At 69.7% G+C, this 56,933-nt stretch carries 50 protein-coding genes (2 of these 50 only partly in view); 30 read left to right on the plus strand and 20 right to left on the minus strand.

Features of this window, described 5'->3' with window-relative positions; all coding sequences use genetic code 11:
* On the minus strand, nt 1-223 hold the 5' portion of the coding sequence (locus AB0B28_RS11315; RefSeq protein ID WP_360119701.1) for a helix-turn-helix domain-containing protein. It extends 668 nt beyond the left edge of the window; only the first 223 of its 891 coding nucleotides appear in the window; the start codon lies at nt 221-223; its stop codon lies off the left edge, out of view.
* 111 nt (nt 224-334) lie between these two features.
* Here AB0B28_RS11315 and AB0B28_RS11320 point away from each other — a divergent pair, with 111 nt between their 5' ends.
* Nucleotides 335-979 (plus strand): DsbA family protein, encoded by a 645-nt coding sequence (locus AB0B28_RS11320; RefSeq protein ID WP_360119703.1) that lies wholly within the window; start codon nt 335-337, stop codon nt 977-979.
* 57 nt (nt 980-1,036) lie between these two features.
* Here the strand turns inward: AB0B28_RS11320 and AB0B28_RS11325 are convergent, their stop codons facing one another.
* Nucleotides 1,037-1,534 carry a DUF3145 domain-containing protein gene (locus tag AB0B28_RS11325; protein WP_360119705.1) on the minus strand — a complete coding sequence of 166 codons (498 nt, stop codon included), beginning with the start codon at nt 1,532-1,534 and terminating at the stop codon, nt 1,037-1,039.
* A 392-nt stretch (nt 1,535-1,926) separates the two neighbouring features.
* On the opposite strand from AB0B28_RS11325, the gene AB0B28_RS11330 reads away from it, so the two are divergent.
* A complete protein-coding gene (locus AB0B28_RS11330; RefSeq protein WP_360119707.1) occupies nt 1,927-2,274 on the plus strand; it encodes a hypothetical protein in 348 nt (115 codons plus the stop codon).
* Nucleotides 2,275-2,458: 184 nt separating this feature from the next.
* On the opposite strand, the gene AB0B28_RS11335 is transcribed toward AB0B28_RS11330, so the two are convergent.
* The 3 genes from AB0B28_RS11335 to AB0B28_RS11345 all read right to left on the minus strand — a co-directional run bounded on the left by AB0B28_RS11335 (nt 2,459) and on the right by AB0B28_RS11345 (nt 8,528).
* Entirely contained in the window at nt 2,459-4,303 is a 1,845-nt protein-coding gene (locus tag AB0B28_RS11335) for a protein kinase (protein ID WP_360119709.1), read from the minus strand.
* Nucleotides 4,304-4,432: 129 nt separating this feature from the next.
* A complete protein-coding gene (gene otsB / locus AB0B28_RS11340; RefSeq protein ID WP_360119711.1) occupies nt 4,433-7,036 on the minus strand; it encodes a trehalose-phosphatase in 2,604 nt (867 codons plus the stop codon).
* A gap of 61 nt (nt 7,037-7,097) precedes the next feature.
* Nucleotides 7,098-8,528 (minus strand): trehalose-6-phosphate synthase, encoded by a 1,431-nt coding sequence (locus tag AB0B28_RS11345; protein ID WP_360119713.1) that lies wholly within the window; start codon nt 8,526-8,528, stop codon nt 7,098-7,100.
* A gap of 162 nt (nt 8,529-8,690) precedes the next feature.
* On the opposite strand from AB0B28_RS11345, the gene ettA reads away from it, so the two are divergent.
* The 4 genes from ettA (at nt 8,691) to AB0B28_RS11365 (ending at nt 12,455) form a co-directional block, all read left to right on the plus strand.
* Nucleotides 8,691-10,370, plus strand: coding sequence for an energy-dependent translational throttle protein EttA (gene ettA, locus AB0B28_RS11350; RefSeq protein WP_360119715.1), 1,680 nt, complete (start codon nt 8,691-8,693; stop codon nt 10,368-10,370).
* A 2-nt stretch (nt 10,371-10,372) separates the two neighbouring features.
* On the plus strand, nt 10,373-10,774 hold the full coding sequence (locus AB0B28_RS11355) for a thioesterase family protein (protein ID WP_360119717.1): 402 nt from the start codon (nt 10,373-10,375) through the stop codon (nt 10,772-10,774).
* Between the two features lie 7 nt (nt 10,775-10,781).
* The gene (locus AB0B28_RS11360; protein ID WP_360119719.1) at nt 10,782-11,345 is read left to right on the plus strand and encodes a hypothetical protein; all 564 of its coding nucleotides are present in this window, start codon (nt 10,782-10,784) and stop codon (nt 11,343-11,345) included.
* Nucleotides 11,346-11,663: 318 nt separating this feature from the next.
* Complete coding sequence (locus AB0B28_RS11365) at nt 11,664-12,455, plus strand: YbjN domain-containing protein (RefSeq protein WP_360119721.1); 792 nt, start codon at nt 11,664-11,666, stop codon at nt 12,453-12,455.
* A 152-nt stretch (nt 12,456-12,607) separates the two neighbouring features.
* Here AB0B28_RS11365 and AB0B28_RS11370 read toward each other — a convergent pair whose 3' ends face one another.
* Entirely contained in the window at nt 12,608-13,048 is a 441-nt protein-coding gene (locus AB0B28_RS11370; protein ID WP_360119723.1) for a globin, read from the minus strand.
* Nucleotides 13,049-13,124: 76 nt separating this feature from the next.
* Nucleotides 13,125-14,135, minus strand: a complete 1,011-nt coding sequence (locus tag AB0B28_RS11375; RefSeq protein WP_360119725.1) for a mechanosensitive ion channel family protein — start codon at nt 14,133-14,135, stop codon at nt 13,125-13,127.
* Between the two features lie 269 nt (nt 14,136-14,404).
* Between AB0B28_RS11375 and AB0B28_RS11380 the strand changes: the two genes are divergently transcribed.
* The 3 genes from AB0B28_RS11380 to AB0B28_RS11390 all read left to right on the plus strand — a co-directional run bounded on the left by AB0B28_RS11380 (nt 14,405) and on the right by AB0B28_RS11390 (nt 15,821).
* On the plus strand, nt 14,405-14,914 hold the full coding sequence (locus tag AB0B28_RS11380) for an HNH endonuclease (RefSeq protein ID WP_360119824.1): 510 nt from the start codon (nt 14,405-14,407) through the stop codon (nt 14,912-14,914).
* Between the two features lie 231 nt (nt 14,915-15,145).
* A complete protein-coding gene (locus AB0B28_RS11385) occupies nt 15,146-15,400 on the plus strand; it encodes a hypothetical protein (protein WP_360119727.1) in 255 nt (84 codons plus the stop codon).
* Nucleotides 15,387-15,821, plus strand: coding sequence for a DUF5130 family protein (locus AB0B28_RS11390; RefSeq protein ID WP_360119729.1), 435 nt, complete (start codon nt 15,387-15,389; stop codon nt 15,819-15,821). The genes AB0B28_RS11385 and AB0B28_RS11390 overlap by 14 nt, the downstream gene beginning before the upstream one ends.
* Before the next feature lie 51 nt (nt 15,822-15,872).
* On the opposite strand, the gene AB0B28_RS11395 is transcribed toward AB0B28_RS11390, so the two are convergent.
* Together AB0B28_RS11395 and pepN are read right to left on the minus strand one after the other, a co-directional pair.
* Nucleotides 15,873-16,787, minus strand: coding sequence for a hypothetical protein (locus AB0B28_RS11395; RefSeq protein ID WP_360119731.1), 915 nt, complete (start codon nt 16,785-16,787; stop codon nt 15,873-15,875).
* 122 nt (nt 16,788-16,909) lie between these two features.
* On the minus strand, nt 16,910-19,450 hold the full coding sequence (pepN, locus tag AB0B28_RS11400) for an aminopeptidase N (RefSeq protein ID WP_360119733.1): 2,541 nt from the start codon (nt 19,448-19,450) through the stop codon (nt 16,910-16,912).
* 122 nt (nt 19,451-19,572) lie between these two features.
* Here pepN and AB0B28_RS11405 point away from each other — a divergent pair, with 122 nt between their 5' ends.
* From AB0B28_RS11405 to pyrE, 6 genes are all read left to right on the plus strand, one after another.
* On the plus strand, nt 19,573-20,811 hold the full coding sequence (locus AB0B28_RS11405) for a DUF1015 family protein (protein ID WP_360119735.1): 1,239 nt from the start codon (nt 19,573-19,575) through the stop codon (nt 20,809-20,811).
* An 11-nt stretch (nt 20,812-20,822) separates the two neighbouring features.
* Entirely contained in the window at nt 20,823-21,290 is a 468-nt protein-coding gene (locus AB0B28_RS11410) for a ribose-5-phosphate isomerase (protein ID WP_360119737.1), read from the plus strand.
* A gap of 121 nt (nt 21,291-21,411) precedes the next feature.
* Complete coding sequence (locus tag AB0B28_RS11415) at nt 21,412-21,843, plus strand: hypothetical protein (protein ID WP_360119739.1); 432 nt, start codon at nt 21,412-21,414, stop codon at nt 21,841-21,843.
* 120 nt (nt 21,844-21,963) lie between these two features.
* Nucleotides 21,964-23,619 (plus strand): protein kinase, encoded by a 1,656-nt coding sequence (locus AB0B28_RS11420; RefSeq protein WP_360119741.1) that lies wholly within the window; start codon nt 21,964-21,966, stop codon nt 23,617-23,619.
* 157 nt (nt 23,620-23,776) lie between these two features.
* Nucleotides 23,777-24,655 carry a phytanoyl-CoA dioxygenase family protein gene (locus tag AB0B28_RS11425; protein WP_360119743.1) on the plus strand — a complete coding sequence of 293 codons (879 nt, stop codon included), beginning with the start codon at nt 23,777-23,779 and terminating at the stop codon, nt 24,653-24,655.
* A 25-nt stretch (nt 24,656-24,680) separates the two neighbouring features.
* Nucleotides 24,681-25,214, plus strand: coding sequence for an orotate phosphoribosyltransferase (pyrE, locus tag AB0B28_RS11430; RefSeq protein ID WP_360119745.1), 534 nt, complete (start codon nt 24,681-24,683; stop codon nt 25,212-25,214).
* Nucleotides 25,215-25,259: 45 nt separating this feature from the next.
* On the opposite strand, the gene AB0B28_RS11435 is transcribed toward pyrE, so the two are convergent.
* Nucleotides 25,260-27,059: a PASTA domain-containing protein gene (locus tag AB0B28_RS11435; RefSeq protein WP_360119747.1), complete on the minus strand. Its 1,800-nt coding sequence runs from the start codon at nt 27,057-27,059 to the stop codon at nt 25,260-25,262.
* 94 nt (nt 27,060-27,153) lie between these two features.
* Nucleotides 27,154-29,352 carry an ATP-binding domain-containing protein gene (locus AB0B28_RS11440; RefSeq protein WP_360119826.1) on the minus strand — a complete coding sequence of 733 codons (2,199 nt, stop codon included), beginning with the start codon at nt 29,350-29,352 and terminating at the stop codon, nt 27,154-27,156.
* Between the two features lie 298 nt (nt 29,353-29,650).
* Between AB0B28_RS11440 and AB0B28_RS11445 the strand changes: the two genes are divergently transcribed.
* The 10 genes from AB0B28_RS11445 to AB0B28_RS11490 all read left to right on the plus strand — a co-directional run bounded on the left by AB0B28_RS11445 (nt 29,651) and on the right by AB0B28_RS11490 (nt 41,626).
* Nucleotides 29,651-31,195 carry a sodium-dependent transporter gene (locus tag AB0B28_RS11445; RefSeq protein WP_360119749.1) on the plus strand — a complete coding sequence of 515 codons (1,545 nt, stop codon included), beginning with the start codon at nt 29,651-29,653 and terminating at the stop codon, nt 31,193-31,195.
* On the plus strand, nt 31,192-31,305 hold the full coding sequence (locus AB0B28_RS11450) for a methionine/alanine import family NSS transporter small subunit (RefSeq protein ID WP_360119751.1): 114 nt from the start codon (nt 31,192-31,194) through the stop codon (nt 31,303-31,305). Before AB0B28_RS11445 ends, AB0B28_RS11450 begins: the two co-directional genes overlap by 4 nt.
* Before the next feature lie 216 nt (nt 31,306-31,521).
* Nucleotides 31,522-32,340 (plus strand): lytic polysaccharide monooxygenase, encoded by an 819-nt coding sequence (locus AB0B28_RS11455; RefSeq protein ID WP_360119753.1) that lies wholly within the window; start codon nt 31,522-31,524, stop codon nt 32,338-32,340.
* Nucleotides 32,341-32,656: 316 nt separating this feature from the next.
* Nucleotides 32,657-34,246 (plus strand): ATP-binding cassette domain-containing protein, encoded by a 1,590-nt coding sequence (locus AB0B28_RS11460; protein WP_360119755.1) that lies wholly within the window; start codon nt 32,657-32,659, stop codon nt 34,244-34,246.
* A gap of 234 nt (nt 34,247-34,480) precedes the next feature.
* Complete coding sequence (locus AB0B28_RS11465; RefSeq protein WP_360119757.1) at nt 34,481-34,984, plus strand: hypothetical protein; 504 nt, start codon at nt 34,481-34,483, stop codon at nt 34,982-34,984.
* A 66-nt stretch (nt 34,985-35,050) separates the two neighbouring features.
* Nucleotides 35,051-38,944 (plus strand): ATP-dependent RNA helicase HrpA, encoded by a 3,894-nt coding sequence (hrpA, locus tag AB0B28_RS11470; protein WP_360119759.1) that lies wholly within the window; start codon nt 35,051-35,053, stop codon nt 38,942-38,944.
* A gap of 126 nt (nt 38,945-39,070) precedes the next feature.
* Complete coding sequence (locus tag AB0B28_RS11475) at nt 39,071-40,060, plus strand: ATP-binding cassette domain-containing protein (protein ID WP_360119761.1); 990 nt, start codon at nt 39,071-39,073, stop codon at nt 40,058-40,060.
* Entirely contained in the window at nt 40,057-40,860 is an 804-nt protein-coding gene (locus tag AB0B28_RS11480; RefSeq protein WP_360119763.1) for an ABC transporter permease, read from the plus strand. Before AB0B28_RS11475 ends, AB0B28_RS11480 begins: the two co-directional genes overlap by 4 nt.
* Before the next feature lie 86 nt (nt 40,861-40,946).
* Nucleotides 40,947-41,189 (plus strand): hypothetical protein, encoded by a 243-nt coding sequence (locus AB0B28_RS11485; protein ID WP_360119765.1) that lies wholly within the window; start codon nt 40,947-40,949, stop codon nt 41,187-41,189.
* On the plus strand, nt 41,189-41,626 hold the full coding sequence (locus tag AB0B28_RS11490) for a type II toxin-antitoxin system VapC family toxin (protein WP_360119767.1): 438 nt from the start codon (nt 41,189-41,191) through the stop codon (nt 41,624-41,626). Before AB0B28_RS11485 ends, AB0B28_RS11490 begins: the two co-directional genes overlap by 1 nt.
* 22 nt (nt 41,627-41,648) lie before the next feature.
* On the opposite strand, the gene AB0B28_RS11495 is transcribed toward AB0B28_RS11490, so the two are convergent.
* Nucleotides 41,649-42,557, minus strand: a complete 909-nt coding sequence (locus AB0B28_RS11495) for an EamA family transporter (protein ID WP_360119769.1) — start codon at nt 42,555-42,557, stop codon at nt 41,649-41,651.
* A 132-nt stretch (nt 42,558-42,689) separates the two neighbouring features.
* On the opposite strand from AB0B28_RS11495, the gene AB0B28_RS11500 reads away from it, so the two are divergent.
* Nucleotides 42,690-43,193 carry a MarR family transcriptional regulator gene (locus tag AB0B28_RS11500; protein WP_360119771.1) on the plus strand — a complete coding sequence of 168 codons (504 nt, stop codon included), beginning with the start codon at nt 42,690-42,692 and terminating at the stop codon, nt 43,191-43,193.
* A gap of 3 nt (nt 43,194-43,196) precedes the next feature.
* Here AB0B28_RS11500 and AB0B28_RS11505 read toward each other — a convergent pair whose 3' ends face one another.
* The gene (locus tag AB0B28_RS11505; RefSeq protein WP_360119773.1) at nt 43,197-44,111 is read right to left on the minus strand and encodes an MBL fold metallo-hydrolase; all 915 of its coding nucleotides are present in this window, start codon (nt 44,109-44,111) and stop codon (nt 43,197-43,199) included.
* Between the two features lie 312 nt (nt 44,112-44,423).
* On the opposite strand from AB0B28_RS11505, the gene AB0B28_RS11510 reads away from it, so the two are divergent.
* Complete coding sequence (locus AB0B28_RS11510; protein ID WP_360119775.1) at nt 44,424-45,524, plus strand: sugar-binding protein; 1,101 nt, start codon at nt 44,424-44,426, stop codon at nt 45,522-45,524.
* A 254-nt stretch (nt 45,525-45,778) separates the two neighbouring features.
* Nucleotides 45,779-46,867: a hypothetical protein gene (locus AB0B28_RS11515; RefSeq protein ID WP_360119777.1), complete on the plus strand. Its 1,089-nt coding sequence runs from the start codon at nt 45,779-45,781 to the stop codon at nt 46,865-46,867.
* Between the two features lie 115 nt (nt 46,868-46,982).
* Here AB0B28_RS11515 and AB0B28_RS11520 read toward each other — a convergent pair whose 3' ends face one another.
* The 3 genes from AB0B28_RS11520 to glnA form a co-directional block, all read right to left on the minus strand.
* Nucleotides 46,983-47,294 (minus strand): AzlD domain-containing protein, encoded by a 312-nt coding sequence (locus AB0B28_RS11520; protein ID WP_360119779.1) that lies wholly within the window; start codon nt 47,292-47,294, stop codon nt 46,983-46,985.
* Nucleotides 47,291-47,989, minus strand: coding sequence for an AzlC family ABC transporter permease (locus AB0B28_RS11525; RefSeq protein ID WP_360119781.1), 699 nt, complete (start codon nt 47,987-47,989; stop codon nt 47,291-47,293). The genes AB0B28_RS11520 and AB0B28_RS11525 overlap by 4 nt, the downstream gene beginning before the upstream one ends.
* A 120-nt stretch (nt 47,990-48,109) precedes the next feature.
* Nucleotides 48,110-49,534 (minus strand): type I glutamate--ammonia ligase, encoded by a 1,425-nt coding sequence (gene glnA, locus AB0B28_RS11530; protein WP_360119783.1) that lies wholly within the window; start codon nt 49,532-49,534, stop codon nt 48,110-48,112.
* A gap of 273 nt (nt 49,535-49,807) precedes the next feature.
* Here glnA and AB0B28_RS11535 point away from each other — a divergent pair, with 273 nt between their 5' ends.
* The gene (locus AB0B28_RS11535; protein WP_360119785.1) at nt 49,808-50,227 is read left to right on the plus strand and encodes an RDD family protein; all 420 of its coding nucleotides are present in this window, start codon (nt 49,808-49,810) and stop codon (nt 50,225-50,227) included.
* Here AB0B28_RS11535 and AB0B28_RS11540 read toward each other — a convergent pair.
* Complete coding sequence (locus AB0B28_RS11540; RefSeq protein ID WP_360119787.1) at nt 50,224-51,657, minus strand: NYN domain-containing protein; 1,434 nt, start codon at nt 51,655-51,657, stop codon at nt 50,224-50,226. The two genes, AB0B28_RS11535 and AB0B28_RS11540, sit on opposite strands and share 4 nt — an antisense overlap.
* 129 nt (nt 51,658-51,786) lie before the next feature.
* Here AB0B28_RS11540 and AB0B28_RS11545 point away from each other — a divergent pair, with 129 nt between their 5' ends.
* Nucleotides 51,787-52,923: a glycosyltransferase family 4 protein gene (locus AB0B28_RS11545; RefSeq protein WP_360119789.1), complete on the plus strand. Its 1,137-nt coding sequence runs from the start codon at nt 51,787-51,789 to the stop codon at nt 52,921-52,923.
* A gap of 437 nt (nt 52,924-53,360) precedes the next feature.
* Here AB0B28_RS11545 and AB0B28_RS11550 read toward each other — a convergent pair whose 3' ends face one another.
* The 3 genes in view from AB0B28_RS11550 to AB0B28_RS11560 are tightly spaced (at most 13 nt apart) and all read right to left on the minus strand, a layout consistent with a single transcriptional unit that may run on beyond the window.
* Nucleotides 53,361-54,035, minus strand: a complete 675-nt coding sequence (locus tag AB0B28_RS11550) for a response regulator transcription factor (RefSeq protein WP_360119791.1) — start codon at nt 54,033-54,035, stop codon at nt 53,361-53,363.
* A 13-nt stretch (nt 54,036-54,048) separates the two neighbouring features.
* On the minus strand, nt 54,049-55,815 hold the full coding sequence (locus tag AB0B28_RS11555; protein WP_360119793.1) for a histidine kinase: 1,767 nt from the start codon (nt 55,813-55,815) through the stop codon (nt 54,049-54,051).
* 9 nt (nt 55,816-55,824) lie between these two features.
* Nucleotides 55,825-56,933: the 3' portion of a long-chain fatty acid--CoA ligase gene (locus AB0B28_RS11560; protein ID WP_360119795.1), read on the minus strand. 700 nt of this gene lie beyond the right edge of the window; the window shows 1,109 of its 1,809 coding nt (coding positions 701-1,809); the start codon falls outside the window, past its right edge; it ends in the stop codon at nt 55,825-55,827.

Raw genomic sequence — 56,933 nt, forward strand, 5'->3', positions numbered from 1 at the left:
GAGCGTGCTCGGTGAAGTCCACGCCGTGGCGCAGCGACCCCGACGTGAGCGTGAGCAGGCAGTGCCGACCCAGTCGGGACGGGCGCGCCGGGTCGAGTGCGGCCGTGCGAAGCCTTGCGAGCGTGAGGATCTCGACCGCGGGAGCCGCGGCCTCGGCGAACGGGCCGGGCGCGGCGCCGCCGGCGATTCTGCGGCCCGTTATGTCATCTTGTCGCGTATTCACCAGCATCATCGGGCAGTTTATCCGTTTCGCCGATGTTCCACTGTGGCTTCGGCGGGAACTCGCGCCCTCGCTGACTGTCAACTAGTTCAAAACTGAAGTAGTCTGGGGCGCATGTCAAACAAGACCGTAGACTTCTGGTTCGACCCGGCCTGCCCCTGGGCGTGGATGACCTCCCGCTGGATCAACGAGGCCGCGAAGGTCCGCGACCTGGACGTGCGCTGGAACGTCATGAGCCTCTTCGTCCTCAACGAGCCGAACCTCGACGAGCTGCCCGAGCAGTACCAGGCGCTCATGCCCCGCACGCTCCCGGCCGTCCGGGTGGCGATCGCCGTGGCCGAGCAGTACGACAACGAGACCCTCGGCCGCTTCTACACCGCCCTGGGCAACCGCATCCACCTCGGCGGCGAGAAGGACTCCGCCGTCTACATCCCCGCCGCGCTCGAAGCGGTCGGCCTCCCGGCCGAACTGGCCGAAGCCGGTGCGAGCGACAAGTGGGACGAGGCCCTGCGCGCCTCCCACCAGCGGGGCATCGACCTGGTGGGCACCGACGTCGGCACCCCGGTGGTCGCCATCGAGAACGACGAGGGCGTCAAGGTCGGCCTCTTCGGTCCCGTCGTGACCCCCGCCCCGCAGGGCGAGGCCGCCGGGAAGCTGTGGGACGGCGTCTACGCCGTGACCACCACGCCGGGCTTCTACGAACTCAAGCGCAGCCGCACCAGCGGCCCGAACTTCGACAACCTCACCGCCGACCTCTAGGGTGTACAGCCCTGACCCGCAACGCTACTGCGTTGCGGGCCATCGCTGTGTGCTTCGTCAGCTGACCTGCGAGAGCCAGGACTGCTCGGTGCCGCCCGACGCCTGCCGGTAGGGCTCCAGCTCGCGGTCCCAGTCCAGGCCGAGCAGCTGGTCCAGCCCGGACCGCAGCGCCTCGGCGCTGGTGGTGGTCGCCAGGAGGGCCCGGATGCGGTCCTCGGCGATCATGATGCCGCCGCCCGCGCTCATCGCGGCCCGGTAGACCCCGCGGCCGGGGACCTGCATGATCCGCTCGCCGTCGACGCCCGCGCTCGGGTCCTCGGTGACCTCGAAACGCAGCATCGGCCACTGCGCCAACGCCTTCGCGAACTCGGCGCCCATGCCGGCGTAGCCGGTCCAGGAGCGCTCGGCGCGCATGGTGCCGCGCTCGGCCGCCTGGGGGTTCCAGCCCAGCTTCACCGTGGAGGAGCGATCCAGGACACGACCGATGGCCCACTCGACATGCGGGCACACGGCCGGCGGGCTGGAGTGGATGTAGATCATGCCGCGTGTCTGCATCGCGCACCTCCTTGGGAATCGGCGTATCTGAGTACTGGCTCACTCCTTGTGGTCATTCTGTTGCGACTCGAAGTCGCCCAACGGGACTGGGCCGGGTCGAGAGGGGCAGAAACTCGAACCCGGCACGCTATTCCGCTCAGTTACATACTGACAGCTTCGAAAGCATCGCGCTAGGCTTAAACGGCCCCGGGCGCTCACTTTTTCGATCATTCGATGCGTCACACCAGGTGCGTGTGCTAGTTGTCGCCGCATGCACCTGAGCTACACTTGCGCATGACCGGCGGCCTGTCGGTTTTCTTTTGTGGCCAAACCCAGGTTCAGTACCCCTTTTTCGGGCTGCTCTTCCTGCGGCGGGCCGAAGATCCGTCTTACGACATGGTGAGGAGACCGGCGTGGCAGCCAACACTTCCAAGACAGCACGCGCTTCCGTCAAGGCCGGCCAGGGCAAAGGCTCCGCCGGGCTCAGCGTCCTCGGCGAGTTCAAGTACCTGATCCCGCTGAACAACGGGAAGCACGTGTACCTGCGCAACCTGACCGACGGCAAGACCCTGCACCTGGCCACCGGCTCCGAGGCGTTCACCGAGGCCATCAAGGTCCTCGCCGCGGCCGGTCACGGCGAGAAGATCAAGGCCGAGCTCGAAGGCCTCGCGGCCTCGCTCCCGGCCGAGCAGGGCTGGGACACCACCCTCAAGGCCCTCGACGAGGCGGACGTGTTCGCCGCCGAGGCCGTCGCCGCTTAGGGTTTCGCACCCGCGACGTTCGCGCTCCATGCCCGAGAGGGCGTGGGGCGCTTTTCTTTTGCGCCCGACTCCCGGACGGCCACCGCGCCATTCAACCATTGTCGATCATTTGTTCGAATGGATGCGAGTGGCGCGAATGCGTCGCGCACTTCACTCGATCGGTCGATCCCCAATGGGCGTGCGGTCAATCGCCGAGATCCGAAGTGCAGACCGGATCGGACATCGGCAGCTCGTCGACCGACCAGACCGCCGTCACCTGGAAGCAGTAGCTCTCGGTGGGGATGAACCCGGCGGCGGTGAACTCCATCTCGTTGGTGCCCTGCGGGTTGAGCGCCTCGGCCTGCTCGTCGCCCACGCGCTGCGCGAACACGATGTACGTCAACTCCGCGTCGGCCTCCGGCGGCTGCCACGACAGCGTGACCTCGCCGTCGGCCCACGACTCGATCGTCACCGCTTCGGGCGCGCCGCGCCCGTCCGTGTTCGCCTTGTCGACGTCGCCGGGGTCCTTGTTCGGGGTCAGCAGCCACAGCCACACCGTCATGACCGCGCCGAGGACCACCGAGATCACCAGGCCGAGGATCGCGTACGACTTGAGGCTGCGCTCGTCCTTCTGCTTCGGCTGGATCTGCTTGGGGGCCTTGTACGCCTGGGTCTTGCGCTGCTTGGCGCCGTCGCGCCCGATCACCGGCGGCGCGAACACCTGCTGGTCCGGCGCGGCCGACTGCGGCGCGGCCGACATCGGCTGGCCCGGCATCTGCTGGACCTGACCGGGATGCGCCTGCTGCTGCGGCGTCCACGGCGTGGCCGGAGGCTGCATGCTCACCGGGGCCTGCGGCGGGGCCGAATACGGTGCCACGCCCGCCGCGGCGGCCTGCTGCGGCGCGCCCGAGAACGGGGTCGCGCTCATCGGCGCCCCCGAGAACGGCGCGGCCGAGACCGGCGGCGCGCTGCCGTCGAGCTGCGCGTACCTCGGGTCGACCGCGTGGCCCAGCTGCGAACCGTAGCCCGTGCCGCCGCCGGTCAGGCCCGAACCGACGGTGGACCCGAGCGTCCCGCCCCCTTCGGGGTACCCCGGGCCGCCCGCGGGTGCGAAGGGGTCCAACGGGACCCGGGTGCCCCGCGAGGCGACCTCGGGCCGGTAGACCGTCTCCTCGTTGCTCACGTCCCCGATCACCGCGGGGGCCGCGGCCTTGCCGACGCCCCCGCCGCCGTACATGCCCCGCTGGAGCTCGTCGGCGAACGCCGCGCACGAGGACGGACGCCGCGCCGGGTCCCTCGAGAGCGCCCGCACCAGCAGCGATTCGAGCCACTCGGGGACGTCCTCGCGCGGGACCTTCGGCGGCGGCTCCTCGGAGGTCACCCGCTGCCGGTGCGTGTCGGGGTCGGTGCCGCCCTCGGGGTTGGCGAACGGTGCGAACCCCGCCAGCAGGTGCCACATGCTCGACGCGAGGCTGAACAGGTCGCTCGCGGGCGTCTGGGCCTGGCGCAGCAGCGCTTCAGGGGACGCGTGCAGCGGGGTGAGCTTGTCGATTGCGGCCGTCGCGGCCAGCGAGGCCGGGGTGCGGGCGATCCCGAAGTCGGCCAGCGCCGGGCCGTACTGGCCGCGGAGGATGTTCTGCGGCTTGACGTCCCGGTGGAGGATGTCGGCGTTGTGGGCGGCCTGGAGGGCCTGCCCGATCTTGACTCCGACGTCGATGACGTCCTCGACCGGCAGCGGCCCGCCGGATTTGAGGATCGCCGAGTAGGACCCGCCCTCGCAGTACTCCATCACGATGCACGGCTGCCCGGCCTCGGTCTGCCCGGTGTCGATGATGGACACGATGTGGGGGTGGTTGGAGACCGCGACGGTGGCTTCGAGCTCCTTCTCGACCGAGTCGGCGGTGGTCATGTCGTCGTCGACGAGCAGGACCTTGACCGCGACGGTCCGGTCGAGCCGCTCTTGCACGGCTCGGTAGACGAACGCGGTCGACCCGTGCGCGACCATCTCGAAGTCGCGGTAGCCGGGGATTGCCGGAGTGGGGGAGCTCAAGGCGGAGGCTTTCGTTCGAAGAGCGGGCGAACGCGCGGTCCGCGGACGTCGTCAGACGCCCGCGGACCGCGGATCGACGTGGTCCAAAGGGGGTCTCCCGAACAGAGTAGCCCCCGACCCGAGCCCGGCTCAGATGTGTCCGGCGGTGCCGTTCAGGAGGTTCGCGACCCGGATGAGCCCCAGGTGCGAGTACGCCTGCGGGTGGTTGCCCAGGCCGCGCTCGGCGATGGGGTCCCACTGCTCGGGGAGCAGCCCGGTCGGCCCGGCGCACGCGATGATCTGCTCGAACAGCTCCTCGGCGTCGGTGCGGCGGCCCACCTGGAGGTAGGCCTCGGCGAGCCACGCGGCGCAGATGATGAACCCGCCCTCGGTGCCCGGGAGGCCGTCGTCGCGGTGGTAGCGGTAGACCGTGGGGCCCGAGCGCAGCCCGGCCTCGATCTTGAGCACGGTCTTGAGGTAGCGCGGGTCGTCGGGCGGCAGGAGCCCCGAGAGCCCGATCCACAGCGAGGCCGCGTCGAGGTCGTCGTGCCCGTAGGCGGCGGTGTACGCGCCCGCCTCGTCGTTCCAGCCCAGTTCGAGCACGTTCTTGGCGATCTGGTCGCGCAGTTCGGGCCAGTCGGGGCCGTACTCCATGCCGAACTGCTGGGCCACCTTGAGCGCGCGGTCGACGGTCACCCAGCACATGACCTTGGAGTAGACGTGGTGCCGCGGGGCCTGGCGGGCCTCCCAGATGCCGTGGTCGGGTTCGTGCCAGCGCTTGGCGACGGCCTCGACCATGTTGCCCATGACGCGCTCTTCGAACTCCGAGAGATGCCCGCGGCGCTGCGCGACCGCTTCGATGAGCATCGCGACGGGCCCGAACACGTCGAGCTGGACCTGGTTGGAGGCGGCGTTGTTGATGCGCACCGGCCGCGCCCCGGCGTACCCGGGGAGCGTGTCGATGATGGCTTCGGGGGAGGGCGCCTGGCCTTCGATGTCGTAGAGCGGCGCGAGGCGCTCGGGGTGTCCGGCGGTGCGCTCGATGATCCCGGCGATCCACCCGAAGTAGGACTCGGCCTCCTGGAGCGAGCCGAGGTCGACCAGCGCGTTGGCGGTCATCGCGGCGTCGCGGATCCAGCAGAACCGGTAGTCCCAGTTGCGGACCCCGCCGAGCTCCTCGGGGAGCGAGGTGGTGGCCGCGGCGAGGATCGCGCCGGTCGGCTGGTAGCACAGGGCCTTGAGCGTGAGCGCCGAACGCGAGACCATCTCGGTCTCCACGCGGGGGAGCTTGAGCGAGTCCGACCAGTTGCGCCATCCGGCCTCGGTGGTGCGGCGGCGCACGTTGACCGGCGGCGACCACGCTTCGAGGTCGTCGATGCCGGCGCGGAGCTCCAGGACCAGGCTGCCGCCGACGGCGGCGAGGTCGACTTCGGCGACGGCCAGCGAGTGCTGCCCGTCGTACTCGATGTGCCATTCGACGCCCGGGGACCGCAGCGTGATGGGCTCGCGCCCGCCGAGGACCTTCAGGCCGTCGTCGCCGACCGGCTGGAGCTGCACGGGCAGCTGCCCGAACTCGGGGCGCGGCGCGAACGTGATGCGCACGGGGATGTCGCCGGTGATCTCGCGGACCAGGACGGTGGCGTTGGCGTCGCCGCGGCGGCGCGGGGTCGAGTCGAGCCAGTTGGTGACCGTCAGGCCCGACCAGCGGGTCTCCACGGTCATGGTGCCCGAGACGTAGCGCTGGCCCAGCGGGATGCCGGCCTTGACCGGCTGCACGGTGAAGTGCCCGGCGTGCTCGCCGCCGAGGAGGTCGGCGAAGACCGAGCCGGAGTCGGGCTTGGGGTGGCACATCCAGGTGACGCGGCCGTCGGGGTCGAGCAGCGCGTGGTTGGCGCCGTCGGCGATCATCGTGTGCCGCTCGATGAGCTGGGCCTGCTCGCCTTGGAGCCAGGAGCGGCGGGTGTCGACCAGGCTCGCGAGGAGCTTGGCGACCGCTTCGGGGCTGTCGATGCGGTAGGCCGCCCTGGTGGGGCCCGGGCCGACGCGCACGCCGACGTCGGGGCCGTGGAGGTGCGCGAACGCGTTCTCGTCGGTGACGTCGTCGCCGATGAACAGCACCGCGGAGGCGCCGAGCTGGTGGCGGAGCTTGTCGAGGGCGTCGCCCTTGTGGGTGGCGACCACGGACAGGTCGATGACGGCCTTGCCCTCGGTGGTCTGGACGCCGCTCCAGTTCGAGGGCCCTTCGCGGACGTCCTCGATGGCCCGGAGCGCGTCGGCCTCTGAGGACTCGCGGACGTGGAGCGCGCATCCGGCGGGCTTGGGCTCGACCCGGGCGCCCTCGTAGCGTTCGGCGATCGCGGAGAGCTCGGCCACGAGCTTGTCGCGCAACCGCTGGTCCTCGCTGGAGAGCGCCCGGGTGAAGCCGATGTCGAATTCGGAGCCGTGCGATCCGACCAGGTGCACCTCGGAGGGGAGGCGGGAGAGCGCCGCCAGGTCGCGCAGGGCGCGACCGGAGATGACCGCGACCTTGGTCTGCGGCAGGTTCGCCAGCGTCCGCAGGGCCGAGACCGATTCGGGGATCGGCTTGGCCTGCGAGGGGTCGGTGACGATCGGCGCGAGCGTGCCGTCGTAGTCGCACGCGATCAGCAGTTGCGGAACGCGCGCGAGCAAGGTGAGGGCCGAGCGCAGGTCCTCAGAGGAACCGGTGTCCCCTGCGGCGTTTCCTGCCAGGTCCTCTGGCCGTGGTGCGGTCATCTTGGCGTATCTCCAACACCGTCGTTGTGGATCGTGCGTGCCTGTGGCCCGGCGCCGCTTTTCAGTCGGCGGCGGTCGGGCTGCCCGGATTGTACGCCGCGCTGCGTTCCGGAACTCCCAGCGCCGTGAGGAAGCTGCGCGCCCAACGGTTCACGTCGTGCTTGCGCAGATAGCGCCTCATCGCGCGCATCCTCTTCATCTTATCGTCGGCCGTCGCGTTCGCGGCTGTCACAAATCCGTCTTTCAAATCGGTCAAATCGTGCGGATTCACGAGGAACGCCTGACGCAGATCGCCTGCGGCCCCGGCGAACTCGCTGAGGACGAGCGCGCCGCGGTTGTCGACCTGGCTCGCCACGTACTCCTTGGCCACGAGGTTCATCCCGTCGCGCAGAGGCGTGACCGCCATGATGTCGGCCGCCTGGTAGAGCGCGGCGAGCTCGTACCGGTCGAAGGACTGGTGCAGGTAGTGCACGGCCGGGAGCCCGACCTGCCCGTACTCGCCGTTGATGCGCCCGACCTCGCGCTCGACGCGGTCCCGCAAGGCCCGGTACTGGTCCACGCGTTCGCGACTGGGGGTCGCGACCTGGACCATGACGGCCTTGGGCACCTGGAGCCGCCCGTCTTCGAGGAGCTCGCGGAAGGCCTTGAGCCGCTGCTCGATGCCCTTGGTGTAGTCGAGACGGTCCACGCCGAGGATGATCGTCTCGGGCTCTCCCAGTTCGGCGCGGATCTCCTTGGCCCTCTGGCGGACCCTCTCGGTGCCGGCGACCTCTTCGTTGGCGGCGGTGTCGATGGAGATGGGGAAGGCGTCGGCGCGCACGAGGCGGTCGTCGACGGTCACGTAGTGGCCCCTGGGCCGGTAACCGAGGAGATGCCGGGTCAGCGCGAGGAAGTTCTGCGCCGCGAGCGGCCTCTGGAAGCCGACCAGGTCGGCGCCCAGGAGCCCGTTGAGGATCTCCATGCGGTGGGGCAGCTGCATGAACAGCTCCACCGGCGGGAACGGTATGTGCAGGAAGAACCCGATGCGCAGGTCCGGGCGGCTCTTGCGGAGCATCCCGGGCACCAGTTGGAGCTGGTAGTCCTGGATCCACACGACCGCGCCGGGCGCGGCCTCGGCGGCGCACACTTCGGCGAATCGGGCGTTGACGTCGTAGTAGGACTTCCACCAGGACCGGCGGAAGACGCGCGGTTCGACCGCGTCGTGGTAGAGCGGCCACAGCGAGGCGTTGGAGAACCCCTCGTAGTAGCGCAGGACCTCGTTCTCGCTCAGCTCGACCGGCAGCAGCGTCACGCCGTCGGACTCGAACGGCTCGGGGGCTTCGCCGGCGGTGCCGGCCCAGCCGATCCACGTGCCGCGGTTGGCCTGGAGGACGGGTTCGAGGGCGGTGACGAGGCCGCCAGGGGATCGGCGCCAGGTTCGATTTCCCTCGTCGTCGACCACGGAGTCGACGGGGAGGCGGTTGGCTACGACAATGAAGGATGCGTTGCTCAATTCGTATTCCCTCCTTTACGCAAGCCTAGCCGCGGGCCCGGGCCGCGGGGTCGCGGTGACGTAGCCGGTCCTCGGACGGCCCGATCGACGGGCCGGGACCCGGGCTTGACATCATTGGTTCCGGTCAGTTCCGTACAGCTCGTCGCAAAGCGAAGGATCAGCGTGGCGCAGTTCATCTTCTCCCTGGAAAAAGCCCGCAAGGCGCATGGTGACAAGGTCATCCTCGATGACGTCAACCTCTGGTTCAACCCGGGAGCGAAGATCGGCGTGGTCGGCCCCAACGGCGCCGGCAAGTCGAGCCTGCTCAAGATCATGGCGGGCATCGACCAGGTCTCCAACGGCGAGGCCAAGCTCGCCGCGGGCGCGACCGTGGGCCTGCTCGCGCAGGAGCCGCCGCTGAGCGAGGGCAAGACCGTGATGGAGAACGTCCAGGAGGCCGTGGCCCCGATCCAGGCGAAGCTCGACCGGTTCAACGAGGTCGCCATGGAGATGGCCACCGACTACACCGACGAGCTCATGGCCGAGATGGGCCGCCTCCAGGAGGAGCTGGACGCCGCGAACGCCTGGGAGCTGGACTCCAAGCTCGAACAGGCCATGGACGCGCTGCGCTGCCCGCCCGGCGACGAGGTCGTCGACCACCTCTCCGGCGGTGAGCGCCGCCGCGTGGCGCTGTGCAAGCTCCTGCTCGAAGAGCCCGACCTGCTGCTGCTCGACGAGCCCACCAACCACCTCGACGCCGAGTCGGTGCTGTGGCTGGAGCGCCACCTCGCGTCCTACCCCGGCGCGGTCATCGCCATCACCCACGACCGGTACTTCCTCGACAACGTGGCCGAGTGGATCCTCGAACTCGACCGCGGCCGCACCTACCCCTACGAAGGCAACTACTCCACCTACCTGGAGAAGAAGGCCGAGCGCATGAAGGTGGAGGGCCGCAAGGACTCCAAGCTCCAGAAGCGCCTCAAGGACGAGCTCGAATGGGTCCGCTCCAACGCCAAGGCCCGCCAGACCAAGTCCAAGGCCCGCCTGGGCCGGTACGAGGAGATGGCCGCCGAGGCCGACAAGACCCGAAAACTCGACTTCGAGGAGATCCAGATCCCGCCGGGCCCGCGCCTGGGGTCGAGCGTCATCGAGGTCAAGGACCTCTACAAGGGCTTCGACGGCAACACCCTCATCAACGGCCTGAGCTTCTCGCTGCCGCGCAACGGCATCGTGGGCATCATCGGCCCCAACGGCGTCGGCAAGACCACGCTGTTCAAGACCATCGTGGGCCTGGAGAAGCCCGACTCGGGCGAGGTCAACGTCGGCGGCACCGTGCAGCTGTCCTATGTGGACCAGAACCGGGCCGGTCTGGACGGCGACAAGTCGGTGTGGGAGGTCGTCTCCGACGGCCTGGACTACCTCATGGTCGGCAAGGTCGAGATGCCCAGCCGCGCCTACATCGCCGCGTTCGGCTTCAAGGGCCCCGACCAGCAGAAGCCCACCAAGGTCCTCTCCGGCGGCGAGCGCAACCGCCTCAACCTCGCGCTCACCCTCAAAGAGGGCGGCAACGTGCTGCTCCTGGACGAGCCCACCAACGACCTCGACGTCGAGACCCTCTCCAGCCTGGAGAACGCCCTCCTGGAGTTCCCCGGCTGCGCCGTGGTCATCTCCCACGACCGGGCCTTCCTCGACAAGGTCGCCACCCACATCCTCGCGTGGGAGGGCGACCCGGCCACCGGCGAGCCCGCCTGGTTCTGGTTCGAGGGCAACTTCGAGTCCTACGAGAAGAACAAGATCGACCGCCTCGGCGTCGAAGCGGCCAAGCCGCACCGCGTCACCCACCGCAAGCTGACCCGGGACTAGCCGTGGCCCGCTACACCGCCGAAGTCGCGCTGCGCTGGTCGGACATGGACGCGTTCGGCCACGTCAATAACAACCAGTTCATGGTGCTGCTCGAAGAGGCCCGGGTGGCCATGATGTTCTCCACCGCCGAAGCGGCCGGGATCTCCGGCTTCCGCGAGGGCGTCGTGGTGGCCCGCCACGAGGTCGACTTCCTGCTGCCGGTCGTGGTTCCGGCCCAGACCCGCGTCGAGCTGTGGATCGACCGGATCGGGAACTCCTCGTTCGCGTTCGCCTACGAGCTGTTCGCGAACGACAAGCTCTCGCTCAAGGCCAAGTCCGTGATGGTCCCGTTCGACACCGCGACGCAGCGGCCCCGCCGCATCACGCCCGAGGAGCGCGCCTTCCTCGAACGCTGGACCGACTGACCGCCCGATGGACCGCACCGCCCCAGGTGACGACGCGGCCTTCGCCGCCCGCACCGCCCGCCTCGACCCCGACGCGCTCGTGCTCGCCCGCGAGGGCCGCCTGTGGGCCGCGCTGCCCATCGGCGTCCTCGCGGTACGCGAGGCGGCTGCGGGGCCCGAGGCGCTCCCTGAAGGGGTCTACCGGGCCGCCGACCTGGCCGCCGGGGCCGCCGAGCCCCGCCCGGCCGCGGCCTGGCGCGGGCGGCTCCCGCAGCAGCCTTGGGACACCGTCGAGACCGTTCCCGCGGCGCTCGTCGCCGACCTCGACCGCAAGGCCGCCGCCGCCCTCACCGAGCGGCGCGGCCAGGGCATCGGCGACCGGCGGCTGAGGGACGCCCTGCTCGACCATGTGGCGCTCCACGTCGAAGGCGAGGACGGCGGCGACGTCGAGTTCCGGCTCGTGGCCGCCTTGTGCCGCATGGGATTCCTCGGCGCCGAACCGGTGCGGGTGCTCAAATCCGGGCGGCGCATGGGCCTGGCCGCGACGTTCGGCGCGGTCTGGGACCGCGACCGCGGTCTGCCCCTGCTGTGACCCGAACGGGCGGTGACCGATTTCCGACGTCCGGAGGATGGGAGCCCACTGGCCCGGGGAAACGTATGAAACCCGTGACAGTACCCAGGACGGGCCTGCGAACAAACGCGCGAAGGTTCATACTTTCAGACAGGATTCCCTGACGGTTGTGCCAAGTCGCTCCGAGTCCCTAGTCTGCTCACTGCAACACGACGTAACTTGGCAATGCCCGGCGAAGCACAACCAATCACATCCAAAGGTTCAGCCAAGCAGGAATGCCAACGCAATACCCAATCACTGCCATTGATTCGCATTTTGGGTGGGAAGGCGGACAACGTCATGGCATGGTGGCGCAGCAGAAAGCGCGACGCACAGCAGGAGTCGATCAACGAGGTGATCGCCCCGACCGACAGCGAGCTCGGCGGATCGGCCGAACGCGCCCAGGCGCGGGGCAGCCAGCCGAACGCGGTGCCCAGCCCGCGCGCCGAGCAGAGCGCGCCCGGCACCGAGGTCGCGACCGATGAGCACGACGAGGTCGAACTCGACCTCGCCGACCGCGAGCTCCGCCACGAGCTCACCGCGGAGCAGCTCCTCCTCGGCCCCGAAGAGGAGCAGATCTCCGAGGTCGAGCGCTGGCACCTCATCAAGGCCGACCTCGCCGAGATCGACCCGGACTTCATCACCGACCTGGAGCAGATCGCCGCGGACGCCCGCGACGAGCCCGCCCCGCTCGCCAGCGACCGCATCACCGCGGCGCTGAAGAACCTCGAGATCCGCTACCTCATGGACGAGAACGGCGGCATCGTCGCCCTGTGGGAGCGCCACATCGTCCAGGTCCGCGCCGAAGGCCCCGACGCCGACATCCTGGTCCTGCGCGCCCGCGCCTACCAGACCGTCCCCCGCGAATGGGCCGAGCGCGGCTACGCGGCCATGAACGAATGGAACCGCACCCGCCGCTTCCTCAAGGCCTACCTGGGCGAGCCGACCGAATCGGGCGCGCTCCCGGTCTTCGGCGAGATCCAGGTCCCCGTGCGCCCCGGCATCACCACCGCGCTCCTCGAAGAGCTCATCGACTGCGGCACCGCCATCTCCGGCACGTTCGTCGAATGGCTCGAAGGCGAGCTGCTGTAACCCGGTAAACGTCGACGGGGCCCGAACGCTGATGCGTTCGGGCCCCGTTCGTTTCGTCTGTGTTCTAAGCGTTCCGCATACTGCCCTCAGGCTTCACGCGTTCCGCATACTGTGCACAAGCTTCATGCGTTCCGCATACTGCGCTTTCTGTTTCATGCGTTCCGCATGAAATCCGCCGCCCGCTCCATGTACTCCCACATCGCCTTGTCGTACTCGGGAGCCAGCGCCACCTCGTCCATGGCGTGGCGCATGCAGCGCAGCCAGGCGTCGCGTTCGCGCTCGCCGATCGTGAAGGGCGCGTGGCGCATTCGCAGGCGCGGGTGGCCCCGCTCCTCGGAGTAGGTGTGCGGGCCGCCCCAGTACTGCTCCAGGAACATCTTCAGGCGGCGGGCCGCCGGGGCGAGGTCCGCTTCGGGGTACATGGGCCGCATGATCGGGTCCGTGGCCACCTGCTCGTAGAACGAGTTCACGAGGCGGTCGAAGGTCTCCTCGCCGCCCACGGCCTCGTAGAAGGACTGGGGGGCGGACTGGCCGTTCGGCGCCGGCACCTTCGAGGAGATCGGCACGACGGCACGCGGGCTGTCACTAGGCATCTGTCAATCGTGCCAAGGGCGGCCCCGACTGGGAAGGCGATCCGGCACGAGTCACACCGATTGGGCCGCACATCACCTATGCGGCCCCGTCGTCCCCGCCCGCAGTGGCGCGCGGCACATAGATCCGGCCGGTCCCGTTCGGGTCCACGATCCCCGCCTCGCGCAGCGCCTCGTTGATGCGCAGCCGCAGCTCCCGCCCGGCGGCCCACTGCTTGTCGGAGGTGGTGCGCACCCCCAGGCGCACCTTGATCTCGTCGATCGTGACCTCGACCGGGCCGAGGTACTCGGGCTCGGCCAGGACGTAGTCGCTCCAGGCCTCGTCCTCGACGAACGCCTCGGCGACCTCTTGGATCCGGTCCCCGGCGGTGTCCACATCGGCGTTCGGCGGCAGCGGTGTGTCCACCACCACATAGGCCCAGCTCTGGCTGGAGTTGCCCACGCGCATGATCTGCCCGTTGCGCACGTACCACAGGGTGCCGTCCAGCGACCGCAATGTGGTCACCCGCAGGCCCATGTCGACCACCGTGCCCGAGGCGTCGCCCACGTCGACGATGTCGCCCACCCCGTACTGGTCTTCGAGCAGGATGAAGATCCCGGCCAGGTAGTCCTGCACCAGGTTCTGGGCCCCGAAGCCGATCGCGATGCCGGCGATCCCGGCGCTGGCCAGGATCGGGGCCAGGTTCACGCTGAAGGCGCTGAGCACCAGCATGAACGCGATCGAGTAGATGATGATGCCCGAGACGTGCTGGAGCACCCCGGTGAGCGTCTCGGCGCGTTTGGCCGAGCGGTCGCCCACGATCTCCATGCGCCTCCCGGCCGAGGCGCTCAGCTTCTCGGCCAGTTCGGCGATCGGCTGCGGGCCCTTGACGGCCGTGACCTGCCTGATGATCCGCGCGATCGAGCGGTTGACGATCCACCGCAACAGGCTCGCGGCCAAGATGATCAGCAGCACTTGGCCGATCTTGTCGAGGACCACGCCGGTGTCGAGTGAGAGCGCTTCGTTCCCGGTGATCTTCCACAGCAAGGTGCAGGAGTTGAACCCCGGTTCGCAGGGCGAGGGCTCGTCGGCGGCCGCAAGCAGTTCCACGTTCATCCTTCTCTTACTCCGGCACCGGCCCGATCGCGTTGCCCGCGTCCACCGATGGTTCGAACAGACGATATGCGCTCGTCATCGAAGATCCCACGGAACCAGGGTGCAATTTTCTGAGATTTAGGTCAAACTTGACGGGACCGATGGCTTGGAGGTACGACACCGTGATAGGTCCTCGACATAGGAGCACGCGCGACAGCGATGACCCTTCCCCAGGGGCGCATCCGAATGTCTTCACACATGGAGCGGTCGGACTCGGCTCGGCGCTGGTCCTCAATCAGAGCTACGAGCCGCTGTGCGTGATACCGGTGAAGCGGGCGGCAGTGCTGCTGCTCACGCGCAAAGCCGAAACCGTCACTCCTGGTGACGGTTTTCTGCGCTCCGAAACCATGCACATCCCCGTCCCCTCGGTGGTCCGCCTCAACCGCTACGTGGCGATCCCCCGCCAGGTCGGCGCGAGCCCCTCGCGTCGCGGCGTGTTCGCCCGCGACGACTGGCGCTGCGTCTACTGCGGCGTCGCGGCCGAGACCATCGACCACGTGGTGCCCCGCTCCCGCGGCGGCACGCACACGTGGGACAACGTCGTGGCGGCGTGCGCCCCCTGCAACCACCGCAAGAGCGACCGGACCCTCGCCGAGCTCGGCTGGCGGCTCCCGCGGATTCCGCGGCCCCCCAACGGCTGGCAACTGCGGGGCTTCCGCGGGCAACGACGCCCGGACCCGGCCTGGGAGGCCTGGCTCCCGCGCCACGAGAAAGCCCGCGCCCACCTTTCTTGATCACTCCCCATCGGACTGAGCGCGCGACGTCGCGTGTACTGAGGCCCGTCGATCGGTGCTGCGACCCGGTCGGCGGGCCTTCGCCGTGTCGCGGTTCGTGGCCCGCGTCCCACCTTGCCGCCACCTGCGGCGATGTGAGGGGCGTAATTGGATTAGGCTGAGGCTCGGCCACCGCGCCTGCTTGTCGCGTGATTGGCGGAGCCACCCTGTACCTGTATTTAGGGGAGCAATATGACATTCCAGGACTTGCTGATACTGTTCGGCGCCCCGATCCTGGTTGTGGTCGCGGTCTTCGCCGTGATCTTCCTGCGCCACCCGAGGCCGCAGTCCCGCTACCGCGCGGGCGAGCCCTTCAACTTCAAGCCCGTGTGGTTCGTCGCCCGCAACGTCGCGGACGAAGGCGACCACGGCCGCACCGCGATCGAGTCCGGTGCCGGCGAGGCAGTCGCCAGTGGACCCAAGGGAGGCTCGCATGGCAAGTGGTAACGAGGTCGCGATCGTCGAAGGCGTCGACGCCAGCCCCGAAGAGGTCAAGCCGGCCGTCCTCGACGGCCCGTTCGACGTCAAGGAGCTGCTGCACCTCGACGAGGCCCTCTCCGTGGCCGAGCGCGACGGCGGCGGCCTGCACTACAGCGTCTACGTCGGGCCGCTGCACGACCCGATCCGCGGCGCGGCCGAAGCGCTCCACGAGCGCCTCGCCGACCCGGCCCGCTCGGTGCTCATCGCCGTCTCGCCCGAGCAGCGCGAGCTGGAGATCGTCACCGGCCAGATCGCCCGCGAGAAGATCCCGGACCGCTCCGCGGCCCTCGTGGTGTTCTCGATGGAGGCGGCCTTCGGCGCCGGGCAGCTCTCCGGCGGCATCGTCACCGGCCTGCGGATGCTCGCCGAGACCGCCCAAGGCAGCTAGAACAGCGAGAAGCGGCCCGGAAGCTCGGCTTCCGGGCCGCTTTCGCGTCTATCAGTCCTTGACGGGCTGCTGGTGGTCGAGCAGGCCGTCGGCGTCGGTGAGCTCGATCCCCGAGATGAACTCGACCCACGAGAGCGAGTCGGCCACGGTCTCGCGGATCGAGAGGATCGTGGTGCCGGGGATGCGCATCGTCAGCGTGGCGGGCGAGCCGATCTGCTTCTGGGCCAGGACCGCCTCGGTCGGCTGGCCGCTGAGGCCCTTCGCGAGCTCGAACACCGCCGCCTCGTTCTCCTTGGCCTGCGGGACCCAGTCCATGTCCCGCTTGAGCACGAGCGCCGCGCCCAGGGGCTTGCCTCCGGACTCGCCGGAGTAGGTCAGGAGGATCCGGTCGGCGTCGCCCCGCGCCCCGGTGAGCGTCCAGTCCCGCACGTCCACGAGCTGGCCTTGGAAGCGCCGCACCGAGGTCCGGATCTGCTTGGCCTGGCGTTTCTCGGCCAGCGGCTTGGCCACGACCCGGAACACCACCACCAGGACCGCCAGGACCAGCACCCCGATCCCGGTCGCGGCCACCTCGTGCAGCCCGGCCCCGATGCTCCAGATGAGCGACATGGGGACCAGGACGCCCGAGAGGAACCCCAGCATCGGCTTGAGCCAGAACGGGCCCGTGCCGCCGGGCAGGCGCAGCGGGGCCATGAGGCCGACCACGGCCGCGACCACGAGGCCGATGCCGACCAGTTCGGGCGCGGGCACGTCGTAGCGGCGCAGCCAGTCCACCGCCCACCAGGACAGGAACACCGAACCGACTGCGACGGTGGGGATGAGCAGCACGACGGCGAACAGCAACTGCTGCGGCTGCGGGCGGCTGCGCGAGGCGAGGACGGGGCCGAGCAGCAGCAGCGGCAGCACGATCCCGAACAACGCGACCAGGGTGGCACTCAGCACGGCCACCGGCAAAAGCGCGGACAAGACTGCTCTCTCCATTCATCGCCGCCCAGGGGCGGAAGGCGGACAGGGGGCAGCTTATCAACGGCGTGAAAAGCACTCGGGGCTCCGTGACCTTGTCAGTCACGAAGCCCCGAGCGGTCTGCTTACGCGGAGGCGTCGAGCTCCCGGCCCTTCAGGGCCCGGGCGGTGTCGGCCCGGCCCTCGGCCACGCCGCGCTTGACCGGCGCGGGCCGCTCCTCGGCCAGCCACGCGTCGAGCACGTCGAGCGTCTCGGCCTCGATCAGGTTCGACGGGAACGCCAGCTTGGAGAACTCCACAGCCTGCTGCGCGCCGAGCTTCTCCCACAGCACCGGCACCGCGTCCAGGTACGGCCGCAGGTACGGGCGCACCAGGTCGGCCTGGTCGAGCGGCGCGAACCCGAGCATCGAGGACCGGCGAACCCAGTTCTCGGAGTTCGGGTCGACGATCCGCTCCCAAGCGCGCTCCTTGGCCTCAGCGGTCGGGACCACGGCCCGGGCGGTGAACGCCAGGCGCTTGCCGTCGGCGGTGTCGTCGCGGTCGAGTTCGGCGTCGATGGCGTCCTCGCCCACCGTACCGGTGGCCACGAGCACCGTCAGCAGCGCCCAGCGCAGGTCCGCGTCGACGGCGAGCCCTTCGGGCACGTCGGTGCCTTCGAGCCACCCGGCCACGCGGCCCAGGTCCGCTTCCGAACGCGACGCGGACGCGTAGGCCTTCGCCCACGACCGCTGCGGGTCCGAGCCCGGCGCGGCGGCGTCCATGGCGCCCTTCGCGGCCTGCGCCCACTGCTCGCGCAGCGCCGCCTTGTGCGACGGGTCGGCGTAGGCCAGCGACCCGGCGACCTGCCGCTGCGCGACCGTGACGATGTTGATGTCGTCCTCGGCCGTCAGGCTCTTCGCGCCCAGCGCCACGAACTGCGTCGCGGCCAGCTCGGCGTCGCGCAGCATGTCCCACGCGGCGGCCCAGATCAGCGCCCGAGCGAGCGAGTCGCCCAGCGCCGAGGTGTGCTCGATCGCCGTGGCCAGGCTCCGCTCGTCCAAGCGCAGCTTCGCGTACGTCAGGTCGTCGTCGTTGAGCAGCAGCAGGTCCGGCTGCTTCACGCCCGCCAGCGCCCCGATCGCGGTGGCCGCGCCCTCGACGTCGACCTCGATCCGGTCGCGGCGCACCAGGGCGTCGCCTTCGAGGTCGTACAGGCCGATCGCGATGCGGTGCGTGCGGTGGGTGGGGTGCTCGGCCGGGACCTCCTGGAGGACCGTGACCGAGGTGTAGTTCCCCGCAGCGTCCACTTCGACCTCGGGGCGCAGGGTCGAGACCCCGGCCGTGCGCAGCCACGTGTCGGCGAAGTCCTGGAGCGGCTTGCCGCTCGCGGTCTCCAGCTCCCCGAGCAGGTCGGAGAACACCGCGTTGCCGAACTGGTGCTTGGCGAAGTAGGCCCGCAGGCCCGCCAGGAACGGGTCGATCCCGACGTAGGCGACCAGCTGCTTGAGGATCGAGGCGCCCTTGGAGTAGGTGATCCCGTCGAAGTTGGCCTGGATCTCCTCGGTGTCGTTCGCGTCGGTGTAGACCGGGTGCGTGGTCGGCTGCTGGTCGGCGCCGTAGCCCCAGTTCTTGCGCGCCGACAGGAACGTGGTCCACGCGCCGTCGAAGCGGGTGGCCTCCACATTGGCCCAGTGGCTGGCCCACTCGGCGAAGGACTCGTTGAGCCACAGGTCGTCCCACCAGCGCATCGTCACCAGGTCGCCGAACCACATGTGCGCCATCTCGTGGAGGATGACGTTCGCGCGCTGCTCCAGCTCGAAGTCGGTGACCTGGCTGCGGAACAGGAACGAGGCCTCGGCGATCGTGATGCAGCCGAAGTTCTCCATCGCGCCGAAGTTGTACTCGGGCGCGAAGATCTGGTCGTACTTCGGCAGCGGGTAGCGGACCCCGAAGTGCTCGTGGAAGTGGTCGAAGCCCTGGCGGGTGACCTCGAAGACCCCTTCGGGGTCGAGGTGCTCCTTCATGGACTGGCGGCAGTACAGGCCCAGGTCGATCCCGTCGTGCGTCTCGTGGACGCCGAAGTACGGGCCCGCGCAGATCGCGGTGATGTACGGGCTCATCCGCACTGACTCTTCGAACAGTGTGACCTTGGTGGCGATCGCCTCGATCACGGTCTCGCTGGCCGCCGGCATGTTGGAGATCACGGTCCAGTGCTCGGGGGTGCGCACCTGGAACGTGAAGGCGGCCTTCAGGTCCGGCTGGTCGAAGCACGCGTAGACGCGCTGGGCGTCGGCGACCTCGAACTGCGAGTACAGGTACGTCTCCTCATCGACCGGGTCGACCATGCGGTGCAGGCCCTGCCCGTCGGTGGAGTACGCGCAGATCGCGTTGACGACCAGCTCGTTCTGCTCGGCCAGGCCGGTGATCCGCAGCCCGGCCTTCGGGTCGAAGCCCGAGATGTCGACCGGCTCGCCGTTCAGGTAGGCGTCCTCGATCCGCTCGGCGGCGATCTCGATGAACGTCTCAGCGCCCGCTTCGGCGCTGGCGAACTTGACGGAGGTGCGTGAGCTGAAGGTGTCTCCCCGCTCGTGCCCGGTCAGGTCGAGCTCCACGGTGTAGGAGTCGACGGACAAGAGCTCGGCCCTGCGCCGCGCCTCGTCTCGGGTCAGAATGTGCGTTGCCGCCACAGTGCCTCCTGTCGCTCAGAGGTCCAGCCTCAAGGGTTCGGATTATGAAAGAAGTGTGTCACATCCCGGGAGTTCACTCGGCGGCCACGGGCTGGGGCGGAGGGTTCGATTACGCTCGTGGCGTGACTGCTGCGCACCCGATCGACCAGGCCTGGCTCGCCACGCACAATTACGCCTCCGCAGGCGTCGGCGTGAGTGGATCCACTGGCGCGAAGAATTACGACGAGTTCCCCGACGAAACCGAGATCACCCGGATCATCGAGGCCAATCCCGCGTCCATGCTGGGCGTCGAGATGCCCGCCCACACGCCCGAGGCGGTGGCCGCCGAGTTGACCTTCGAGCAGGCCCTCCCGAGCGCCCAAGAGCGCCTCGCGGCCCTCAAGGAGGCCGGGCGCTTCGCCGCGTTCGGCGACGTGGCCGTGGCCTACCGGATCTCCGGCGGCGAGGAGCCGGTGGCGTACGGCGTGTACTGCCTCGTGGACACCGCCGAGATCTCCTCCTCCGCCGAGGAGCCCGGGAAGGTCATCCGCAACGAGGACGTGTTCATCGAGAAGGTCAAGCAGCGCAACGAGCTCAACCAGCGCCTGCGCCACCTGCTCAGCCCCGTCCTGCTGCTCCAGTCCACCCGCGGCGAGGAGCTGCACGCGGCCGTGGCCGCCGCCATCGCGGGCGCCGGCGACCCGGTCGCGGTCGACGTGGACGAGTCCGGCCGCTCGCACGAGATCTGGGCGATCGGCGGCGAAGCGGGCGAGGCCCTCGCCGCGCTCGCCGGGGACGGCGACCTCATCGTCGCCGACGGCAACCACCGCTCGCTCGCCGCGCAGGTCGGCGGCCTCGACCGCTTCCTCGCGGTGATCACCACCCCCCAGTCCGTGGTCATCCGCCCCTACCACCGCCTCGTCAAGGGCCTGCCCGGCTCGGCCGCGCAGCTGGTGGAGCAGATCGGCCAGATCGGCGCCTCGGTGACCGAGCTCGACGGCCCGCCCCAGACCCCTGCCGCGGGCGGCACCGTGGTCGTCTACGGCCAGGGCCGCACCTGGGAGATCGCCTTTCCCGCGACCGAAGGCTCCGTCGTGGACCGCCTCGACCACACCCAGGTCGAGAACGAGGTCTTCACCGGCCTCCTCGGCTGGGACGCGGGGGACAAGCGCATCACCTACGTCGGCGGCGACTACCCCGCGTCGTGGCTGGCCGAGCAGGTCGACGCGGGCAAGGCCGACCTGGCGATCCTCATCGCCCCGGTCACCGTGCCCGACTTCATCGACGTCAACCTCCAGCGGCTGAAGATGCCGCGCAAGTCGACCTGGTTCGTGCCCAAGGCCCGCGCAGGTCTGGCCATCGCCGAGCTTCCGAAGGGCTAAGGTCTGTTCCCGTGCGTATCTATCTCGGTTCCGACCACGCGGGCCTCGAACTCAAGGACCACCTGGTCAAGCACCTGTCCGGCCGCGGCTTCGAGGTCGTCGACGTGGGCCCCCACCAGTACGACGCCGACGACGACTACCCGCCGTTCTGCCTCCACGCCGCCTCGCGCGTGGTGGCCGACCCCGGCAGCCTCGGCATCGTCGTCGGCGGCTCGGGCAACGGCGAGCAGATCGCCGCGAACAAGGTCCCCGGCGCCCGCGCGGCGCTGGCCTGGAGCGTGGAGACCGCCAAGCTCGGCCGCCAGCACAACGACGCGAACGTGGTCGCCATCGGCGGCCGCATGCACTCGCTGGAGGAGGCCACGGCCTTCGCCGACGCGTTCGTGGACGAGCCGTTCTCCGGCGCCGAGCGCCACCAGAGGCGCATCGACATGCTGACCGCGTGGGAGACCACCCACGAGCTTCCCGAACTTCCTTAAACCACAACGACATCGCTACGTACAGGCCCGGGCTCCGGCCCGGGCCTGTCCGCGTCGAAAATCAGGAGAATTCGGATCTGGCCGTATGGAGTTATTGGACACGCGTTGGTAGCGTCGACACATGTCCAAGGGTTTTCGCGTTCTCCTTCAGATCCTGCAAGTGATCTGCCTCCTGGGAGCCCTCGTGTTCCTGGCCGCCTCGCTCCTCGCCCACCTGGTCGACATCGAACTGCCGGTGATCGACCCGGCCGCCCCGGTCGAGTCCTGGGCCATCGGCTTCGGCGTGCTCGCCGTGGCCCTCTCCCCGGCGCTGTGGGCGCTCTCGCGCCACGGCTCGGCCGCCCCGGCCCCCGCTCAGGCCGGAAGCCTCGACCGCGTCCCGCCCGCCGCAGCGACCCAGGTCCCCGCCCAGACCTCCTCGGTGTTCGAGCCGATGGGCTCCTCGCAGGCCCCGGCCCCGCCCGCCAGCTCCTACGGGCAGCCCTCGGCGGGCGGTTTCGGATCGCAGCCCTCGCCGCAGGCGGCCGAGAGCCCGTGGGGTTCGGGGCGCTGACGCCTGGGGGCCGTTCGGTTGTCGGCTGAGACGATGCGTACAGCGCCCACTCCGGGGGCCGCGGCGGGTGGATATCAGGCGTTACGCTATGGGCTCAGTCTCCGTCGAGAAGGACCGTGAATGTCGAACGCCACCGTTGACCTCGTCTGCGGGCCGGCCGACCCCCTCCCGGGGTCCGAGCAGAGCTACCGGATCACCGGGCTCCTCGGGTCGGGCGGCCAGGCCGACGTGTACCAGGCCGTGCGCGTCTCGGCGGGGATCTCCTCGGCGCCTTTGACGGTCAAGGTGTTCCGGCCCAACCCGGCCGACACCCGCGAGCACCAGTACCGCTCCTGGGACAAGGGCGACGCGGTGCTCATGGACCTCCACAGCCGCAACGTCGGCTCGATCTGCCGCCGCATCGACGCGTTCTACGGCCGGGCCCCGCATCCGGCCGGGAGCCCCGCGCAGGGCGACCCGGTCCCGTTCCAGGTCCTCGAATACCTGCCCGGTCACGACCTGCGCCAGCTCCTGTCGCGGCGCCTGGGCCGCGTCGACGCCGCGCGCACGCTCCGCTCGGTCGCCGAGGTCATGTCCGCGATGCACCACCCGCCGACCGGTGCGCACCCGGTGCTCCACATGGACCTCAAGCCCGCCAACGTGATCATCGGCCCCGACGGCTCGGCGAAGGTCATCGACTTCACCGGCGCGCGCTACCACACGCCCGCGCACCTGACCACGATCGCGTACACCCGCGAGACCGCCGGACCCGAGGCCCACCAGGGGACCGTGGGCCCGGCCTACGACGTCCACGGCTTCGGTTCGATCGCGTTCTACCTGGTCACCGGCGCGAGCGCCCGCACCGACTCCCCGGGACAGGAACAGTCGGTGCCGTGGGCGCGGCTGCGCCGCCACCCCGTGCTCGAAGCCCACCCGCGCCTGCGCGAGCACTTGACCGCGCCGCTGGACGACGACCCGACCAACCGGCCGCGCACCGAGGAGCTGCCGCGATGGATCGCGGAGCTGTGCTCGGTCATGGCCCGCGCGGGTCTGCCCGACCTCGGCGTCGACTGGGGCGGGCCGGTGCGCCGCCCGCCCGAGCCCGAGACCGCCGCCACGGTCCGCCTCGACATGCCGGTGGTGCCCCCGACCTCGGTCATCCCCGGCCCGGTCGCCGGAGGCACCCGCGTCATGGAGGCGGGCATGTCGCCCACGAGCATGTCGCCCGCGAACGCCGTGCAGGAGAAACCGATCGCCGGCCGCGTCCGAGTTCCCGACCAGGACCAGCTCATGGCCCAGAAGCAGCGCGAAGGATTCTCCCCGGGCCGTTCGAACGGCCCCGAACCCGGCCGCGGCCCGATCCCGCGCCTGCGCCTGGCCCACGACCCCGAGGAGCCCGACGAGAAGGCCCTCGAACGGGCCGAGCGGACCCCGCTCCTGGGCCCGCCCGGGTCGCTCGCGAAGGGCTTCGAGCTCTCGGTCATCGGCGGCCTGTTCTCGCTGGTCATGTGGCTGCTCTTGACGGTCTCGCAGGGTCTGGACTCGCTCACGTCGCAGGTCCTGAGCTACCTGGTGGTCGTCGGCGTGGCCATCGGCCTGTTCTTCCTGGTGCGCCTGGCCGGGGGCATGTTCTGGGGCCGGCTCCTGCACGCCAAACGCAAGACGGCCCGGCTCGCGCACCTGGCCTCCGGGATCTTCCTGGTGATGGTCGGCATCAGCTACATCCAGCAGTTCAGCTGGAGCTGGCTGGACATCGACTTCGAATGGTTCGACTGGATCACCGGACTCTTTGGATAGTCTCAATCGGTCCGAAATACGACTGTTCGCGTTTACGCTTTTCCGATAACCGCGACCGCGGAGGGGGATCGCCCGATTTCCCGTGCCCGCGGCCGCAGCCACGGATGCGGCTCCGGCGCTGTGCCGGCGTCCCTCCGGATACCGGAAAGGCATTGCGATGACCGCATTGACATCAATCGGCGCCGCAGCTCTGACCCCCGAGCAGCGCGAGGCGTTCGACCGCGACGGCTACCTCATGATCCGCGGCGCGCTCGACGCCGAGGAGATCCGACGCTGCTCGGACGCGCTGGACCGCGTCCACGAGGTGGAGCGCGCCGCCGGGCGGCTCAGTCCCGAGGGCGCAATGCACCGGCTCGACGCGGTGACCTCCTGCCCGGAGCTCGCCTTCCTGCTCAACCACCCGCGCACGTTCCATTACGTGTGGTCGATCCTGGGCTGGAACTTCCACGTCTACCACTCGCATGTGGACAAGCACCCGCCGATCGTGGGCGAGCGCCCGTTCCGATTCGAATGGCACCAGGACGGTGGCCGCCAGAACCGCGAGACCGAGACCGACCCGCGCCCGCGCCTGTCGGTCAAGCTCGCCTACTTCTTCACCGACCTGTCCCAGCCCGGCCGCGGCAACACCAAGATCGTGCCCGGCTCCCACAAGTGGAACCGCATCGACGGCCCGCCGCGCCGCGACATGCCCTGGCCCGACCCCGAAGGCGCTATCGAGGTCACCGGGGCCGCCGGGGACGTCATGTTCTTCGACCGGCGCCTGTGGCACGCCCGCAGCGACAACTACTCGGACATGACGCGCAAGGTCGCGTTCTTCGGGTTCACGCCGAGGTGGATCCGCGCCCGCGACCTGGTGGCCGACCTGCCGTCGCAGCCGTGGTGGCACGACCTCGACCCGGTGCAGCAGCAGCTGCTCGGCGGCTTCGCGCCCACCGGCGACCACGGCTGGGGCCACTATCCGGAGCAGACGCCGCTGTACAACTGGCTGGCCGAGCGTGACCTCCTCGACCCGGCCTACCCGCCGCTGCGCCCGTGAGCGACCCGGATGGCAGTCTGATCGCATGAGCCACGACGCCGACCTCGCGCGCGACATCTTCAACCGCTCGCACCTGACCGGGGAGTTCACCCTCCGGTCGGGTGTGGTCGCGCACGAGTACTTCGACAAGTACCTGTTCGAGTCCGACCCGGTCCTGCTGCGGCGCATCGCCGAGGCGCTCGCGCCGCTCGTGCCCGCGCACGGCGTGGACGCCCTGGCGGGCCTGGAGACCGGCGGCATCCCGATCGCGGTGATGCTCTCGCAGGTCACCGGGATTCCGGCGCTGTTCGTCCGCAAGGAGGCCAAGACCTACGGCACGTGCCGCCTGGCCGAGGGCGGCGAGGTCGAAGGCCAGCGGCTGTTCATCGTGGAGGACGTGGTCACCTCGGGCGGCGCGGTCCTCGATGCGGTGAACGAGCTGCGGGGTCGCGGCGCGATCGTCGAGCGGGGCGTGTGCGTGATCGACCGCGAGTCGGGCGGGATGAAGAACCTGGCCGAGGTCGGCATCGAACTCCAGGCGCTGTTCACGATGACGCAGCTCAAAGCGGCCGGAGCGTAGGACGCGAGGAAGCGGGGCCCGGACCGGGCCCCGCTTTGCTCATGCTCACCTGGCCCAGAGCCAGATCTCGGAGCCCTTCTCGGCCTCGGTGCCGCCGTCCACGGACTGGTCGAACACCTTGCCGGTGAACCAGATCTGCGCGGTCTTAACGATGAAGCCCTCGGCTTTCAAGATCTCGGTGGCCTCCTCGATGTCGAGGCCCACCACGTCGGGGACCTCGATCATCTCCGGGCCGGAGCTGACCACGAGGTCGACGGTGTCGCCGGGCCCGATCGGGGTGTCCGGGCCGGGGGACTGCTCGATGACCAGGCCCTTCTCGATGGTGTCGCTGGTGCGCTCGGTGACCTCGCCGACCTCGAGCCCTTCGGCCTCCAGGGCGTTGACCGCGCTGTCCTGCGAAGTCCCGATCAGGTCGGGGACGTTCAGCGGGGGCGTGCCGTCGGAGATCAGGAGCGTCACCGGGGTCCCGGCCTTGACGGTCTCGCCGATGGCCGGATCGGTGCCGATGACCTCGTCTTTCGCGAAGTCCACATGGTAGTCGCGCTCGACGGTGACCTCGGCGGAGAATCGGCCGAGCTCCTCGCGGGCCTCGTCCTCGCTCATCCCCGACACGTCGGGCATCTGGTACCGCTCGGGCCCCAGCGAGACCACCACGGTGATGGTGGCGCCCTGCCGGATGCGGTCGCCCACGCCCGGGTCCTGCGAGACCACCTCGCCGACCGGGACCGATTCGCTGTAGGCCTCCTGGACCTCGACGTCGAACCCGGCCTCGTCGGCGTAGGCCGCCACGGTCTGGCCGGTCTGGTCGAGCAGCGACGGCGTGGACGTGTAGCGGCCGATCCCGATCCACCAGCCCGCGGCGGCCACCGAGACCAGCAGCGCGCCGATGAGCAGCAGCGTGACCAGGGCCTTCCACGAGCGCGGACCCCGCGGCGCGTCCACGACCATCGTGGTCTGCACGGCCCGCGTGGGCCGCGGGACCTGGCCGGTGGTGCCCGGCGCGGGCTTGACGTCGATCGCGCCCAGGCGCCGCAGGAACGCGCCCGCGTCGACCGGCCGCGCGCCCGGCCTGCGCGAAGCCGCGGCCGTCACCAGTTCGGCGAGTCCCTCGGGGATGTCGGGGGTCTTGAGTCGCGGCGAGGGCACGTCCTCCTCGACGTGGCGGCGGGCCACCTCCCCTGCGTCGGGCCCGTCGAACGGGACCTCGCCGGTGAGCAGTTCGTAGAGCAGGATCGCCGTCGAGTAGACGTCGCTGGCGGTGGTCGCGGGCTTGCCGCCCACCAGCTCGGGCGCGACGTACGCGGCGGTCGCCACGAGCGGCCCGTCCGTGTCGCGGTCGCCGTGGACGGCCTCGGCCAGGCCGAAGTCGACCACCTTGACGCGGTCGCCCCGGCCGCCGTTCTTGAGCAGGATGTTCTCGGGCTTGATGTCGCGGTGGACGAGCCCGGCGTCGTGGGCGGCCTGGAGCCCGTCGAGGACCTGGCCGCACAGTTCCACGGCCTCCTCGATGCGCAGCCGCCTGCGCCGGTTGAGCAGGTCCCGCAGGGTGATCCCCGGCACGTACTCCATGACCACGTACGGCAGTCCCTCGTGGACGCCCTGGTCGAACACCCCGACCACGTTCGGGTGCGAGAGCCGCGCGATGGTCCGCGCCTCGTGGGTGAAGGCCCCCAGGTCGAATCCGTCCGCGCCCGCGGTGGTGATGATCTTCACCGCGACAGTGCGGTCGAGACGCTCGTCCTTCGCCTCGTAGACGTCGGCCATGCCGCCGCGCGCCACGAGCCGCTCCAGCCGGTAGCGCCCGTCGACGAGCGCGCCGGTCAGATCCCCGGTCGTCGTTGTCAACCCGCACTCCTCTCATTCACGGCTGGCAAGCGGGCGCCGTGGCCTCTCAAGCGGGCGCCGTGCCCACGATCAGTCTAAGAGCTCGGGGCGCGCGCTACAGGACCTCGGCGCCGGGGAAGCGCGGCTTGTCGGGGGCCACGACGCCGAGGCGCTTGGTGGCCCGTGTCAACGCCACGTACAGGTTCCGCAGACTCGACGCCGCGATCGCATCGGGGTCGACCACGATCACCGAGTCGAACTCCAGGCCCTTGGCCTGCTTGACGGTCACCACCGAGGCGTCGGTGATCCCGGCCAGCCCGGCGGCCCGCTCGGGGGTCGTGACCACGGCCACGCTGCCCTCGCCCACGATCGCCTTCTCGGCCGCCACCAGCTCCTCGACCCGCGAGTCGACGTCCTCGGCGATCTCCAGCCACGGCCGGTGACCCGAGCTGCGCACCGAAGTGGGCCGCGCGGCCTCCACGTCGATCGCGTCCAGCACCCGGGCGGCGACCTCCATGACCTCGGCCGGGGTCCGGTAGGACACCGTCAACTGCTCGGCCCGCCAAGTGAGCCCGGTGTCGCCGAAGACCTCGGCCCAGCTCGACGGGGCCTCGCCCATCGCGGCCGCCGCGCCCGCGGCCTGCGCGAGGTCACCGGCCACGGTGAACGAACGCGAGACGCAGCGCCGCAGCAACGCCCGCCACTCCATCGGCGAGAGCTCCTGCGCCTCGTCCACGATCACGTGCCCGAAGATCCACCGCCGGTCGGCCGCCGCGCGCTCGGCCACGGACACGAACACCTCGTCGACCTGCCGCTCGCCGAGCCAGAACTCGTCGATGACGTCGGTGGCCTGGAGGATCTCCGACTCCTCGTCCTCGAAGTCGAACGAGGCCGAACCGGCCGCGATCGTCAACACGTCCTGCGCGTACGCGATCTGCTCGGCCGTCAGCCCTCCGCCGCTCCGGCGCACCTCGGTCTCGCCCAAGTGCTCGGCGGCCTCGTCGAGCAGCGCCACGTCGGCCTCGCTCCACCCGCCGGGCCGCCGCCGCAGCAGCGCCCGCTCCTCCTTCGGCAGCACCGCCGCGGCGGAAGCGAGCAGCTCCGAGGACGCGAACAGGTCCTCCAGCAGCTCAGTGGCGGTCAGCTCGGGCCACAGCGCCTCGATCTGACCCCGGATCACCGGGTCGGTCGCGATCTCGCCCGCGAGCTTCGCCCGGTCGTCGAGCCCCAGCAGGTTCTCCCCGCCGAGCGGGTCCTCGCCGATGATGTCGGCGTACTGCGTCGCCAGGTCGGCGATCACGCGCTTGTGGAAGGTCTCGCGGGCCTCGTTGTGCGCCAAGCCCGTCTCGCGCGCCGCGTCGCGCGCCGACGTGATCTTCTCCGGGCGCAGCCACAGCTCGTGGCCCTCGTAGTCGACCAGCACCGGATCGCGCGGCACCGCTTGGCGGTCGGCCACCGCGCTGGCGATGACCCCGGCCATGACCGATCGGCCCTTGATCGCGGCCACCGCGTCGGTCTCGGGCCGGTCGGCGACCACCCCGGGGAACAGCTGCGCGGGCGTGCGCAGCAGGACGTCGGTCTCGGCCAGGCCCGGCAGGACCTCGGAGATGTACCGCAGGAACTGCTTGCCGGGGCCGATGATGAGCACGCCGCGGCGCTGGAGCTGCTCGCGGTGCTCGTAGAGGAGGTAAGCGGCGCGGTGGAGGGCCACCGCGGTCTTGCCGGTGCCGGGCGCCCCGTCCACGATCATGACGCCCTCCAAGGGCGCGCGGATGATCCGGTCCTGCTCGGCCTGGATGGTGGCCACGATGTCCTGCATCGTGCCGGTGCGGGCCGCGTCGAGCGCGGCCATAAGAGCGCCCTCGGAGCCGATCGTGGAGCCGGACTCGCCCGCCGCGTCGAGGTCGAGGACCTCGTCGTTCACGCTGCGCAGACGCCTGCCCTTGGTGTGCAGGTGGCGGCGGCGGCGCACCCCGGCGGGGGAGGCGGCGGTCGCCAGGTAGAACCGGCGCCCGGCCTCGCTGCGCCAGTCCACGAGCTGCTGCTCGCCGCTCTCACCGTGGATGCCGATGCGGCCCAGGTACATCGGGTCGCCCCCGGCGCTGTAGTCCAGGCGCCCGAAGCACAGTCCCTCTTCGACGGCCTCCAGGACGGCGATGCGGCGGCGGTAGAAGTGCGCCTCGGCGTCCCTCTGGCTGCGCTCCTGGTCGTTCTCGACGTGCTTGCGCCGCGACTCGTCGAGCCGGGCGGCCGCCTCCTCGCGGAGCCGGTCGAGCCGGGCGTAGAGCCCGTCGAGTCGGGCCTGCTCGGACACGACCCTCGAATCGACGGCCGGAATGATGGCAGCGGACACAGAACTCCTCGGGAGTGGATCGAACGCGCGGACGGTGCGCGATGTTCAGGAAGACGCTGCGAGAGGCGCAACTGAAAAATCTTAGCGCTCCGCGGGCCGATCGTCTCCCGCCGCGAGCGAAACGCGCCGCACCGCCCGCGGCCTGCGCCGACGCGCGCTCGCATTACAGCCGTATAACGCTCGATTGACCAGGTTCGCAACGATCATTATGGTTGGCCCGGAATATCTACCGGAAACTTGTGACTGGAGTCAACTATCGATGGCCACTGAGACCAGAGAGAACTGGGGCTCACGCGTCGGGTTCATCCTCGCCGCGATCGGCTCGGCCGTGGGGCTGGGCAACATCTGGCGGTTCCCCGGCGTCGCGTACGAGAACGGCGGCGGCGCTTTTTTGGTGCCCTACCTCGTGGCGCTGACGACGGCGGGCATCCCGCTGCTCATCATGGAGTTCACGATCGGGCGCCGCTACCGGGGCTCGGCCCCCGTGGCCTACCGCCGCATGAACCGCAACGCGGAGGTGATCGGCTGGTGGCAGGTGGCCATCTCGATGATCATCGCCGTCTACTACGCGGCGATCATCGCCTGGGCCGGGTGGTACGGCTTCTACTCGATCTCGCAGCAGTGGGGCGCCGACCCCAACGCGTTCCTCATGGGGGACTTCCTGCAAGCGAGCGACGGGTTCGGCGACTTCGGCACCTGGCTGCCGGGCATCGGGCTCGCGATGGTCGTGGTGTGGGGCTTCACGCTCCTGGTGATCGGCGCGGGGATCAAGAAGGGCATCGAGACCACCAGCAAGATCTTCATCCCGCTGCTGTTGGTCATGTTCGCCGTGATGGTCGTGCAGGCGCTCACCCTCGACGGCGCGGTCGAGGGCCTGAACGCGTTCTTCACCCCCGACTGGGAAGCGGTGCGCGAACCGGGCGTGTGGCTGGCGGCCTACGGGCAGATCTTCTTCTCGCTGTCGGTGGGCTTCGGCATCATGGTCACCTACGCGTCCTACCTCAAGCGCAAGTCCGACATCACCACCTCGGCGTTCACAGTGGGCTTCGCGAACTCCTCGTTCGAGATCCTCGCGGGCATCGGCGTGTTCGCCGCGCTCGGGTTCATCGCGTTCGAGTCCGGGGTCCCGATCGCCGACCAGGCCTACGCGGGCGTGGGCCTGGCGTTCGTGGCCTTCCCCACGATCATCAACACACTGCCGTACATGGCCGGGCTCTTCGGGGTCCTGTTCTTCGCCTCGCTCGTGGTGGCCGGCTGGACCTCGATGGTGAGCATCGTGCAGGTCCCGGTGGCCGCGATGGAGGACCGGTTCGGCTGGGGCCGCAAGAAGGCCACGCTGATCCTCGGCGGCTTCATGACCGTGGTCTCGGTGGCGCTGCTGCCGACCGCCAGCGGGCTGATGTTCCTCGACGTCACCGACTACTTCATCAACCAGTACGGCATCGCCGTGGCCGCGCCGGTGAGCATCGCCGTGGTGGTCTGGGTGATGTGGCGCTGGAAGGCCCTGCGGGACGACGCGAACGCGACCTCGACGATCAAGATCGGCCCGATCTGGTTCGTGTGCCTCGGGGTCATCACGCCTGTGGCGCTCGCGGGGATCCTGTTCTTCAATATTTGCGACCTGGTGACCGCCGACGCCGACAGTTCGCTGTACACCTACAACCAGTACCAGGCCTTCGGCTGGTCGCTCGCGCTCGGCGCGCTGGCCTTCGGCGTGATCATGGCGCTGGTGCTGCGGCGCCGGGAAGTGCCCGAGATCGAGTCCGAAGAGGACGTCGAGATCCGAGAGGAGGCCACTCGATGAGCCCGGCCGCGATCACCATGATGATCATCGCGATCGTCGTCATCGGCGGGGGACTCGTCGTCTCGGCGGCGGTCCTGATGACCCATCCGGACGAACCCGAGGACGACTGACCCGACTCGAGGCGGCTTCCGCGCACGCACCGTGCGCGGAAGCCGCCTTTCTGTGCGAAATCGGTGCGCAACATCCCGAAAGCGAATTTGTTACGCGCACCCCCTTGTGTCGCGGGCCATCAACTGTTAGGTTACTTTTTAATTCGCATTATGGCAGGTCAAGGCTAATAATGCATCGAAGATAATCGCTGACCCACCTCTTGATGGGAGAAGACGATGCGCAAGACGCGCAAGATCATCCTGTCCATCGCCGGAGTCGCGACCCTCGCGCTCTCGGCCTCACTGGCGGCAGTCGCCTGGGGCCACGGCTACAACTCCGACCCCCCGTCCCGCTCCGCCCTGTGCGCGAGCGGGCAGGTCTCCAACTGCGGGGCCATCTCGTACGAGCCCCAGAGCGTCGAGGGCCTCAAGGGCTTCCCGAACGCAGGACCGGTCGACGGCGAGCTCTGTTCGGGCGGCAACGACCGCTTCTCCGAACTGGACGACCCGCGCGGCGGCAACTGGCCCGCCACCTCGGTGAGCCCCGGCAACCGCAACTTCACCTGGACGATGACGGTCAACCACGCCACGGCGACGTTCGACTACTACATCACCAAGCCCGGCTACGACCCGTCGACGCCGCTCACCCGCAACGACCTCGTGCTCACCCCCATCGCGTCCTACGAGATGGGCGGCGCGCAGCCCGACCACGTCATGACCCACTCCGTGCCGCTCCCCGAGCGGACCGGCAAGCACATGGTCTTCAGCGTGTGGGTCATCGCCGACACCGCCAACGCGTTCTACTCCTGTGTGGACGTGGACTTCGGCGGCGGCAACGGCGGCGGCGACCCGACCGACCCGCCGACCGACCCGACCGACCCGCCCGGCGGCGGTGAAGGATGCGAGGCCTCGGTCTGGTCGGCCTCGGCCACCTACAACGGCGGCGACGAAGTCGTCCACAACGGCGTCTCCTACCGCGCGAGCTGGTGGACCTCCGGCGAAGAGCCCGGCACCACCGGTGAATGGGGCGTCTGGAAACAGCTCGCCACATGTTAGGTGTCCTTAGAGATACCCCCTGGAACACGGGCCGCCCGGCCGCGCCGCACCGCGACCGGTCGGCCCGTGGCGCGCGTCTCCCTTGACAGCCCGTCGGGGACGCGGCTACCGTTGTCCCGTCCTTGTTCCCGACGTTAGGCACTCACTTGAAGCTCTAGGTCGTAGACATCGCGCCGTCACGTCTCTTCGTACGTGAGGTGCATCTGCGATCTGTGGGATGCCTGTTTCCGGGAACGATTCCCCCTCGCCGCCCGCCGCGGTCCGTGAGCGCGATGTCTCTCATTCGATTCCTTCCGCATCGAACCTGAGAGGTCTCATGACCACCTTCATCAACATTCACCAGCTCGCCTTCGGCTGGCCCGAGGGCCACCGCGTCTTCGACGGGATCGACGTCGTGTTCTCCGACGGCCGCACCGCCCTGGTGGGCGACAACGGCACCGGCAAGTCCACACTGCTCAAACTCACCGCCGGGCTCCTCAAGCCCGGCTCGGGCACGATCACCGCCTCCGGGCTCATCGAGTACCTCCCGCAGGAACTCCCGCTGCGCCTGGGCGACAGCGTGGCCGACCTCCTCGGCATCGCCGAGAAGCAGCGCGCGCTGGCCGCGATCGAGGCCGGGGACGCGAGCGAGGCCCACTTCGCCGCGATCGGCGACGACTGGGACTTCCTCGACCGCTCCCGGGTCGCCCTCGACGAGCTCGGCCTCGACCACGTGGGCCTCGACCGCACCGTGGGCACGCTCTCGGGCGGCGAGTCGATGCTCGTGGGCCTGGCCGGGCGGCTCGTGCGCCGCCCCGACGTGCTGCTGCTCGACGAGCCGTCGAACAACCTCGACGGTTCGGCCCGCAAACGGCTCTACCAGGCGATCTGCCGCTTCAACGGCACGCTCGTGGTCGTCAGCCACGACCGGGCGCTCTTGGAGCACGTGGACGCCGTGGCCGAGCTCTACAAGGGCCGCGTCCGCGTCTTCGAAGGGAACTTCAGCGCCTACGAGCAGGTCATCGAAGGCGAGCAGGAGGTCGCGGCCCGCGCCGTGCGCGACGCGAAGCAGGACCTCACCCGCCAGAAGCGGGAGCTGATCGCCACCAGGGTCCAGAACGACAAGGGCGCGTCCGCCTGGCGGCGCGAGCGGGACCGCGGCGGCACGCCGAAGATCCTCCTCAACGGCAAGAAGAACGCCGGGGAGGTGTCCTCGGCGAAGATCCTCGGCGCGAAGCTCGACGACGTGGCCGAGGCCAAGGGCCGCCTGGACGAGGCCGAGGAGGCGCTGCGCGACGACGGGTCGATCAACGTCGACCTGCCCGAGACCAGCGTGTCCTCGCACCGCGACATCGCGATCATCAAGGGCCTCGACGTCGCCGGGCTCTACGGCGACGGCCTCGGGCTCCACATCCGGGGCCCGGAGCGGATCGCGATCAGCGGCGACAACGGCTCGGGCAAGACCACGCTCCTGCGCGCGATAGCCGACGCCGCCCGCGTCCCGCACGGGTTCCTCACCCAGCGGCTCGAACTGCTCGACGACGACGCGAGCGTGCTCGACAACGTGGGGAAGCGCGCCCCCGAAGCCGGTCAGGCCCTGCTGCGAACCCGCCTGGCCCGCTACGGCATGCGCGGCGCGGCGGTCTTCCAGAAGGTCGCGACCCTCTCGGGCGGCCAACGCCTCCGAGCGGCGCTGGCGACAGTGCTGTCGGCCCAGCCCGCACCGCAGTTGCTCCTGCTCGACGAGCCGACGAACAACCTCGACATGTCCTCGACCCGGCAGCTGCAACAGGCCCTCACCGCCTTCGAGGGCGCACTGGTGGTGGTGAGCCACGACGAGGCCTTCCTCGACGGCCTGGGCCTGACGAGGCGGGTCGAGCTCGTGCGGGGCGAAGGAATCGCCACGGACGAGGCGCGGGTGTCGTAGGCGCGACACGGAGGAAGCGATCCGAAACGGCGGCTCCGGGTTCACCGCGGGGCCGCCGCGGGCGTCGCGGCCTCGCGCACGGAACGCCCGCGGCCTCCTCGCGGCCGAGCCGTGGGCGATGCCGCCTCCGCCTCAGGGACACGTGCGTCGCAATCCCCTCCGCGCGCTCTTCTCGGGCTGATACTGGGGTGTCCGAATCGTCGCGGTCGTCCGCGAAGTCTCAAGGGAGCGCCGATGCCCGCCACTCGACTCGCCGCAGCGGCGGCCGTGCTTCTCGCCGGGGCGCTCGCCGCGTGCGGGACCGATGCCCAGGACAGCCCCGACCTCGGCGGGTCCTGGCAGGCCTCGCTCGACCTGGTCCCGGAGTGGAAGAGCGTCTACCCCGGCGGGACCGGCACCGTCAAGGTCACCTCCGCCGACGGCACGTCCGTGCAGCTCACCGTCGCGGGCCTGGGTGAAGAGACCGAGTACATGGCTCACATCCACGACGCCGAGTGCGACGAGACCCCGCCCGGCGGCGGACACTGGCTCGCAGACCCCAGCGGCGAGGACGCCGTGCCGAACATCGTCGAGCTGCACTTCACGACCTCCACCTCCGGTACCGGCTCGCAGACCGAGTCGGCCGACGTCATGCTCGACGACCGCGCCGAGAGCGTCGTGGTCCACGCCCCCGACGACGTGGTCGCCGCCGAAGGTCGCGCCGACAACCGGATCCTGTGCGGGGACCTCGACGACTGATCGGACCCACTCCCGGAAAATCGCATGGCGCGGGGCCGGTCGGCCCGCGTATCCTTGACGATCGTCATGCCCAGCAGCGTCCCGAACTCCCGAACCAGCCTGCGCGAGCGCGTCTTCGCCCTGCGCACGGCCGATCAGCGCGCCCTCAGGCGGCGCCTGCGCGAGGCCCGCGAACTCGACGGCCAGGCCCGCACCGAGGCCTTCGCGAAGCTCGAAGCCGAGGTCGAACGCAAGGAGACCGCGCTCGCGGCCCGCGCGGCCGCCGTCCCGAAGATCGTCTACCCCGAAGAGCTGCCCGTCTCGCAGCGCAAGGACGACATCCTCGAAGCGATCCGCGACCACCAGGTCGTGATCATCGCCGGTGAGACCGGCTCGGGCAAGACCACCCAGATCCCCAAGATCTGCCTCGAACTCGGGCGCGGCGTGCGCGGCCTGATCGGGCACACCCAGCCCAGGCGGATCGCCGCCCGCGCGGTGGCCGAGCGCATCGCCGACGAGCTCGGGTCGCCGCTGGGCGAGGCCGTCGGCTGGAAGGTCCGCTTCACCGACCAGGTCTCGGACTCCAGCCACATCAAGCTCATGACCGACGGCATCCTGCTCACCGAGATCCAGCACGACCGGATGCTCAGCGCCTACGACACGATCATCATCGACGAGGCCCACGAGCGCAGCCTCAACATCGACTTCATCCTCGGGTGCCTGCGGCAGATCCTCCCCAAGCGGCCCGACCTCAAGGTCATCGTCACTTCGGCGACCATCGACCCCGAGCGTTTCGCGAGCCACTTCGGCTCTGAAGCGGGCCCGGCTCCGATCCTGGAGGTCTCCGGCCGCACCTACCCCGTCGAGGTCCGCTACCGGCCCTTGCAGGGCGAGGACGGCGAGGAGGACCGCGACCAGACCGACGGCATCCTCGACGCGGTGAACGAGCTCGGCCGCATCGGCGACGGCGACATCCTCGTCTTCCTCTCCGGCGAGCAGGAGATCCGCGACACCGCCGACGCCCTGGAGAAGGCCAAGCTCCGCAATACCGAGGTCGTGCCGCTGTACGCGCGCCTGTCCGCGCAAGAGCAGCACCGGGTCTTCTCCTCGCACACCGGGCGCCGGATCATCCTCTCCACCAACGTCGCCGAGACCTCCCTGACCGTGCCGGGCATCCGCTACGTGGTCGACGCCGGGTACGCGCGCATCTCCCGCTACTCGGCCCGCACCAAGGTCCAGCGCCTCCCGATCGAGGCCATCAGCCAGGCCAGCGCCAACCAGCGGGCGGGCCGCTGCGGCCGCGTCGCCGAGGGCGTGTGCATCCGCCTGTACTCCGAGGACGACTTCAACGCCCGCCCGGAGTTCACCGACGCGGAGATCCTGCGCACCAACCTCGCCAGCGTGATCCTCCAGATGACGGCCGCGAAGCTCGGCCGGGTCGAGACGTTCCCGTTCGTCGACGCGCCCGATTCGCGCAACATCAAGGACGGCCTGGACCTGCTGGTGGAGCTCGGGGCCCTCGAAGACGTGCGCAGCGGCGAGCGGCGCCTGACCAAGGCCGGGCGCGACATCGCGCGGCTGCCGATCGACCCGCGCCTGGCGCGGATGATCCTCCAGGCCCGCGACGAGGGGTGCGTGCGCTCGGTCGCGGTCATCACCGCCGCGATGTCCATTCAGGACCCGAAGGAGCGCCCGGCCGACAAGCGCGCCCAGGCCGACCAGTCCCACGCGCGCTTCAACGACCCCGACTCCGACTTCTCGGCGTACCTGAACCTGTGGCGCTACCTCGAAGAGGAGCGCCGCTCGCGCTCGTCGAGCTCGTTCCGCCGCATGTGCAAGCAGGAATACCTGCACTACCTGCGCATCCGCGAATGGCAGGACCTGGTGCGCCAGATCCTCGGCGTCCTCAAGAGCCTCAAGATCGACGTCGAGGACCCCGACTTCACCGCCGACCCCAAGCGCGTCCACACCGCGCTCCTGGCCGGGCTCCTGTCGCACATCGGCGTCAAGGAGGCCGACACGCGCGAGTACCTCGGCGGGCGCGGTGCGAAGTTCGCGATCTTCCCCGGCTCGGGCCTGGCCAAGAAGCAGCCGCGCTGGGTCGTGGCCGGTGAACTGGTCGAGACCAGCCGCCTGTGGGGCCGAGTATGCGCCAAGATCGAACCCGAATGGGTCGAGCCGATCGCCGCGCACCTGATCAAGCGCACCTACTCCGAACCGCACTGGTCCAAGAAGGCCGGCGCGGTGCTCGCGTTCGAACGCGTCACCCTCTACGGCGTCCCGATCGTGGCCCGCCGCAGCGTCAACTTCGGCCGCATCGACGTCCCCCTCAGCCGCGAGCTGTTCATCCGCCACGCCCTCGTCCAAGGCGAATGGGAGACCCACCACAAGTTCTACGCCCGGAACCTCGCCAAGATCGGCGAGGTCGAGGAGCTGGAGAACCGGGTCAGGCAGCGCGGGCTCCTCGCCGACGAGCAGACCCTGTTCGACTTCTACGACGAGCGCCTCCCGGCCGACATCGTCTCGGCCCGCCACTTCGACGCCTGGTGGAAGCGCGAGAAGGACAAGACCCTCCTCGACTTCGACGAGTCCCTGCTCCTGGGCGACCGTGCCGACGGCCTCGACGGCGACTCCTACCCCGAGGTCTGGACCTCCGAAGGCGCCGACCTCGAAATCGACTACGAGTTCGAGCCCGGCTCGGCCCGCGACGGCGTCACCGTGGCCGTGCCGCTCCCCGCGCTCCAGCAGCTCGACCAGGACGCGTTCACCTGGCAGGTCCCGGGCCTGCGCGCCGAGTTCACCGAAGCGCTCATCAAGAGCCTGCCCAAGACCCTGCGCCGCAACTTCGTCCCGGCCCCCGACTTCGCCCGCGCCGCCGTCGCCCGCATGGCCCCGGCTCCGGGCCGCGCCATGACCGTCGCCCTCGCCGACACCCTCAAGGCCATGACCGGCGTGAACGTCCCCGTGGACGCGTTCGACCTGACCAAGGTCCCCGGGCACCTCCTGGTCACCTTCCAGGTCAAGGACGACGACGGCGAGGTCCTCGCCGAGGGCAAGGAGCTCGGCGCGCTCCAGAGGCAGCTCGCCCCCAAGACCCAGGAAGCCGCCGCCGAGGCCTTCGACCTCGAACGCACCGGCCTCACCACCTGGGACTTCGATGCCCTCCCCAAGATCCACGAGACCCCGCGCAAGGGCTACACCGCGAAGGCCTACCCCGCGCTGGTCGACGAAGGCCCCACCGTGGGCGTCAAGGCCTTCCCCGACCCCGGCTCGCAGGCCGCGAACATGTGGGCCGGCACCCGCCGCCTCCTGCGCCTGAACTGCCCCGACCCGCGCCTGAAGGAAGTCCTCACCCGCAACGAGCAGCTCGCGCTCGCGACCGGCCCGTACAAGAACGTGGACGCGCTCCTAGCCGACTGCGTGCGCACCGTCCTCGACAAGGTCCTCATCGAGGGCGGCGGCCCCGCCTGGGACCGCGAGGGTTTCGAGGCCCTGCTCAAACGCGCCAAGCCCGAGGTCGGCGGCGAGTCCCCGACCGTGGCCCGCAAGGCCGCGGCCGTGCTCGCCGAGGCCCGCGAGGCCCACCGCCTCCTCGAAGGCAAGTTCGACTTCTCGATGCTCCCGGCCATGAGCGACATGCGCCGCCAGCTCGAAGGGCTCGTGGACGCCGACGGGTTCGTGGGCTCGACCGGCTGGTGGCGGCTCGACGACCTGCACCGCTACGTCAAGGGCATCGCCTACCGCGCGAAGCGCGTGGTCGCCGACGTGGCGGGGGACAAGGGCCGCATGGAGGTCGTCCAGGCCCTCGAAGCCGAACGCGACTCCCTCGCCCGCACCCGCCCCGCGGCCCTGCGCACCGGCGAGGGCCGCGAGGTCCGCTGGATGCTCGAAGAGCTGCGCATCAGCTTCTTCGCCCAGCAGCTCGGCACCCGATACCAGGTCTCCGAGAAACGCATCAGGAAGCTCCTCCAGTCCCTCTAGCCGCTCCCTGAGCTGAACACCGCTTAAAACCCTCGCGCATGTCGTACCCAAGGTGCATGATCAGAATCCCGAGCCGCATCGGCGCCGGGTGAAGGCACTTTGCGAACGCTTCCGAAGGAGGACGACGTGTCGCAGCAAGGAACCGCCGCCGACTACGCCATAGAGACCGAAGGCCTGACCAAGCACTTCGGCGACCTCGTGGCCGTCGACCACATCGACTTGAACGCCCGCACCGGCACGGTGCTCGGCGTCCTCGGCCCCAACGGGGCTGGCAAGACCACGATGGTGCGCATGCTCGCCACGCTCTCCGAGCCCACCTCCGGCACCGGCCGCGTCGGCGGCTACGACATCGTGCGCAACGCGCCCGAGGTCCGCTCCCTCATCGGCCTCACCGGCCAGTTCGCCGGCATCGACGAACTGCTCACCGGCGAGGAGAACCTCCGCTTCATCGGCCGCCTCCTCGGCATGCCCACCGGCGACGCCAGGGCCCGCGCCCGCGAGCTCCTCGCCCAGTTCAACCTCTCCGACGCCGCCGACAAGGCCGCCAAGGCCTACTCCGGCGGCATGCGCCGCCGCCTCGACCTCGCCGCCAGCCTCGTCGGCCGCCCCAAGATCCTCTTCCTCGACGAACCCACCACCGGATTGGACCCCCGTGCCCGCGGGGAGCTCTGGGGCCTCGTGCGCTCCCTGGTCGCCGACGGCACCACGGTCCTGCTGACCACCCAGTACCTCGAAGAGGCCGACCAGCTCGCCCACGAGATCGCCGTCATCGACCGCGGCAAGGTCATCGCCACCGGCACCCCCACCCAGCTCAAAGCCAAGATCGGCGGCCAGACCCTCCGCATCCAGCCCGAAGACCACGGCCAGCTCGAAAACCTGAGGGCCCTCGTCGCCGAGCGCTACCCCGACCTCGACCCCATCATCGAGGCCGGAGCGATCACCCTCGGCGTCAACGACGACGCGATCATGCCCACCCTCGCCGCCGACCTGCGCGAACGCAGCATCGGACTCGCCGAGTTCCACCTCGGCCTCTCCAGCCTCGACGAGGTCTTCCTGACCCTCACCGGCCACCGCACCGAGGCCGACGAATCCGAATCCGAGGAGGCCGCGCAATGACCGCCACCGAGATCGCACCGCCGGTCACCGGCCGCCCCGGCCCCGCCGCCACCGTCAGCCAAACCCTCTCGATGGCCTGGCGGCAGATGGTCCGCATCAAGCACAACCCGTTCGAACTGGTCGACCTCTCCTTGAGCCCGGTCATGTTCCTGTTCCTGTTCGTATACGTCTTCGGCGGCCAGATGGCCGGCTCCACCTCCGACTACCTCCAGTACGTCCTCGGCGGCCTCATCGCCCAGAACGCCATCTTCCTCACCATGTACACCGGCACCGGCATCAACGCCGACCTCCGCAAAGGCGTCTACGACCGCTTCCGCTCCCTCCCCATCGCCCGCTCCGCGCCGCTGGCCGGGAAGATCTTCGCCGACCTGTTCAAACAGGTCTGGTCGATCGTGATCATGCTCGGCCTGGGCCTGCTCATGGGCTTCGAACTCCGCAGCGTCTCCGGCGCGCTCCTGGCGACCATCGCGATCGTCGTCTTCGCGCTGGCGATCTCGTGGGTCTCGGTGCTCATGGGCGTGGTGGCCGACTCCGAGGAGAAGGTCCAGATCTACTCCTTCGTGATCATCATGCCGCTCACCTTCACGTCCAGCGCCTTCGTAGACATCAACACGATGCCCGGCTTCCTCCAAGCCTGGGCCAAGGTCAACCCGGTCACCCACCTGTCCGACGCCATGCGAGGCCTCCTCTCCTACGGCCCGATAGCCGAACCGCTCCTATGGACCTTCGCCTGGGCCGTCGGCATCTTCGTAGTGACAGCCCCACTAGCAATGCGCGCCTACCGCCGCAAGATGGTCTGACGCCGGCGTGTCGAATCCGCTCATGTTCGTCGGAGGCCTAGCATCAAAGCATCGTTTCATGTCAAGATTGATGTATGAGGACCACGGTGACCATCGAAGACAGCATCGCGATTCGCATTGAAGCGCTCCAGGCAGAGCGGCACATGACCTTCAAGGACACGATCAATCACCTGCTCGGCCTCGGTCTGGACGCCTGGGAGAACCCCAGCCCCCAGACAGAGGAGAAGCGGACCTGGACTAAGCCGCGGAGCTTCGGCAAACAGCTCCTGCCATATGAGGCGAACACTGCGGAGATGCTTGCCCTCCTGGAAGGCGAGGAGCACAAATAGTGTTCCTGGTCGACGTTAACGTCCTGATCTACGCAGTGGACGAAGACCAGCCCCGGCATGCGACTGCGGTGGCCTGGCTGGACCATCAGATGAACGGCAGGGGAAAGACCGTCGGGCTGCCATGGGAGACCCTGCTGGGTTTCATGCGCATCATGACGAATCCGCGGGCGCGAAGCGAACCGTATACCGCCGGAGAGGCCTGGGATCAGGTTGAGGCATGGTTGGCAAGCCCAGCGGTCTGGATTCCGATCCCGGGACCAGGCCATCGGAATATCCTCGGACAGATCATGAGCACTGAGAAACCCACCTCGAAGCTGATCCCGGACGCACATCTCGTGGCGCTGGCAATCGAGCACGGTTTGACGATTGCCAGCGCCGACACGGGTTTCGGAGGTTTCGCAGCGGTCCGCTGGATCGACCCGACCCGCGCGAAGTGAGCCCGGGTCGTGTGGTGCGCGGTCAGGCTCGGGCCAGTTCGAGTTCCGGTTCCTTGACTGCCGGCGGGGTCTTCGGGGGGCGGTTTTGGAGTTGGGCTGTCACTGTCGCCGCCAGGGCGACTGCGAAGCCTGCGATCTGCCAGGCGGTGAAGGTTTCGCCCAGGGCCAGCCAGCCCACGGTGGCCGCCGTCAGGGGGGAGAGCAGGCCCAGGAAGCTCAAGGGGACCACCGAGAGTCGGCCGATGCCGCGGAACCAGAGCCAGTAGCCCAGAGCCGTGTTGACCAGGCCGAGGTAGACGTAGCCGAGCACGTTCGTGCCCGTCATCGCGGGCAGGCCGCCCTCGACCGCGAACGCCAGCGGCACGAGCAGGATGCCGCCCGCGGTGAGCTGCCAGCCCGCCAGCGCGGTCGGTCCGGCCCCTTCGGGGAGGCCCCATTTCTTGGTGAGCACTACGGCCACGGCCATCGAGACCGCGCCGCCGATGCCCGCCAGTGCCCCGACCAGGTCGAGCGCCGCTTCGGCGGTGAGCACGACCATCGCGACGCCCGCGACTCCGGCGATGCCGAGCAGCCAGGTCCGCAGCCGCACCTTCAGGTGCAGGATCAACAGCGTGGCCCCGGCGGTGGCGAGCGGTCCGACCGCCGCGGCCACGGCCGCCACGCCGCCGGGGAGCCGGTAGGTGGCGATGAACAGCAGCGCGAAGAACACCGCGATGTTGAGCGTGCCGATGACCGCCGACTTCCACCACCACGAGCCTCGCGGCAGCCTCCGTGCCAGGACTATGAGCAGCAGCCCCGCGGGGAGCGCGCGGAGCATCGCGGTCAGGAACGGCCGGTCGGCGGGCAGGAACTCGGTGGTCACGAGGTAGGTGGTGCCCCACATGACGGGGGCGAGGGCGGTGAGGAGCAGGTCCCTGGTGCCGCGGTTCATGGTGACTCCTTCAAGTTGCTTGAGTATAATTAGCTTAGCATCAAGCTACTTTATGTCAAGATACTTGACCTTGAGTTAGATCACCTTGAGGTACTTCAGCGTCGCTGAGACGGGGACGAGACAATGACAGGCATGACTGAGGACGCCGTGGACCGCATCATCGAGCAGTGGCACCGCGAGCTGCCCGACCTGCGACTCGACTCGATGGCCCTGTTCGGGCGCATCCACCGGATCTCGCAGAAGCTCGGCGAGCGCCTTCACCGGCTCCGGGCCGAGCAGGGCCTGGGGCCCAACGAGTTCGACGTGCTCGCCTCGATCCGCCGTTCAGGGCCGCCGTTCACCCTCTCTCCCAAGGAGATCGGTGCGACCCTCATGCTCAGCTCCGGCGGGCTGACCGGGCGGCTCGACAAGCTCGAAGCCGCCGGTTTCGTGGAGCGCCTGCCCGACCCGGCCGACCGGCGAGGCCTGAAGGTGCGCATGACGAAGCTCGGCGGCGAGGTCATCGAGGAGGCCGTGCGCACCGGCCTCGACCTTCAGAACGAGGCCCTGGAAGTGCTCACCGAAGAGGAGATCGAGGACCTCCACGGCCTGCTGCGCAAGCTCCACCTCGGTTTCGAGGACCAGCCGTTCGAGTAGGCCCTAGGGCCTCAGGTCGACGTAGTAGTCGAACACGTCGTAGATGACGGTGGGCGGCGGCGGGGCCTGCACCGGCGTCTCCGCCGGAGCCTCCGCAGCGGGCTCGGGCGGGGGAGGGGCCAGCTCCCGGCACCGCTCCAGCGCCGTGCGCATCGTGTCCGCGCCGAACGGGCAGTGCGCCTCGGCTTCGGCCTCGGTGATGAACCCCCGCGCCACCTCCTGGCACAGCCGCGCCACCTCGTCGAGGTCGCGCACCTGCCCACGCGCCCACCAGTAGTCGGCCGGGTCGCCGTGCCCGGGGACCACGACCGGCGGCTTCCAGCTCAGCAGGTACTCCACGGCCCGCGGCCACTCGTAGGGGAACGCCGACGCGTACGTGGGCGGCGCGCCGTGCTCCAGCAGGTCGCCCGCGAACAGCACCCCGGCGTCGGGGACCTCCACGACCATGTCGTTGTCGCTGTGCGCCAAGCCCACTTGGCGCAGAATCACGGTGCGCCCGCCCAAGTTGAGGCCGACCGCGCCGTTCACCTGGCAGTTCGGCGGGACCAGCCGCGAGGCCGCGATGCGCCGCGCGTCCTCTTCGCGCCCGTCGCGCCGGTACTTCGCGACCCACTTCTTGCGCTGGTCGTCGCCGAAACCGATGTAGTGCGCCCCGTCTGCCACGGCCCACACCGCCGACTCCCCGAACGCGGCGGTCCCGAACCAGTGGTCGTAGTGGTCGTGCGTGTAGGCGATCTGCCAGGGCAGGTCGGTCAGCTCGCGCACGGCGGTGGCGTACGCGAAGCCCGCGTCGGCGCTGATGCCGGTGTCGATCACCAGGCAGCTCTTGTCGCCCACGACCAGCCCGAGGGACTGGTCCAGCTCTTCCAGGCGGCGCACCCACACGCGGTCGGCCACTTCGATCCAACGGTCGCTCATGGACGCAATGATATTCACGCCCCGCCCGAGGCCGCGTGGTCCACGGTGAGTGACGGCCCGCGCGCGAGGTCCGTCGCTCTGGGAAGGGGGCGCGCGGAGCGCGCTTTCCGCACGTTCTACGTTCTCTCCGGATGGTTTCGTTCCGGGCAGGCGTAGGAACCGAAATGCGGTCCGTTAACGCGGCCGCGTTCCCGTTTCGTCCCCTTGCCGGGCGGCGGATCCATCACGGAATGACCAACTTGTCGAATTTTCGGCTCGTGTAGGTTTCGGGGTGAAATGAACCCCTGTCGCGTACGAAGGAGTACCTTCCCAATGCACCTCAGTCGCCGTGGTCTGCTGTACGGATCGGCAGGCCTCGCAGCCGTGTCGGTGGCCGGATGCGGCGCGGGCGAGGACTCGCCCGAACTCACCGGATTCACCGGCATCTCGATGCCCACCGACACCTCAGAGCGCTGGGTGATCGAGGGGAGGCTGCTGGAGGAGAACTTCAAGGCCCTCGGCTACGAGGTCCTCCACGAGAACGCCAAGGACGTGGTCGAGGACCAGATCTCCCAGATCCAGTCCATGATCGACCAGGGCGTCGAGTTCCTCGTCATCGCCGCGATCGACAACACCTCGCTCGGCGGGGTCCTCGCGAAGGCCAAGAACGCGGGCGTCCAGGTCATCGCCTACGACCGGCTCATCCTGGAGACCCCGGACGTGGACCTGTACGCCACGTTCGACAACTACCAGGTGGGCGTCCTCCAGGCCACGCACATCATCGAGCGCCTCGGCCTGCCCGAGGGCAACGGCCCGGTCAACATCGAGCTGTTCTCCGGCGACCTCGGCGACAACAACTCCCAGTACTTCTTCATGGGCGCGATGGACACGCTGGAGAGCTACCTCTACGAGGGCGATGTGGTGATCCCCTCGGCCCAGACCGAGCAGGAGCCGACCGCGACCCAGGGCTGGAGCGGCGACAATGCCCAGGTCCGCATGGACACCCTTCTGGACGAGTTCTACAAGGAGGACGTCGAGCTCCACGCGGTGCTCTCCCCGTACGACGGCATCAGCCGCGGGATCGTGGCCTCGCTGGTCGCGAACGGCTACGAGCCCGGCGAAGACGACTTCCCGGTCGTGACCGGCCAGGACGCCGAGGCCGAGTCGCTCAAGGCCATCAAGGAGGGCACCGGCCAGACCGAGACGGTGTTCAAGGACACCCGGCTGCTGGCCGGGACGGTCACCGAGATGGTCAAGGCGCTCGTGGAGGGCCGCGACCCCGAGGTCAACGACCTCGGCACCTACGACAACGGCTTCAAGTACGTGCCCTCGAACCTGCTCGACCCGGTCGACGTGACCGCGGAGAACTACCAGGAGCTCATCGTCGACTCCGGCTACCTCACCGAGGAGCAGATCGACGCGGGTCAGGCCTAACCCTCCCGAATCACCACATTGAACGGCCGGGCGCAGCCCGGCCGTTCGCCGTTCCCATTTCGGTCAACTCCGGCCGCATGGAAGCAATTGCGCCACAAGAGTTCACGCCCCTTGCGTTACAAGATCGTTATGCGACCCTTCTTCGCTTTGGGACGTGTCTCCTTTGGTACGGTGCCTGGGCCGGTCGGATGCCGACACCCCCGACCGCGCGGCCCCGAACCCCCCTTAACACCTGTCATCTATTTAGGAGAGACATGAACCGTACCCTCAAGCGGGTGCTGGCTCTGACCGGAAGCGTCGCCCTCGGCCTCGCCGGAGCGGTCACCTTCGCCTCCGCCGCCCAAGCACACCACGTCGAGCTCAAGGGCTCGTCGGTCTGTGCCGAGGACGGCTGGACCGTGAACTGGGAAGCCACCGACTGGATCGACGACCCGAGCAATCCGGGCAAGATCACTGAGATCATCGGCGGTGAAGGCCTTTCGGGCGACATCGTCGTGGGCGCCGTGTTGCCGAAGCTCGGCGGCGACCCGCTCATCGGTACCCAGACTCTGAGCCTGGACGTCCCCTCGGTCACCCTCCAGATCGCTGGTCACTGGGAGAAGAACAACCAGAGCAGCCCCGGTACGCCTGTCACCGTTTACCAGCCCACCGGTGGCTGCGAGGTCGAAGGCCCCGAAGAGCCCGTGACCCAGATCGGCAGCGAGGTCGACTGTGTCGGCATCTCCGTCTGGGCCTGGAACGAGAACCCCGAGGCGCTCGAGACCTTCACCTTCGTCGGCAGCAACGGCGAAGAGGTTTCCGAGACCCCCGGTGTCGACGAGGACTTCTGGCACTACTTCCTCAAGGACGACGCCGACTCGGAGCTCTCCGTCGAGATCTACGCCGGTGAGGAACTGGTCGACACCGTCGTGTGGACCGGCAACGCCCTGTGTGACTACGTCTCCGTCGAAGCCGACTGCGAGGGCCTGATCTTCACGCTCAGCGTTCCCGCCGACGGCGAGACCACCACCTTCGGTCTGTGGACGAGCCTCACCGACGAGCCCGAGTACTTCGACGTCCAGCCTGGCGCGTCCGAGACCCGCACCTACAAGGCCGTCTCCGGCGAGGACCTCTGGGTCGACTACTACATCGAGACCCCGAAGGACGCCACCTACGGCGGTGTCCAGTGGATCCCCTGCGACGAGGAGACCCCGGCCCCGTCCGAGTCCCCGACCGCCGCTCCGAAGCTGGACCAGACCGGTAGCTCGCTGACCATCATGATCGGTTCGGCCGCCGCGCTCATCGTGGCCGCCGCTGCGATCTTCCTGTTCATGCGTCGCCGCCGCGTCGCTCAGGACTGGTAGACCGCGTCCCTAGCGGACCCGGACTCCGGTAACGCGTAAAGGGAAGGGCCGCACAGCTTTCGCTGTGCGGCCCTTCTCCATTCCACGGCAGATCCCGTAGACCGGGAGCAGCCGGTCAGGCCACCCCGGCCAGGCGCAGCAACGCCGTCGTGCCCGCAGCGGCCACCACGACCACCGCGAGCGGGGCCCTGCGCCAGGCCAGGACGCCGCCGACGAGCACCCCGGCCGGGAGGGCCCAGCCCGCCCACGCGCCGTCCACGAGCAGCGCCGAAGTCACCGTGAGCGCCAGCAGCACCACCGTGGCCCCGGCCTTGAGCAGCGTCTCGGCCCGCTTCGACAGCGTCATCCGGTTGCGCAGCAGCGGCCCTGAGAGCCGGATCAGATACGTTCCCACGGCCAGCGCCAGAATCCCGATCAGCATGGTCATGCCGCCGCCTCCTCTCGCGTTCCGGTGCCCTTCCACATCACGACCAGGCCCACCAACGCCAGCAGCACCGGCACCCCGGCGGGCAGGAAGAAGCTGGTCGCGAGCGCGACGGCGGTGCCGACGATCCCGGCCAGGAGCGTCCGCCGGTCCTTCAGGCTCGGCATGACCAGCGCGAGCAGGATCGCGGGCAGCGCCGCGTCGAGGCCCAGGGCCGCCGGGTCGGCGATGAACTGCCCGGCCAGCGCCCCGATGACGGTGCCGACGTTCCACACCACGAAGAGGGTGAGTCCGACGGTCCAGAACGCCTGCCGGGCGCGGCGCCGGTCGTCGCCGGCCGCCAGCGCGAACGCGGTGGACTGGTCGATGAGCACATGGGTGCCCACGAGCTTGGAGCGCAGGCTCGTCCAGTAGATCCCCCCGATCGCCATCCCGTAGGGGAGGTGGCGCAGGTTGAGGATCAGCCCGGTGGCGACGCCCGCGAGGAGACCGCCTCCGCCGGTCATGATCCCCATCGTGGCGAACTGGGAGGCCCCGGCGTAGACGAAGAGCGACATCGCGCTGGACTGCCACCACGGCAGCCCCTGGGCGGTGGCGATGGCGCCGAAGGACATCCCCACGATGAGGATCCCGGCGGCCAGGGCGGCGACGTCGCGCACCAGGCCCCGGTCGAGGCGTTTGAGGATTGCAAAGGGCATCGCCGAAGTATGCCCCCGCATCGAGCGGCCCGGCAAACGCTACAGGGCGCGGCCGGAATCTTCCGGCCGCGCCCTGTGACGCCTTGTCCCGCAACCGATCAGGTCACGAAACCATGCTTCTTACACCTCGTAGTAGAGGTCGAACTCGTGCGGAGTCGGGCGGAGGCGGATCGGGTCGATCTCGTTCTCGCGCTTGTAGCTGATCCAGGTCTCGATCAGGTCGGGGGTGAACACGCCGCCCTCGGTGAGGAAGTCGTGGTCGGCCTCCAGGTTGTCGAGCACCTGCTCCAGCGAGCCGGGGACCTGCTGGATGTCGCCGTACTCCTCCGGGCCGAGCTCGTACAGGTCCTTGTCGACCGGCGCCGGCGGCTCGATCTTGTTCTTGACGCCGTCCAGGCCCGCCATGAGCATGGCCGAGAAGGCCAGGTACGGGTTGCTCGACGGGTCGGGCACGCGGAACTCGACGCGCTTGGCCTTGGCGTTGGAGCCGGTGACCGGGATGCGGGTGCACGCGGAGCGGTTGCGCTGCGAGTACACGAGGTTCACGGGCGCTTCGTAGCCGGGCACGAGGCGGCGGTACGAGTTGACCGAGGGGTTGGTGAACGCGAGCAGGCTCGGGGCGTGCTTGAGCAGGCCGCCGATGTAGTGCCGCGCGGTGTCCGACAGGCCCGCGTACCCGGTCTCGTCGTAGAACAGCGGCTCGCCGCCGGCCCACAGCGACTGGTGGGTGTGCATGCCCGAGCCGTTGTCGCCGAACAGCGGCTTCGGCATGAAGGTCACGGTCTTGCCGGCCTGGGTGGCGGTGTTCTTGATGATGTACTTGAACTTCTGGACGTCGTCGCCCGAGTGCAGCAGCGTCGAGAAGCGGTAGTTGATCTCGGACTGGCCCGCGGTGCCGACCTCGTGGTGCGCGCGCTCGATGGTGAGCCCGCCCTCGATGAGGTTGGTGACCATGCGGTCGCGCAGGTCCGCGAAGTGGTCGACCGGGCCGACCGGGAAGTACCCGCCCTTGTGGCGCGGCTTGTAGCCGAGGTTCCCGCCCTCTTCGACCGCGCCGGTGTTCCAGGCGCCCTCGACGGACTCGATGTGGTAGTAGCCCTCGTGCGCGTTCTGGTCGAAGCGGATCGAGTCGAAGATGTAGAACTCGGCCTCGGCCCCGAAGTAAGCGGTGTCGGCGATGCCGGACCCGGCGAGGTACTGCTCGGCCTTCTTCGCGATGTTGCGGGGGTCGCGGCTGTAGGCCTCGCGGGTGAAGGGGTCGTGGATGAAGAAGTTCAGCGCGAGGGTCTTCTGCTCGCGGAAGGGGTCGATGAACGCGGTCGCCACGTCCGGCAGGAGCAGCATGTCCGATTCGTGGATCTGCTGGAACCCGCGGATGGAGGAGCCGTCGAACGCCAGGCCCTCCTCAAGGAGGTCGTCGTCGAAGGCCTCGGCCGGGATGTTGAAGTGCTGCATGACGCCGGGCAGGTCGCAGAAGCGGACGTCGATGAACTTCACGTCGTTGTCGCGGACGTAGCCGAGGAGCTCTTCAGGGCTGGAGAACACGAAGGTATTCCTCTCGGTAGGTGAGTCGCCGGGAGGCCCGTCGAACGGCCGCCGCCCGGCCCTGACCCGCAAGGGGCCAAGCCTGTCGGGCCGACCTCGCTGTCGACGCCTAAGCTTATTAGGCGAAACGCTAGCCGTGGCGAATTGCCCGGTCGTAACTCAAATGTTTCGCGCGTGTTACTTGCAAAATGCGATCCTGTTCACGATCGCCTGAATTCACTGCTCAGACCGGTGCACATGAGGGCGCTTCGGCACGAGTCGTAGACTCTGGCCATGACGAGCCGACGCGGTGCGAACGCCCCAGAGACGACCGGCCAGGACCTGGCCCCGCTGATCGCCAGGTTCGTGGCGCTCCTGATCGACTGGACGCTCTGCCTGATCGTGTCCTACCTCGTCGACTGGGCCCTCGGAGTCACGATCGAGTTCGCCGGGGTCAACCAGGTCCCCGCGGGCCTGTTCCTCGCCTATTACGCGGGCGCGCTCGCGATCGGCACCCAGACCCCGGGCATGTACTTCATGCGCATCTCGTGCGTCTCGGCCACCGACGGCGGCCGATTGCCGCTGTGGCGCTCGATCCTGCGGGCGATCCTGCTGTCGCTGGCGTTCCCGGCCCTGACCGCGTTCTTCCACCCCTACCATCGCGGCCTGCACGACCTGGCCGGTGACTCGGTGATGCTCAAGGTCGCACCTTAGGCCCGCTGGAGCCACCGCACGAGTAGCGGCGAGGGCACCGGGTAGGCGCCTTCTCTGCGCGCCCGCACCGCGACCTCCCGGTCGGAGGACACCACGATCACCGGGCGGCCCTCGGGCTCGACCCGGGCGAGCTCCACGACCACGTCGTCGGCGATCTGGCCCTTGGCGCTGAACAGGACCCGCACGCCGCGCGCCTGGGGCTTGGCCCCGAACACCGCGTCGGCCCCGTCGAAGACCACGGTGATCTCGGCGTTGGTCTGCGCCGCCACCGCCCCGAGCCCCTGGACGAGCCGGTTGCGCTGCTGTTCAAGGGTGAGGGTCTCTCCCCACGCGCTGATCGTGACGTTGTACCCGTCCACGATCAGGTGCGGGTTCGGCAGCGCCAGCAGGTGGTCGAGCCGCTGCGGATCGGTCTGGTCCAGGCCCCGCGAGCCCTCCACGAGCCGCTCCTGCGGGTCGTCGCACATCTGGTCGGCCACGTACTCGGCCGGGCGGTCGTCCACCGGTTCGAGCCCGAGCTCGCGCCGCAGCCCGGTCGCGGTGCCCGAGAGCGTCTCCATGAGCAGCCACAGCCTTGACGAGGCCAGGCGTTCGGTCTCCTTGTCGGCCTTGCGGGCCCGCTCCAGGGAGTCCCGCAGCGTCTCCACTTCGGATTCGAGGCGGCGGCGCTCGGAGCGGCGCTCCGTGTCGAGGAGCTTGAGCCTCCCGCGCTCGGCCGCGAGGTCCCGCGCGGCCTTCGCGGCGCGCTCCTCGGCGTCCTTGAGCTCGCGCCTGGCGCGCCGCAGCTCCTCTTGCAGCGTGGCGGCCGCGGCCCGCTGGTCGGCCAGCGCCGACCTGACCTTCCCGTTCTCCTTCTCCAAGGCCGACAAGCGCTTCAGGCTCGCGTCCTCGGCCGCGGGCGCGGGCGTCTCCGGGGTCTCGTGGACCGCCAGCGCAGCGGTGGCGATGAGCTCGCGCCAGCCTTCGGGCCGCAGCAGGTAGGTGAGCGCGGCGACCTCCGAGGGGTCGGCCATCGGCGAGACCTCGTCGCCCGAGGCGATCGCCTTGATCAGCGGCGAGTCGGTCGCGGTGAGCACCTCGGCCAGGCCCTCCCTGAAGGCCGCGTCCGAGGACAGCGCCGCTGCGATCTCGGACCTGGCGAGCTTGGCGCGCTTGGGGGGACTGAACTTGAGGAACCGGCGCAGCCGGGCCGGGACGCGGGCCGAGACCAGCCCCGGCATCGCGACCGCCGCGATCTCCACGGCCCGCCGCCGCACCGGCTCGGTGAGGAACACCACCGGCCCGGCGGTCTCCGGTTCGGCCGGATCCCCTTCGGCCCCTTCGGATTCGGAGCCCCCGCCGCCCGCGTCGGGAGTGTGCGCGGACGCGTCCGCACCGGCCGAGCCCTCCCGATCGGGGCCTTCGCCGCTGCTCTCGTCGCCGCTCAACATGGCCACCAGTGTGCCACCGCGCTCACCGTGCGGAACTGTCGACCGCTGCACTTCACCGCCCTGTCATCCCGGATCGCCTCATCCGCCGCCGGGGCATGTCAGACTGGGGCGATCATGAAGGGGAACATGATGAGCCGGACGCTGCTGGTGACCAACGACTTCCCGCCCCGCCGGGGCGGCATTCAGACCTTTGTGCACGGTATGGCCCTCCGGCTGCCCTCCGACGACCTCGTGGTCTACACCTCGACCTCCCCGGGCTGGGCCGAGTTCGACGCCGCGCAGCCCTTCGAGGTGGTGCGCGACCGCGCCTCGATGCTCCTGCCGACCCCGCGCGTGGCCCGCGCCGTCACCGACCTCGCCCGCGAGCGGCGCTGCGACCGCGTCTGGTTCGGCGCCGCCGCGCCGCTCGGGCTCCTGGCCGCGGGACTCAAGCACCACACCGGCATCGAGCGCGCGATCGCCCTGACGCACGGCCACGAGGTCGGCTGGGCCGCGATGCCCGGGACCCGGAGGCTGCTCGGCCGCATCGCCGAAGGCCTCGACGTCATGACCTACCTCGGCGACTACACCCACCGCCGCATCGCCCCCGTCGCCGCGGCGCACACCCGCCTCGAACAGCTCACGTTCGGCATCGACGCCGAGACGTTCCATCCCGGCGTGGACGGGACGCAGGTGCGCGAGCGGTACGGCCTCGAAGACCGCCCGGTCATCGTGTGCGTCTCGCGCCTGGTGCCGCGCAAGGGCCAGGACCAGCTCATCGCCGCGCTTCCCCATGTGCGCGAACAGGTCGGCGACGACGTGCGGCTCCTCATCGTGGGCCAAGGGCCCTACGAGGCCCGGCTGCGGGCGCTGGCCCGCAGGCACGGCGTGGAGGACGAGGTCGTGTTCACCGGCGGGGTCCCCGAACACGAGCTCGCCGCGCACTTCGCGGCCGGGAACGTGTTCGCGATGCCCTGCCGCACCCGCCGCAGGGGCCTCGACGTCGAAGGGCTCGGCGCGGTCTTCCTCGAAGCGGCCGCGTGCGGCCTGCCGGTGATCGCCGGGGACTCCGGCGGTGCGCCCGACACGGTCCTCCACGACCGCTCCGGCTGGGTCGTGGACGGCCGCGACCTCGGCGAGATCGCCTACCGGCTCACCCAAGTGCTCACCGACCCCGACCTGGCCCGCAGACTCGGCGAGGCCAGCCGCGAATGGGCCCTGAGCGAATGGACCTGGGAACGCCAGGCGGGCAGGCTCGAAGGCATGCTCTACGGCGAGACGGTCTGACGCCCGCGCTCGATTCCGGAGGCGAGGCCAGAACCCGACGACGAGACGATCGGGCCCGGCGGCGGTCTCGCGCCCCGAACACCGACGGAGCGAGTGCCGCGAACGCCGCCTCGACAGGCGAAAGCGGTCTGCCGGTCGCCTCGCGCGACCGCCGGACCCGGCGGTGAGGCAGTCGGGCCGCCCGCGTCGTCCGGAGGGCGGACCCGCAGCGAAGAGGGCCTGCCCGGTCGCGCTCGGCGACCGGCAGACCCGGTGGTCGGAGGGGCGGACCCGCCTAGGGCTTGTCCGGTGAACCCGGCCGGCCGCTATCCGGCCGATTCGCCCGCTCGCTTCGTTGTCGGCCTTCCCGATCCAACACCGGGATCGAAAAGGCCTTCCGCCTCCCGAGCGAACGAATCGACTCGGATACCGACTCGCCCGGATTCACCGGACAAGCCCTAGAACTTCGGCTGGTCCGGGGCCTCCAACAGGCCCAGCTTCAGCGCGGTCATGAGCGCCTGCGCGCGGTTGCCCGCGCCGAGCTTCTCGTACAGCTTCGAGATGTGGGTCTTGGCCGTCGACTCCGAGACGTACAGCTGCTTGGCGATCCCGGCCACCGACAGGCCGTCGGCCAGGAGCTTGAGCACCTGCGACTCGCGCGGGGAGAGCTGCGGGCCGGTAGGGGTGAGCCTGCGCTGCATCGCCTCGGCGAGGTCGGCGGCGCTGAACGCGGTCGGGTTCGACGCGGCGTGCCGCGCGGCCGACACCACGTCGTTGGCCGGCGCCGACTTCGGCACGAACGCCGAAGCGCCCGCGTCGAGCGCGCCGAACAGCTGGTCGTCCCCGGCGTACATCGTCAGGACCACGATCCCCATGTTCGGGTGCGCCTTGCGGAGCTTGCGGGTCGCGTCCAGGCCCGAGCCGTCGGGCAGGCGCAGGTCCATGATCACCACCGAGGGCATGAGCGACGCGGCCATCCGCAGGGCGTCGGCGGCCGTGTCGGCCTCCCCGACGACCTCGAACTCGGGGTCGCGGTCGAAGGCGTGCCGCAGGCCCTTGCGGATCAGGTCGTGGTCATCGACGATCAGGACCGTCGTCTGACCACCGGTCGTCTCCTGCGCGTCAGCGTTCATGGCGTCTCTCTCCTCATTGACCGCCACGGCCACCACCGTGGTCGGGCCGTCGGGCCGGCTCTTCTATCGTGGCGGCGCGGTCGGCCGCCGCCCAGGCCGCCGACCCCGGGCGGGGGGTCTCGGCGCGCGGCGTGGGCCGCGCTCCCGCGTTGAGCACGACCGCGACGGTGGTCCCGTGCGGCTGGTGCGGGCGGATCTCCAGCGACCCGCGGATGCGTTCCGCGCGTTCGCTCATGATCGCCAGACCGTAGCGACCCTCCGAGGCCTCCCCGGAGAGTCCCTGACCGTCGTCGGTCACCTCGATCCTGGTGTAAGGCGGGTCCACCTCACATGTCACCCAGAGGTTCTCGGCGCGGGCGTGCTTGCGGGCGTTCGTGATGGCCTCCTGCGCGATCCGCAGGAGCTCGGCCTCGGTGCTGGCGGGCAGCCGCGCCCCGCCCTCATCGAGCGACAGGTGCACCCGCAGCCCGGCGGACGCGCCCACAGTACGAGCATAGTCCGCGATCGCGGAGGCGAGGCCCCCCTGACGGTCGACGTTCGAACGCAGCTCGAACAGCGAGAACCGCAGCTCGGTCACCAGCCGCGTCACCTCCGAGCGCAGCTCTTCGAGCTCCCCTTGGGCCTCACCGGCCTCAGGGGGCAGGATCGCCATCGCGTTGTCGATGCCGTAGCCGAGCATCGCCAGCTCCTGGGCGATGCCGTCGTGGATCTCGCGGGCGAGGCGCTGGCGCTCCTCGGTGGTGGCCATCGAGCGCACGTCCTCGAACAGCAGCGCGGTCTCCAGCCGCAGCGCCGAGCCCTTGGTGCGCTCTTCGACGGCCGCGACGGTCTCGGGCCCGAACGCGGCCGGGTCGTCGGATTCGATGGCCAGCAGGCCCACGGTGCGGCCCTCGGCCACGAGCGGGACGACGAGGGAAGCGACCGGGCCCTGGGTCGAGCGCGAGAGCGGGACCTGCCCCGACTGGGGCTTCTGTCCGGCCCACGCGTCGGCCAGCAGGGAGTTGAGCTGCGGCGAGGTCTCCCAGTCGACGCGTTCGTCGGCGTGCTGGGCCAAGACCACGAGCCTGCGCCCCGAGGCCGCCGAGAGCACCGCGGCGCGCTCGACGCCGGGGATGCGGGCGGCCGAGTCGACGATCTCGGTGGCGATGCCGCCGGGGTCGAGGGTCGAGCCGGGGAGCTGGCGGGCGACCACGCGCAGCTGGGTCAGCAGCGCCGCGGCCTCGGCGTACGGCAGCTGCGAGTGGTGCATGTCGGAGGTGCGCGAGCGCCGCAGCCACCACGCGCCGAGCGCGGAGGCCAGGCCGAACGCGATCACCACGGCCACGGTCGTCAGGTAGGTGTCGCGCTCGAACGCGGCCACCCGCCCGGCCTGGGCCACCAGGCCCACGGCGGCCAGGGCCACCAGGACCGGCGGACCCCACGCCCTCAGGCGCGACCACCGGTCCTCCTCGTCGGCCGGGCCCGGTCCCGCGGCGTCGAAGGCCGCGGTCGCGAACGGGGCGATGAGGTAGGGGAGCATCCAGCCCGGGAGCCCGCCGGTGGCGAGCGTCCCGAGCACGACCACGGCGACCTCGGCGAGCCGCCCGGCGGGGGCCAGGAGCCGGTGCCGGGGGAGTACGACCCCCGGCAACGCGGCGAGGGCGAGGATGCCGCACCAGGTCGCGGCCTCGGCGAGCCCTACGGTGGACCAGCCGAACACCGCCACGAGCGCGAACAGCGCGCCCCTCAGTGCGGCGGCGGGAAGTCGCCACTGGCGTTCGAGCACCGCCTCCTCGCCCATCTGCCCTCGCTAACTCTTGGCGCCGTCGTGCGCCTTCTCGTACAGCGCGTTGATCTCGCTCGAGTAGTTTTCCATGACGACGTGCCTTTTGACCTTGACTGACGGGGTGATTTCCCCGGCATCCTCGGAGAGTTCGCCCGGGAGGACCCGGAACCGCTTGATCTGCTCGGCGCGCGAGACCGTGGCGTTGGCTTCGTCGACCTTGGCCTGGAGCTCGGCGAGCAGCTCGGCGTCCTCGGTGAGGTCGCCGATCTTGAGGTCGCGGCTCTTGCCGTGGCGTTCGAGCCAGTCGGGGAGCATCTCGCCGTCGACGGAGATGAGCGCGCCGATGTAGGGGCGGCCCTCGCCCACGACCATCGCGTACGCGATGAGCGGGTGGGCGTCCATGATCTTCTCCATCGGGCCCGGGGCGACGTTCTTGCCGCCGGCGGTGACGATGATGTCCTTCTTGCGGCCGGTGATCGTGACATAGCCGTCGTCGTCGATCTCGGCGATGTCGCCGGTCTTGAACCAGCCGTCTGCGTCGAGGACCTCGGCGGTGGCCGCGTCGTTGTTCCAGTACCCGTCGAAGACCTGGAGGCCCTTGGCCTCCAGCTCGCCGTCGTCGGCCACGCGCAGGGCGGTGCCGGGGATCGGGCGGCCGATCGAGCCGACCTTGGTCGAGTTGGGGGTGTTCAGCGACAGCACCGGGGAGGTCTCGGTGAGGCCGTAGCCCTCGAAGATCGTGATGCCCACGCCGCGGAAGAAGTGGCCCAGCTCGGGGCCGAGCGCGGCGCCGCCGGAGACCGCGGTGGTGCACTCGCCGCCCACGGCCGCGCGGATCTTGGAGTACACGAGCGTGTCCCACAGCTTACGGCGGAGCTTGAGGCCCAGGCCGGGGCCGCCGGGCTTGTCGAGCGCGCGGCTGTACTCCTTGGCGGTGGCCGCGGCCTTCTCGAACAGGTGGCCCTTGCCGCCGTCGACGGCCTTCTGGTACGCCCCTGCGTAGACCTTCTCGAACACGCGCGGGATCGCCAGGAGGGTGGTCGGCTTGACCACGGGCATGATCGCGGTGAGCTTGGTGCGGTCGGCGTGGGCGATGGTGGTGCGCGACTCGATCCCGGCGATCTGGAGGATGC

Source organism: Glycomyces sp. NPDC046736 (assembly GCF_040645615.1).
Classification (GTDB): Bacteria; Actinomycetota; Actinomycetes; order Mycobacteriales; family Micromonosporaceae; genus Glycomyces.

Excerpts from the sequence above, each read along its gene's own strand:
- AB0B28_RS11320 (WP_360119703.1), top strand. The coding sequence starts at position 335 with ATGTCAAACAAGACCGTAGACTTCTGGTTCGACCCGGCCTGCCCCTGG.
- AB0B28_RS11325 (WP_360119705.1), bottom strand. The coding sequence starts at position 1,534 with ATGCAGACACGCGGCATGATCTACATCCACTCCAGCCCGCCGGCCGTG.
- otsB (WP_360119711.1), bottom strand. The coding sequence starts at position 7,036 with ATGACCGCACCACGGCCAGAGGACCTGGCAGGAAACGCCGCAGGGGAC.
- AB0B28_RS11360 (WP_360119719.1), top strand. The coding sequence starts at position 10,782 with ATGGACCGCACCGCCCCAGGTGACGACGCGGCCTTCGCCGCCCGCACC.
- AB0B28_RS11365 (WP_360119721.1), top strand. The coding sequence starts at position 11,664 with ATGGCATGGTGGCGCAGCAGAAAGCGCGACGCACAGCAGGAGTCGATC.
- AB0B28_RS11370 (WP_360119723.1), bottom strand. The coding sequence starts at position 13,048 with ATGCCTAGTGACAGCCCGCGTGCCGTCGTGCCGATCTCCTCGAAGGTG.
- AB0B28_RS11385 (WP_360119727.1), top strand. The coding sequence starts at position 15,146 with ATGACATTCCAGGACTTGCTGATACTGTTCGGCGCCCCGATCCTGGTT.
- AB0B28_RS11390 (WP_360119729.1), top strand. The coding sequence starts at position 15,387 with ATGGCAAGTGGTAACGAGGTCGCGATCGTCGAAGGCGTCGACGCCAGC.
- AB0B28_RS11415 (WP_360119739.1), top strand. The coding sequence starts at position 21,412 with ATGTCCAAGGGTTTTCGCGTTCTCCTTCAGATCCTGCAAGTGATCTGC.
- AB0B28_RS11420 (WP_360119741.1), top strand. The coding sequence starts at position 21,964 with ATGTCGAACGCCACCGTTGACCTCGTCTGCGGGCCGGCCGACCCCCTC.
- AB0B28_RS11425 (WP_360119743.1), top strand. The coding sequence starts at position 23,777 with ATGACCGCATTGACATCAATCGGCGCCGCAGCTCTGACCCCCGAGCAG.
- pyrE (WP_360119745.1), top strand. The coding sequence starts at position 24,681 with ATGAGCCACGACGCCGACCTCGCGCGCGACATCTTCAACCGCTCGCAC.
- AB0B28_RS11445 (WP_360119749.1), top strand. The coding sequence starts at position 29,651 with ATGGCCACTGAGACCAGAGAGAACTGGGGCTCACGCGTCGGGTTCATC.
- AB0B28_RS11450 (WP_360119751.1), top strand. The coding sequence starts at position 31,192 with ATGAGCCCGGCCGCGATCACCATGATGATCATCGCGATCGTCGTCATC.
- AB0B28_RS11455 (WP_360119753.1), top strand. The coding sequence starts at position 31,522 with ATGCGCAAGACGCGCAAGATCATCCTGTCCATCGCCGGAGTCGCGACC.
- AB0B28_RS11460 (WP_360119755.1), top strand. The coding sequence starts at position 32,657 with ATGACCACCTTCATCAACATTCACCAGCTCGCCTTCGGCTGGCCCGAG.
- AB0B28_RS11465 (WP_360119757.1), top strand. The coding sequence starts at position 34,481 with ATGCCCGCCACTCGACTCGCCGCAGCGGCGGCCGTGCTTCTCGCCGGG.
- hrpA (WP_360119759.1), top strand. The coding sequence starts at position 35,051 with ATGCCCAGCAGCGTCCCGAACTCCCGAACCAGCCTGCGCGAGCGCGTC.
- AB0B28_RS11480 (WP_360119763.1), top strand. The coding sequence starts at position 40,057 with ATGACCGCCACCGAGATCGCACCGCCGGTCACCGGCCGCCCCGGCCCC.
- AB0B28_RS11495 (WP_360119769.1), bottom strand. The coding sequence starts at position 42,557 with ATGAACCGCGGCACCAGGGACCTGCTCCTCACCGCCCTCGCCCCCGTC.
- AB0B28_RS11500 (WP_360119771.1), top strand. The coding sequence starts at position 42,690 with ATGACTGAGGACGCCGTGGACCGCATCATCGAGCAGTGGCACCGCGAG.
- AB0B28_RS11505 (WP_360119773.1), bottom strand. The coding sequence starts at position 44,111 with ATGAGCGACCGTTGGATCGAAGTGGCCGACCGCGTGTGGGTGCGCCGC.
- AB0B28_RS11510 (WP_360119775.1), top strand. The coding sequence starts at position 44,424 with ATGCACCTCAGTCGCCGTGGTCTGCTGTACGGATCGGCAGGCCTCGCA.
- AB0B28_RS11515 (WP_360119777.1), top strand. The coding sequence starts at position 45,779 with ATGAACCGTACCCTCAAGCGGGTGCTGGCTCTGACCGGAAGCGTCGCC.
- AB0B28_RS11520 (WP_360119779.1), bottom strand. The coding sequence starts at position 47,294 with ATGACCATGCTGATCGGGATTCTGGCGCTGGCCGTGGGAACGTATCTG.
- AB0B28_RS11525 (WP_360119781.1), bottom strand. The coding sequence starts at position 47,989 with ATGCCCTTTGCAATCCTCAAACGCCTCGACCGGGGCCTGGTGCGCGAC.
- AB0B28_RS11535 (WP_360119785.1), top strand. The coding sequence starts at position 49,808 with ATGACGAGCCGACGCGGTGCGAACGCCCCAGAGACGACCGGCCAGGAC.
- AB0B28_RS11540 (WP_360119787.1), bottom strand. The coding sequence starts at position 51,657 with ATGTTGAGCGGCGACGAGAGCAGCGGCGAAGGCCCCGATCGGGAGGGC.
- AB0B28_RS11545 (WP_360119789.1), top strand. The coding sequence starts at position 51,787 with ATGAGCCGGACGCTGCTGGTGACCAACGACTTCCCGCCCCGCCGGGGC.
- AB0B28_RS11550 (WP_360119791.1), bottom strand. The coding sequence starts at position 54,035 with ATGAACGCTGACGCGCAGGAGACGACCGGTGGTCAGACGACGGTCCTG.
- AB0B28_RS11555 (WP_360119793.1), bottom strand. The coding sequence starts at position 55,815 with ATGGGCGAGGAGGCGGTGCTCGAACGCCAGTGGCGACTTCCCGCCGCC.